The organism is Cyanobium gracile UHCC 0139, from assembly GCF_034931325.1.
In the GTDB taxonomy this organism is placed as follows: Bacteria; Cyanobacteriota; Cyanobacteriia; order PCC-6307; family Cyanobiaceae; genus Cyanobium; species Cyanobium gracile_B.
Genome location: NZ_JAYGHX010000006.1, coordinates 2580 through 60250, shown reverse-complemented (window position 1 = coordinate 60250; position 57671 = coordinate 2580). Strand labels below are relative to the sequence as shown.

49 protein-coding genes, 1 tRNA gene and 2 pseudogenes (1 of these 52 only partly in view) are annotated in these 57671 nt (G+C 67.2%); 32 read left to right on the top strand and 20 right to left on the bottom strand.

Translation table 11 applies throughout. From position 1 onward, the window contains the following. Positions 1 to 729 carry the end of an HAD-IC family P-type ATPase gene (locus VB738_RS10650; protein ID WP_323305730.1) on the top strand. The gene continues 2004 nt to the left of window position 1, outside the view, so the window shows 729 of its 2733 coding nt (coding positions 2005-2733); the start codon falls outside the window, past its left edge; it ends in the stop codon at positions 727 to 729. 82 nt (positions 730 to 811) lie between these two features. On the opposite strand, the gene psaB is transcribed toward VB738_RS10650, so the two are convergent. Then, entirely contained in the window at positions 812 to 3034 is a 2223-nt protein-coding gene (gene psaB, locus VB738_RS10645; RefSeq protein ID WP_323305729.1) for a photosystem I core protein PsaB, read from the bottom strand. Positions 3035 to 3054: 20 nt separating this feature from the next. Further along, positions 3055 to 5358: a photosystem I core protein PsaA gene (gene psaA, locus VB738_RS10640; protein ID WP_323305728.1), complete on the bottom strand. Its 2304-nt coding sequence runs from the start codon at positions 5356 to 5358 to the stop codon at positions 3055 to 3057. A 423-nt stretch (positions 5359 to 5781) separates the two neighbouring features. Here psaA and VB738_RS10635 point away from each other — a divergent pair, with 423 nt between their 5' ends. Then, entirely contained in the window at positions 5782 to 7038 is a 1257-nt protein-coding gene (locus VB738_RS10635) for a hypothetical protein (protein WP_323305727.1), read from the top strand. 41 nt (positions 7039 to 7079) lie between these two features. Next, positions 7080 to 8849, top strand: a complete 1770-nt coding sequence (gene cobJ / locus VB738_RS10630; protein WP_416233176.1) for a precorrin-3B C(17)-methyltransferase — start codon at positions 7080 to 7082, stop codon at positions 8847 to 8849. Positions 8850 to 9410: 561 nt separating this feature from the next. Here cobJ and VB738_RS10625 read toward each other — a convergent pair. Further along, the gene (locus tag VB738_RS10625; protein WP_323305726.1) at positions 9411 to 9770 is read right to left on the bottom strand and encodes a DUF302 domain-containing protein; all 360 of its coding nucleotides are present in this window, start codon (positions 9768 to 9770) and stop codon (positions 9411 to 9413) included. Positions 9771 to 9788: 18 nt separating this feature from the next. Then, a pseudogene (locus VB738_RS10620) lies at positions 9789 to 10313 on the bottom strand (DUF305 domain-containing protein). 484 nt (positions 10314 to 10797) lie between these two features. Here VB738_RS10620 and VB738_RS10615 point away from each other — a divergent pair. Continuing rightward, the gene (locus VB738_RS10615; protein ID WP_323305725.1) at positions 10798 to 11109 is read left to right on the top strand and encodes a YnfA family protein; all 312 of its coding nucleotides are present in this window, start codon (positions 10798 to 10800) and stop codon (positions 11107 to 11109) included. Positions 11110 to 11350: 241 nt separating this feature from the next. Next, complete coding sequence (locus VB738_RS16450; RefSeq protein WP_416233174.1) at positions 11351 to 11737, top strand: SOS response-associated peptidase family protein; 387 nt, start codon at positions 11351 to 11353, stop codon at positions 11735 to 11737. A gap of 440 nt (positions 11738 to 12177) precedes the next feature. On the opposite strand, the gene VB738_RS10605 is transcribed toward VB738_RS16450, so the two are convergent. The 3 genes from VB738_RS10605 to VB738_RS10595 all read right to left on the bottom strand — a co-directional run bounded on the left by VB738_RS10605 (position 12178) and on the right by VB738_RS10595 (position 13813). Next, on the bottom strand, positions 12178 to 12570 hold the full coding sequence (locus VB738_RS10605) for a DUF302 domain-containing protein (protein ID WP_323305723.1): 393 nt from the start codon (positions 12568 to 12570) through the stop codon (positions 12178 to 12180). Between the two features lie 8 nt (positions 12571 to 12578). Continuing rightward, positions 12579 to 13151, bottom strand: a complete 573-nt coding sequence (locus VB738_RS10600; protein WP_323305722.1) for a DUF305 domain-containing protein — start codon at positions 13149 to 13151, stop codon at positions 12579 to 12581. 245 nt (positions 13152 to 13396) lie between these two features. Beyond that, positions 13397 to 13813, bottom strand: coding sequence for a heavy metal-responsive transcriptional regulator (locus tag VB738_RS10595; protein ID WP_094585091.1), 417 nt, complete (start codon positions 13811 to 13813; stop codon positions 13397 to 13399). A gap of 63 nt (positions 13814 to 13876) precedes the next feature. Between VB738_RS10595 and VB738_RS10590 the strand changes: the two genes are divergently transcribed. Genes VB738_RS10590 through VB738_RS10580 form a run of 3 tightly spaced genes read left to right on the top strand, consistent with a single transcriptional unit; the run spans position 13877 to position 14678 of the window. Beyond that, complete coding sequence (locus VB738_RS10590; RefSeq protein ID WP_094585092.1) at positions 13877 to 14092, top strand: DUF3721 domain-containing protein; 216 nt, start codon at positions 13877 to 13879, stop codon at positions 14090 to 14092. A 44-nt stretch (positions 14093 to 14136) separates the two neighbouring features. After that, positions 14137 to 14391, top strand: a complete 255-nt coding sequence (locus tag VB738_RS10585) for a DUF3721 domain-containing protein (protein ID WP_094585204.1) — start codon at positions 14137 to 14139, stop codon at positions 14389 to 14391. After that, positions 14388 to 14678 (top strand): hypothetical protein, encoded by a 291-nt coding sequence (locus tag VB738_RS10580; protein ID WP_323305721.1) that lies wholly within the window; start codon positions 14388 to 14390, stop codon positions 14676 to 14678. The genes VB738_RS10585 and VB738_RS10580 overlap by 4 nt, the downstream gene beginning before the upstream one ends. Before the next feature lie 173 nt (positions 14679 to 14851). On the opposite strand, the gene VB738_RS10575 is transcribed toward VB738_RS10580, so the two are convergent. Next, a complete protein-coding gene (locus VB738_RS10575; protein ID WP_094585094.1) occupies positions 14852 to 15589 on the bottom strand; it encodes a DUF305 domain-containing protein in 738 nt (245 codons plus the stop codon). 160 nt (positions 15590 to 15749) lie between these two features. Between VB738_RS10575 and VB738_RS10570 the strand changes: the two genes are divergently transcribed. The 4 genes from VB738_RS10570 to VB738_RS10555 all read left to right on the top strand — a co-directional run bounded on the left by VB738_RS10570 (position 15750) and on the right by VB738_RS10555 (position 19236). Further along, entirely contained in the window at positions 15750 to 16247 is a 498-nt protein-coding gene (locus VB738_RS10570) for a DUF411 domain-containing protein (RefSeq protein WP_323305720.1), read from the top strand. Positions 16248 to 16282: 35 nt separating this feature from the next. After that, entirely contained in the window at positions 16283 to 16411 is a 129-nt protein-coding gene (locus VB738_RS10565; protein ID WP_323305719.1) for a hypothetical protein, read from the top strand. 114 nt (positions 16412 to 16525) lie between these two features. Beyond that, positions 16526 to 16936 carry a hypothetical protein gene (locus VB738_RS10560; RefSeq protein WP_143594055.1) on the top strand — a complete coding sequence of 137 codons (411 nt, stop codon included), beginning with the start codon at positions 16526 to 16528 and terminating at the stop codon, positions 16934 to 16936. Positions 16937 to 17133: 197 nt separating this feature from the next. Continuing rightward, entirely contained in the window at positions 17134 to 19236 is a 2103-nt protein-coding gene (locus tag VB738_RS10555) for a heavy metal translocating P-type ATPase (RefSeq protein WP_323305718.1), read from the top strand. 16 nt (positions 19237 to 19252) lie between these two features. Here the strand turns inward: VB738_RS10555 and cadR are convergent, their stop codons facing one another. Beyond that, a complete protein-coding gene (gene cadR / locus VB738_RS10550; RefSeq protein ID WP_323305717.1) occupies positions 19253 to 19669 on the bottom strand; it encodes a Cd(II)/Pb(II)-responsive transcriptional regulator in 417 nt (138 codons plus the stop codon). Positions 19670 to 19872: 203 nt separating this feature from the next. Between cadR and VB738_RS10545 the strand changes: the two genes are divergently transcribed. The 4 genes from VB738_RS10545 (at position 19873) to VB738_RS10530 (ending at position 23895) form a co-directional block, all read left to right on the top strand. Further along, positions 19873 to 20715: a vitamin K epoxide reductase family protein gene (locus VB738_RS10545; protein WP_416233173.1), complete on the top strand. Its 843-nt coding sequence runs from the start codon at positions 19873 to 19875 to the stop codon at positions 20713 to 20715. A gap of 89 nt (positions 20716 to 20804) precedes the next feature. After that, complete coding sequence (locus tag VB738_RS10540) at positions 20805 to 22115, top strand: Nramp family divalent metal transporter (protein WP_323305715.1); 1311 nt, start codon at positions 20805 to 20807, stop codon at positions 22113 to 22115. 32 nt (positions 22116 to 22147) lie between these two features. Beyond that, entirely contained in the window at positions 22148 to 22777 is a 630-nt protein-coding gene (locus tag VB738_RS10535; RefSeq protein WP_323305714.1) for a class I SAM-dependent methyltransferase, read from the top strand. A 29-nt stretch (positions 22778 to 22806) separates the two neighbouring features. Continuing rightward, positions 22807 to 23895, top strand: coding sequence for a DMT family transporter (locus VB738_RS10530; protein WP_323305713.1), 1089 nt, complete (start codon positions 22807 to 22809; stop codon positions 23893 to 23895). A 193-nt stretch (positions 23896 to 24088) separates the two neighbouring features. Here VB738_RS10530 and VB738_RS10525 read toward each other — a convergent pair whose 3' ends face one another. Continuing rightward, a complete protein-coding gene (locus VB738_RS10525; RefSeq protein ID WP_323305712.1) occupies positions 24089 to 24658 on the bottom strand; it encodes a recombinase family protein in 570 nt (189 codons plus the stop codon). A gap of 270 nt (positions 24659 to 24928) precedes the next feature. On the opposite strand from VB738_RS10525, the gene VB738_RS10520 reads away from it, so the two are divergent. Then, positions 24929 to 25276, top strand: coding sequence for a hypothetical protein (locus tag VB738_RS10520; RefSeq protein ID WP_323305711.1), 348 nt, complete (start codon positions 24929 to 24931; stop codon positions 25274 to 25276). A 588-nt stretch (positions 25277 to 25864) separates the two neighbouring features. Next, positions 25865 to 28537: a DUF3854 domain-containing protein gene (locus VB738_RS10515; protein WP_323305710.1), complete on the top strand. Its 2673-nt coding sequence runs from the start codon at positions 25865 to 25867 to the stop codon at positions 28535 to 28537. Between the two features lie 268 nt (positions 28538 to 28805). Here VB738_RS10515 and VB738_RS10510 read toward each other — a convergent pair whose 3' ends face one another. From VB738_RS10510 to VB738_RS10495, 4 genes are all read right to left on the bottom strand, one after another. After that, positions 28806 to 29675, bottom strand: a complete 870-nt coding sequence (locus VB738_RS10510) for a hypothetical protein (protein ID WP_323305709.1) — start codon at positions 29673 to 29675, stop codon at positions 28806 to 28808. A 116-nt stretch (positions 29676 to 29791) separates the two neighbouring features. After that, a complete protein-coding gene (locus VB738_RS10505) occupies positions 29792 to 30367 on the bottom strand; it encodes a hypothetical protein (protein WP_323305708.1) in 576 nt (191 codons plus the stop codon). A gap of 5 nt (positions 30368 to 30372) precedes the next feature. Further along, entirely contained in the window at positions 30373 to 31452 is a 1080-nt protein-coding gene (locus VB738_RS10500) for a hypothetical protein (protein ID WP_323305707.1), read from the bottom strand. Positions 31453 to 31689: 237 nt separating this feature from the next. After that, positions 31690 to 31763: transfer RNA gene (locus tag VB738_RS10495), tRNA-Pro, on the bottom strand. Between the two features lie 91 nt (positions 31764 to 31854). On the opposite strand from VB738_RS10495, the gene lipA reads away from it, so the two are divergent. Next, positions 31855 to 32751 carry a lipoyl synthase gene (gene lipA, locus VB738_RS10490; protein ID WP_323305706.1) on the top strand — a complete coding sequence of 299 codons (897 nt, stop codon included), beginning with the start codon at positions 31855 to 31857 and terminating at the stop codon, positions 32749 to 32751. A 40-nt stretch (positions 32752 to 32791) separates the two neighbouring features. On the opposite strand, the gene gltB is transcribed toward lipA, so the two are convergent. Continuing rightward, the gene (gene gltB, locus VB738_RS10485; RefSeq protein WP_323305705.1) at positions 32792 to 37396 is read right to left on the bottom strand and encodes a glutamate synthase large subunit; all 4605 of its coding nucleotides are present in this window, start codon (positions 37394 to 37396) and stop codon (positions 32792 to 32794) included. 231 nt (positions 37397 to 37627) lie between these two features. Here gltB and VB738_RS10480 point away from each other — a divergent pair, with 231 nt between their 5' ends. From VB738_RS10480 to VB738_RS10440, 9 genes are all read left to right on the top strand, one after another. Next, the gene (locus VB738_RS10480) at positions 37628 to 39481 is read left to right on the top strand and encodes a phosphodiester glycosidase family protein (protein WP_323305704.1); all 1854 of its coding nucleotides are present in this window, start codon (positions 37628 to 37630) and stop codon (positions 39479 to 39481) included. A gap of 19 nt (positions 39482 to 39500) precedes the next feature. Beyond that, complete coding sequence (locus VB738_RS10475; RefSeq protein ID WP_323305703.1) at positions 39501 to 39836, top strand: AIR synthase; 336 nt, start codon at positions 39501 to 39503, stop codon at positions 39834 to 39836. A 96-nt stretch (positions 39837 to 39932) separates the two neighbouring features. Further along, on the top strand, positions 39933 to 40307 hold the full coding sequence (gene rpsL / locus VB738_RS10470; RefSeq protein WP_015109448.1) for a 30S ribosomal protein S12: 375 nt from the start codon (positions 39933 to 39935) through the stop codon (positions 40305 to 40307). A 64-nt stretch (positions 40308 to 40371) separates the two neighbouring features. Next, positions 40372 to 40842: a 30S ribosomal protein S7 gene (rpsG, locus tag VB738_RS10465; RefSeq protein WP_015109449.1), complete on the top strand. Its 471-nt coding sequence runs from the start codon at positions 40372 to 40374 to the stop codon at positions 40840 to 40842. 111 nt (positions 40843 to 40953) lie between these two features. Further along, positions 40954 to 43029: an elongation factor G gene (gene fusA / locus VB738_RS10460; RefSeq protein ID WP_323305702.1), complete on the top strand. Its 2076-nt coding sequence runs from the start codon at positions 40954 to 40956 to the stop codon at positions 43027 to 43029. A 42-nt stretch (positions 43030 to 43071) separates the two neighbouring features. Further along, positions 43072 to 44301: an elongation factor Tu gene (tuf, locus tag VB738_RS10455; protein ID WP_015109451.1), complete on the top strand. Its 1230-nt coding sequence runs from the start codon at positions 43072 to 43074 to the stop codon at positions 44299 to 44301. Between the two features lie 130 nt (positions 44302 to 44431). Continuing rightward, on the top strand, positions 44432 to 44752 hold the full coding sequence (gene rpsJ, locus VB738_RS10450; protein ID WP_015109452.1) for a 30S ribosomal protein S10: 321 nt from the start codon (positions 44432 to 44434) through the stop codon (positions 44750 to 44752). 139 nt (positions 44753 to 44891) lie between these two features. Continuing rightward, on the top strand, positions 44892 to 45560 hold the full coding sequence (locus VB738_RS10445; RefSeq protein WP_323305701.1) for an LON peptidase substrate-binding domain-containing protein: 669 nt from the start codon (positions 44892 to 44894) through the stop codon (positions 45558 to 45560). Positions 45561 to 45563: 3 nt separating this feature from the next. Then, positions 45564 to 46568: a methyltransferase domain-containing protein gene (locus VB738_RS10440; RefSeq protein WP_323305700.1), complete on the top strand. Its 1005-nt coding sequence runs from the start codon at positions 45564 to 45566 to the stop codon at positions 46566 to 46568. Position 46569: 1 nt separating this feature from the next. Here VB738_RS10440 and pheA read toward each other — a convergent pair whose 3' ends face one another. Then, entirely contained in the window at positions 46570 to 47415 is an 846-nt protein-coding gene (gene pheA / locus VB738_RS10435; RefSeq protein WP_323305699.1) for a prephenate dehydratase, read from the bottom strand. A 56-nt stretch (positions 47416 to 47471) separates the two neighbouring features. Between pheA and VB738_RS10430 the strand changes: the two genes are divergently transcribed. Beyond that, complete coding sequence (locus VB738_RS10430) at positions 47472 to 47984, top strand: DUF1997 domain-containing protein (RefSeq protein WP_323305698.1); 513 nt, start codon at positions 47472 to 47474, stop codon at positions 47982 to 47984. Here VB738_RS10430 and VB738_RS10425 read toward each other — a convergent pair. The 3 genes from VB738_RS10425 to VB738_RS10415 all read right to left on the bottom strand — a co-directional run bounded on the left by VB738_RS10425 (position 47923) and on the right by VB738_RS10415 (position 53656). Further along, positions 47923 to 48639 carry a ribonuclease HII gene (locus VB738_RS10425; RefSeq protein WP_323305697.1) on the bottom strand — a complete coding sequence of 239 codons (717 nt, stop codon included), beginning with the start codon at positions 48637 to 48639 and terminating at the stop codon, positions 47923 to 47925. The two genes, VB738_RS10430 and VB738_RS10425, sit on opposite strands and share 62 nt — an antisense overlap. Continuing rightward, complete coding sequence (locus VB738_RS10420; RefSeq protein WP_323305696.1) at positions 48596 to 50626, bottom strand: Rne/Rng family ribonuclease; 2031 nt, start codon at positions 50624 to 50626, stop codon at positions 48596 to 48598. The genes VB738_RS10425 and VB738_RS10420 overlap by 44 nt, the downstream gene beginning before the upstream one ends. A 378-nt stretch (positions 50627 to 51004) precedes the next feature. Then, a complete protein-coding gene (locus VB738_RS10415) occupies positions 51005 to 53656 on the bottom strand; it encodes a TIGR03960 family B12-binding radical SAM protein (RefSeq protein WP_323305695.1) in 2652 nt (883 codons plus the stop codon). A 99-nt stretch (positions 53657 to 53755) separates the two neighbouring features. On the opposite strand from VB738_RS10415, the gene VB738_RS10410 reads away from it, so the two are divergent. The 3 genes from VB738_RS10410 to VB738_RS10400 are packed head-to-tail and all read left to right on the top strand — an operon-like array spanning position 53756 to position 56202. Then, positions 53756 to 54982, top strand: a complete 1227-nt coding sequence (locus tag VB738_RS10410) for an LL-diaminopimelate aminotransferase (RefSeq protein ID WP_323305694.1) — start codon at positions 53756 to 53758, stop codon at positions 54980 to 54982. Between the two features lie 29 nt (positions 54983 to 55011). Further along, a complete protein-coding gene (gene clpS, locus VB738_RS10405; protein ID WP_323305693.1) occupies positions 55012 to 55371 on the top strand; it encodes an ATP-dependent Clp protease adapter ClpS in 360 nt (119 codons plus the stop codon). Continuing rightward, positions 55372 to 56202 (top strand): CPBP family intramembrane glutamic endopeptidase, encoded by an 831-nt coding sequence (locus VB738_RS10400; RefSeq protein ID WP_323305692.1) that lies wholly within the window; start codon positions 55372 to 55374, stop codon positions 56200 to 56202. Here VB738_RS10400 and VB738_RS10395 read toward each other — a convergent pair. Next, a pseudogene (locus VB738_RS10395) lies at positions 56178 to 57671 on the bottom strand (hypothetical protein); the annotation flags it as partial. The gene VB738_RS10400 and the pseudogene VB738_RS10395 overlap by 25 nt on opposite strands.

Below are 57671 nucleotides of genomic sequence, written 5' to 3'. Positions count from 1 at the left end.
GCGGCGGTAGAAGAGGGCCGCTCGGTCTACCTCAACCTGCGCAAGACCCTGGCCTTCGTACTGCCGGTGAATGGCGGCGCCTCGATGACGATCCTGCTGGGGGCTGTGCTTGGCACCGCCCTGCCGGTGACGGCTGTGCAGGTGCTCTGGCTCAACATGATCTGCTCGCTGACGATGTCGCTCGCCCTGGCCTTCGAGCCGATCGTCCCCTGGTTGATGCAACAGCCGCCCCGGCCACCGCAGCAGCCCCTGCTCACCGGCGGCCTGATCCGCCGGGTGCTGGTGGTGTCGTTGTTCAACTGGGGGGTGATCTTCGGGCTGTTCCTCTGGAGCACGCAGCGCTACGGCGACCTGGCCTTGGCCCGCACCATGGCCATCCAGGGTCTGGTGTTGGCCCATCTGGTCTATCTGGTGACCATCAGCCAGCTGCGCACCGCTCTGCTGGCCCTGCCACGACTGGGCTGGCGTGCCTTCACCCAGGCACCGGCGGTGCTGCTCGGCATCGCTGGCACGGTGGCGGTGCAATGGATCTTCAGCCAGACCGCGGTGATGCATCGCTTCTTCGGCACCGCCCCGCTCAACCTGGAGCAGCTGGCCATCTGCGCCTTGCCCCTTCTGCTGGTGCTGCCCGTGGCCTGGTTGGGGGAGCGGCTCGATCCCACCGATGGCAGGGTTCGTAAGCCCTTCAAGGGTTCTCCCACCGGCCTGGACATCCAGCCAAGACCATAAAAAACCCCCGGTATTGACCGGGGGTTGAGAGGTCCCTCGAAGATTCGAGAAGGGGCGTTGACGGGATTCGGGAGCCGGAGGCTCAGCCGAACTTGCCTGACGTGGACGCGATCAGGAAGGCCGCGTACGTGAGGATGTAGCCGATCGTGAAGTGGGCGAGACCCACCACACGGGCCTGAACGATCGAGAGAGCGACGGGCTTGTCGCGCCAGCCCACCAGGTTGGCGAGGGGCGTGCGCTGATGCGCCCAGACGATGGTTTCGATCAACTCCTGCCAGTAACCCCGCCAGGAGATCAGGAACATGAAGCCGGTGGCCCACACCAGGTGACCGAAGAGGAACATCCAGGCCCAGACGGCCAGGTTGTTGGATCCCATCGGGTTGTACCCGTTGATCAGCTGGGAGCTGTTGAGCCACAGGTAGTCACGGAACCAGCCCATCAGATAGGTGCTGGATTCGTTGAACTGGGCCACGTTGCCCTGCCAGATGGCGAGGTGCTTCCAGTGCCAGTAGAAGGTGACCCAACCCACGGTGTTCAGGGCCCAGAAGACAGCCAGGTAGAAGGCGTCCCAGGCCGAGATGTCGCAGGTGCCGCCACGGCCGGGGCCGTCGCAGGGGAAGGAATAGCCGAAGTCCTTTTTATCGGGCATCAGCTTGGAACCCCGGGCGTCCAGGGCACCCTTCACCAGGATCAGGGTGGTGGTGTGCAGACCCAGCGCGATGGCGTGGTGCACGAGGAAGTCGCCAGGGCCGATCTGCAGGAACAGGGAATTGCTTCCCGAGTTCACCGCATCCAGCCAGCCGGGCAGCCAGACAGCGCCGTTGTTGGGCCACGCCGTTGAGGCGATGCTGTCCGCATTGGCCAGCAGGATATCCATGCCGTAGAGGGCTTTGCCACTCGAGGCCTGGACGAACTGGGCGAACACCGGCTCGATCAGGATCTGCTTCTCGGGGGTGCCGAAGGCGACCACCACGTCGTTGTGGACGTAGAGACCCAGGGTGTGGAAGCCGAGGAACAGGGAGACCCAGCTCAGGTGGCTGATGAGGGCTTCCTTGTGCTCGAGCATCCGGGCCAGGACGTTGTCCTTGTTGGCTTCCGGGTCGTAGTCACGGATGAAGAAGATCGCACCGTGGGCGAAGGCACCGCACATCAGGAAGATGGCGATGTACTGGTGGTGCGTGTAGAGGGCCGCCTGGGTGGTGTAGTCCTTGGCGATGAACGCGTAGGACGGCAGCGCGTACATGTGCTGCGCCACCAGGCTGGTCACGACTCCCAGGGCAGCCAGGGCGAGGCCCAGCTGGAAGTGGAGGGAGTTGTTGACGGTGTCGTAGAGGCCCTTGTGGCCGGCACCCAGATCACCCGGGGTCCCCTTGGGGGGGTTGTGGGCGTCGAGGATCTCGCGGATCGAGTGGCCGATACCGAAGTTGGTCCGGTACATGTGGCCGGCGATCACGAAGATGCAGCCGATCGCCAGGTGGTGGTGGGCGATGTCCGTGAGCCACAGCGCTTCGGTCTGGGGGTGGAAGCCACCCAGGAAGGTGAGGATCGCGGTGCCTGCCCCCTCGGACGTCCCGAACACCTGGTTGGCGGTGTCGGGGTTCTGGGCATAGACACCCCAGTTGCCGGTGAAGAACGGAGCCAGACCGGCGGGGTGGGGCGAGACCGAGAGGAAGTTGTCCCAGCCGACGTGCTGACCCCGGGATTCGGGGATAGCGACGTGGACCAGGTGACCGGTCCAGGCGATGGAGCTGAAGCCGAACAGGACAGCCAGGTGATGGTTGAGCCGCGATTCAGCGTTCTTGAACCAGGCCAGGGACGGCAGGAACTTGGGCTGGAGATGGAGCCAGCCGGCAAACAGGGCCCATGCCGAGAGGATCAGCATGAAGATGGAACCCTGGTAGAGCTCCATGTTGGTCGTCATGCCGATCGTGTACCACCAGTGGTACAGACCGGAATAGGCGATGTTCACCGGAGAGGAGGCACCCGCCTGGGTGAAGGCGTCGATGGCGCCTTGCCCGAAGTGGGGATCCCAGATCGCGTGAGCGATGGGACGGACGTGCAGCGGATCGGCGACCCACTGCTCGAAGTTGCCCTGCCAGGCGATATGGAACAGGTTGCCCGAAACCCAGAGGCCGATGATCGCCAGGTGACCGAAGTGGGTGGAGAACAGCTTTTGGTAAAGCCGCTCCTCCGTCATTCCGTCATGGCTCTCGAAGTCGTGAGCCGTGGCGATGCCGTACCAGATACGGCGGGTTGTCGGGTCCTGTGCCAGACCCTGGCTGAACGAAGGAAATTTCGTTGCCATTGGGAAAGGTCAGGTGGAGGTCAGCCGACCGCGATGAGTCGGGACAGGAAGAAGGCCCAGGTGGTCGCGATACCGCCCAGCAGGTAATGGGCGACACCGACGGCACGGCCTTGGGTGATGGAGAGCGCCCGCGGTTGGATGGCGGGAGCCACCTTCAGCTTGTTGTGAGCCCAGACGATGGACTCGATCAGTTCCTGCCAGTAGCCGCGGCCGCTGAAGAGGAACATGAGGCTGAAGGCCCAGACGAAGTGGGCACCCAGGAACATCAGACCGTAGGCACTGGAGGACGAGCCGTAGCTGTTCAGCACCTGGGCGGCCTGAGCCCAGAGGAAGTCCCGGAGCCAGCCATTGATGGTGATGGCGCCTTGGGCGAAGTTGCCGTTGGTGATGTGCTGGACGCTGCCGTCTGCGTTGACGGTGCCCCACACGTCGCTCTGCATCTTCCAGCTGAAGTGGAAAATGACGATCGACAGGGAGTTGTACATCCAGAACAGGCCGAGGAACACGTGGTCCCAGGCCGACACCTGACAGGTACCGCCACGGCCGGGACCGTCGCAGGGGAAGCGGAAGCCCAGGTTCGCCTTGTCGGGGACGAGGCGGGAGCTGCGCGCATAGAGCACACCCTTCAGCAGGATCAGCACGGTGACGTGGATCGTGAAGGCGTGGATGTGGTGGACCATGAAGTCGGCCGTTCCCAGGGGGATCGGCGCAGCGGCCACCTTGCCGCCGACGGCGACGACAGCGCCGTTGAACACTTCACTCACACCGGCCAGCGCATTGGGAGCGGTGGTGCCGGCGGCAGCGGCGTGCAGGCCCTGGATCCATTGCGCGAAGACGGGCTTCAGCTGGATCGCGGTGTCGCTGAACATGTCCTGGGGACGTCCCAGGGCACTCATGGTGTCGTTGTGGATGTAGAGGCCGAAGCTGTGGAAGCCCAGGAAGATGCACACCCAGTTCAGGTGGCTGATCAGGGCGTCACGGGCTTTCAGCACCCGATCCAGCACGTTGTCGATGTTCTTGGCCGGGTCGTAGTCGCGGATGAGTGCGATGGCCGCATGGGCACCGGCTCCGACGATCAGGAAGCCGCCGATCCACATGTGGTGGGTGAACAGCGACAGCTGGGTCGGGTAGTCGATACCGATGTAGGGATACGGAGGCATCGCATACATGTGGTGCGCCACGATGATCGTGAGCGAACCGAACAGCGCCAGGTTCAGACCCAGCTGGGCGTGCCAGGAGGTGGTCAGGAATTCGTAGAGCCCATCGTGGCCTTTGGGCGCGGGGAACAGCAGGGGATCACCCTTCTGACCCTCGAGAATTTCCTTGATGCTGTGACCGATGCCCCAGTTGGTGCGGTACATGTGGCCAGCCACGATGAACAGCACCGCGATCGCCAGGTGGTGATGGGCGATGTCGGTCATCCAGAGGCTGCCGGTCACAGGATTCAGACCACCCTTGAAGGTGAGGAAATCGCTGTAGGCGGCCCAGTTGCCGGTGAAGAAAGCGGAGATACCCGCACCGAAACCAGGGAAGAGCTGGGCCAGCACGTCCTGGTTGATGAACTCGTGGGGGAGCGGGATGTCGGCGACCGACGCGATGGTCTTGCCGTTGAGCACCAGCGGGTTGCCGGCGTCGATGGCGTCCATCAGCTGGGTGGTGGGCAGCGACACGTGCAGCAGGTGACCTGTCCAGGACAGGGACCCGAGCCCGAGCAGGCCGGCCAGGTGGTGGTTGAGCATGGACTCAACGTTCTGGAACCACTCCAGCTTCGGCGCTGCCTTGTGGTAGTGGAAGACACCGGCGTTGAGCATGAGACCGGCCATCACCAGGGCACCGATGGCGGTGCAGAGGAGCTGGAACTCGTTGGTGAACCCCCAGGCTCTCCACACATGGAAGAGGCCGGAGGTGATCTGGATGCCGTGGAAGCCGGCACCCACATCGCCATTGAGAATTTCCTGGCCGAAGATCGGCCAGACCACCTGCGCACTGGGTTTGACGTGCAGGGGGTCGGCCAGCCAGCCGGTGTAGTTGGAGAAGCGGGCTCCGTGGTAGAAGGCGCCGCTCAGCCAGATGAAGATGACGGCCAGATGGCCGAAGTGAGCGCTGAAGATCTTCCGGGAGACCTCTTCAAGATCGCTCGTGTGGCTGTCGAAGTCGTGAGCGTTGGCGTGGAGGTTCCAAATCCAGGTGGTGGTTTTGGGACCTTTGGCGAGGGAGCGATCGAAGTGCCCGGGCTTGCCGAGAACATCGAAGTCGACGGGAACGGGGTTCCGGTCAACCATGTCCTTCGCCGTTTTCCCACGCTCTGGTGGGCTGATGGTCATCGAGACGTTCCTCGAGGGACGGGGTCGAGGTGGAGGTCCACCCCTTCGACGGACGCCGGGGGAAGGTCATGCGACCGTCCCGGCCCCATCGGTGGGCCCCATGGCCGGGAAGCCCCGACCATGGGCACCAGTCGCGGTGGGGGAGAGATCCCTTGCAGCGACTGGGGCTTTGGGCCCCGAAAGGGGACCGCTGGCGGAAGTATAGGGGTCGAAAACAAGGCGATTCGGTCGCCAGTTACAAAGGTTTAATCCCAGCGGTTCCAAGGCTGCGACTGAGGTCTGGCGACATGTTGTCAACAACGTAACAATCGGGAAAACGACGGGGTTTCTATAACCCCTTGCTGCATTTTGCAGCGATTTCAACAGTCGATCAGCCCTCCACGGGCCCCGACGCAGAATGGCGCCACGAACGACGGAGCGCGCGTGAGCGACAGGGAAGTGGGGCGTGGCGCCGCGGAACGGGCGGTCCGTAGGTACTTCTGCCGAGCCGGCCTGCTGGCGGCCGCCCTGCTGCTGGTGCTCACCCTGGCGCCTCCCGCCGCGCTTGCCTTCTCCCTGCCGGGTCGGCGGTCACCCGCCGCGGCCCCAGCCACCCCGGCCATGGGACGCTCCAGCCAGCAGGAGGTGGCCCCACCCCTGGCGGTGCAGCAGCTGCAGGAGGCCCTCGAGGCGCGACGCCCCCGGGTGGAGATCGTCTCCCCCGCCGACGGCGCCCTGGTGCCGGCCGGTCCCTGGACCCTGCAGCTGCGGGTGGAGGACTGGCCCCTGGTGGATGCCGGCCCCCTCGGTCTCGGCCCCCACCTGGTGGTGCAGCTGGATGGGGATGCCCCCCTGCCGCTGACCGCCACCTCCACCACGATGCGGCCGCTGGAACCGGGCAGCCATCGGCTCACGGTCTATGCCGCCAGGCCCTGGGGAGAGGCGGTGAAGGGCCCCGGTGCCCAGCGCCAGATCCGGGTGCACCGGGTGGCTGCCAACCCGCTCGGCCAGCCCGCCCCGGGCAGCCCCCAGCTGATCGCCGTCAGCCCCCGGGGGACAGCGGCCAGCACGCCGCTGCTGCTCGACTGGCTGCTGCTGGAGGCCCCCCTGCAGAACCTGCGCAGCGGCGATGCCAGCTGGCGGCTGCGGGTCAGCATCAACGGCGACAGCTTCCTGGTGGATCGCCAGACGCCCCTGTGGCTGGAGGGCTGGCGCACCGGCAGCAATGCGGTCCAGCTCGACCTGCTCGACGGCCTGGGCGAGCCCCTCAACCCTCCGTTCAACAGCCTGGTGGGCGAGGTGATCCTGGAGCCCGGTGGCGAGGCGCCCCGTTGGCAGAAGGGACGGCTGACCGCCGCCGAGCTGGCCATCCTGGTGGGTGAGGCCCCGCCGCCGCCCGCTCCGGAGCCGCCGCCCGCTCCGGAGGCCGAGCCGGAGCAGGCGGCAGAAACCGACGCCACCACGGCGCCGGAGGCCACGGCGATGGCGGAGCCGACGCCACCGCAGGAGACCGAGGAGCCGCAGATGCAGGAGCCCCTGGGGATGGAGCCGCAGCTGGAGCTGCAGTCGGAGCAGGAGCCCACCGGGCCGGAGGACGCTGCAGCTCCGGAGAGCGACCCGGACATCCCCGACCCGGCCGAGGGGCCGGCCCCGCAGGGGAGCCCGGTGGCGGCCCCGCTCGACGGGGGGGTGACCCCTTGAGCGACCCGACGCGGCGACACATCGGCCTGGGCTTCAGTCCCATGGCCACCGCGATGCTGCAGCGGCTTCGCCAGGCCGGCCTGGTCCACGTGGTACGGGACCCGGAGGAGGCGGAGGCCTCCGCCCCGTGGCTGGCGCGGCACTGGGGGACGGCCGACGCGGTGGTGGCCGTCGGGGCCTGCGGACTGGTGACCCGGCTGATCGCCCCGCTGGTCGGCGACAAGCAGAGCGATCCGGCCGTGCTGGTGGTGGACCCCCGGGGCCGTTTCGTGGTGCCCCTGCTGGGGGGCCATGGCGCCGGCGGCGACCGGCTCGCCGAGGAGATCGCCGCCCTCGTCGGAGGCCAGGCCGTGCTCACCGGTGCCGGCGCATCCCAGGGCCGGCTGCCCCTGGATGCCTTCGGCCAGGCCTGGGGCTGGCGCCGCGGCGCCGGCGACTGGCGGAGCCTGATGGTGGAGGCGGCCGGCGATTGCCGCCCCGTTCTGCGCCAGGAGGAGGGCACCACCCTGTGGGAGGAGCTGGAGGCCACCGGCAACTTCAAGACCGAAGGGGGCGAGGCCGATGGCAGCAAGGCCCATGGCGAGGCGGCCCTGGTGATCGGGCCCCGCAGCGGCGCGGGCTGCCGCTGGCATCCACCGAGCCTCTGGCTGGGCATCGGCTGCGAGCGGGACACGAGCCTGCCGGTGCTGGAACGGCTGGTAGCACAAGGCCTGGCGCAGCAGGGACTGGCCCCGGAGGCCGTGGCGGGTTTGGCCAGCATCGATCGCAAGGGGGATGAACCCGCCCTGCTGGCCCTGGCGGAGCAGCACGGCTGGCCCCTGCGCCTCTATGACGCCGCCACCCTGGCGGCGGTCACCGTGCCCCATCCCTCCGAGGCGGTGGCCCGGGAGATGGGCACGCCCAGCGTGGCCGAAGCCGCCGCCCTGCAGGCGGCATGGGAGGCGGCTTCGGAGGCGCCTCGCCTGCTGCTGGAGAAGCGGATCGGCCGTGCCGCCACTGGGGAGCGGGGTGCCGCCACCCTGGCGGTGGCCCTGGCCACGCGCCAGTGGGCCCCGCAGCGGGGCAGCCTGCATCTGGTGGGCAGCGGTCCGGGGCCGATCGACCTGCTCAGCGGCGATGCCCGCCGGGCCCTGGCCACGGCAACGGTGTGGGTGGGCTACGGGCTCTATCTCGATCTGCTGGAACCCCTGCGGCGCCCCGACCAGCTGCGCCGCGAGGGCCGGCTGACGGAGGAGCGGGCCCGTTGCGCCGAGGCCCTCGACCTGGCCCGCCAGGGTCTGGACGTGGCCCTGATCTCCTCCGGGGACAGCGGCATCTACGGCATGGCGGGTCTGGCGCTGGAGCTCTGGCTGCAGCTGCCGGTCCTCGACCGGCCGGCCTTCACGGTGCACCCGGGTCTGTCGGCCCTGCAACTGGCCGCCGCCCGCGCGGGTGCCCCGCTGATGCACGACTTCTGCACCATCAGCCTCAGCGACCGTCTCACCCCCTGGGAGGTGATCGAACGGCGGTTGAAGGGGGCCGCCAGCGGCGACTTCGTCGTGGCCCTCTACAACCCCCGTTCCCTCGGCAGACCGTGGCAGCTGGGCCGGGCCATCGAACTGCTGGGTGAAGGCCGGCCGGCCAGCACGCCGGTGCTGCTGGCCCGCCAGCTGGGGCGCGCCGAAGAGGCGCTCAGCCTCCACACCCTGGGCACCCTGCCCGAGGACAAGGTGGACATGCTGACCCTGGTGCTGGTGGGCAACAGCTCAACACGCATTCAGGACGGCCGCATGGTCACCCCCCGGGGCTATCCAGGAGCCGCCCTGGCCTGAGGGTGAAGAGAGAAAAAATCGGGATGACAGGATTGGATCGCCTTGTCATAGAGCCGGATCATGAAGTAGCACCTGAGGGTGATACCTGAGACGGATTAAGGCTCCTTCCATGAGAATAAACGAAGGAGGTTCTTCGTCAACCCTTTGCCCGCGATCAGGCGAGCACCGTTTCTGGCCTCCGCCTTGAACGCCGCCCAGTCACAAGGCTGATTGCTCCGAGCCCTGCAGCCCCGGAATCCCAAGGAAGCCGCCCATGGCCCTTGGCCTCCTTCCGCCGCGACATGGACCCCACCTACAAGGCCAAGCGGCCTTCCATCGCCCAGCGGCGCCAGCGCCACCGCGAGCAGGTCTGGGAGAACTCGGACCCCCCAGGGACCTGGCTGCTGCCCATGTCAGAGGAGTTGCAGGCCCAGGCACAGCCTCAGACTGTTCAGCGCTACATCAGAGACTGACGCAGGGGCCACACCCTGCTCGGCCTGCCACATCTTGCGCTGCTCACCGCAGCATGATCTCCACTCTCAACACGCCTTCGTTGGAACACCATCAGGCCGGGGAATTGCTTCACGGACGCACCGCTCGGGCTACTTCACTCAGGGAGGGGTCATCTGAGGGAGTAGCGAGAATCGCCTCGTGGCGGATCACGCCGAGGCGGGTCTGGCCGGCTTCGGTGTAGAAGGAGATCCGGTAGGGCAGAGCCATGTCGAACGCCATCGTGGTGCTGAGCACCTCGGCGGCCTGCTGGGAGTTGCACAACTCAAAGATGCGGCACTGTTCCGGGAACGGCAGGCCCTTGCTACGCAGGGTGTTGCCCAGATCATGGACGGCCAGCACGCCGAAGCCATGCTCCGCCAGCGCCTCCCACAGGGCCACACTGGCCTCATCGATAGATTTCGGTCTGACGAGGGTCAAGAACGGATCCATGGGAGATCTCAGGTGAGGTCAGGGCGTTCCGTGCCAGCTGCGGTACCACTGCGTCATCTGTTCGATCTCCTGGCTCTGGACCTTCACCATGGCCTGCTGCATCGCCTTCAGCTGCGGATGCTGGCTGTTGGTCTGGGCCATTGAGGCCATCATCACGCCCATGCGGTGGTGGGGAATCATCTGCTCGATGAAGGCACGATCGAATTTGGCGGAGTTCTTCAGGGCGGCCAGGCTGGTGCCCATCATTCCCATTCCGCTTCAGCAGCCCATGCCCATGCCAGGACCCATGCCACCACCCATGTCCATCCCCATACCCATGCCGCCGATGCCAATGGCTCCTCCGCTCGTCCAGCTGGGAACGTCCACGCCGAACCACTGCCGGAACCAGGTCCGCATCTGGGTGTTCTCCTGCGTCTGGCTGGCCTTGATGTTCTTCGCTAGGGCCTTGATCTCGGGTCGCTTCGCGCGGGTGAGGGCGAGATCTTCCATGGCGATGGCGCCGTCATGGTGAAGGATCGTCATCACGACGAAGTGCTGATCCATCGACTGGGTGCCCATCCGCCCCGGACCGCCCAGCCCCTTCCCATCCCGCTTCCTGCTGGGTCGCCGTCTGGGGAGTTCCAGATAGCGCTGGAGCCCTATTGCCCTTGCCCTCTGGCCCTCCGATCGTTCCTGTATCGGCAACCGAGAGGCTCCAGACGATGGACGGCACCCAACCTCAGCAGGCGTCTGGAGCGCGCTGACGATCCAGCCCCTGCTCCAACACTCTCGACGGATCTCTGACGTTCCAGGCGTGTCACGCCGTCGCCGTCCACTGCACCGCCTCACGTGCCCCAGACCCATCGGGTAGTCCCACTGGAACCCTGGCCCCGGTGCCATCGTCAGCCACTCCGCCTCCATTAACCCAACACCTTCAGAGCCCGGTGGCCTCGTCACCGGGCTCTTTCGAGTGGTCCAGTGCCTGCTCCATCGGCAGCGCAGCTGCTCAAGTCGCGCGGCGATACTGGATTCTCGTCACCTCCATGCCGTGCTGAGGACTGCCGGGCTGTTTCTGATCACCGCTGTTGCTGAGATCGTGGGCTGCTACCTCACCGACTTGGTACTGCGACACCAGCGCTCGGTTTGGCTGCTGATCCCAGCGGCCTTCTCGCTAGGGCTGTTCGCCTGGCTGCTTACCCTTCACCCCACAGCATCTGGGCGTGTGTACGCCTCCTATGGCGCCGTCTATGTGGCGATGGCCCTGGTCTGGCTGCAAATGGTGGACGGGGTTCCTCTCACCCTGCGAGACTTGATAGGTGGTGGCGTGATCCTCACAGGAATGACGATCCTGATGGGCTGAAGCCCGCGGCCGTAAGCCGGAAGACTTCTGAGCGTTGATCACAGCACCAGGCGCCGACCCTAAGGGTCAGTGAATTGTTGCAAGCCACCTGCAAGTCGACGTTAGAGACGAAGGTCTCCACACAGGGTCCCCTGCCGAAGGGATTTCTTGAGCGCTGCCAGCCGCGGCAGTAGGGGCGGCCCGGCGAACCGCTGCTGATCCAGCTGCAGCACCAAGGCCTGCTGGAGGTGGGCTACGCGCAGTGGGCCTCGTGCCGAGCTGGCTGAAGGATACCCGCGGCAAGAGTCGGCCGATCAATGCCCGCTGCGAAACGGTGAGCGAGAAGCCGTTCTTTCGTGGTCCCTGGCGCCATCACCGTTGCCTGCTGCCGGCCGATGGCTTCTACGGGTGGCGGCCGACGCCGGAAGGGGAGAGGGCCATGGCCCCAATGGGAAGAAACAGCCTTACTGGATCCACCGTCAGGACGGCGCCGCCTTCTGGTTGGGCGGCCTCTGGGACCACTGGATCGCTCCCGATGGCAGCGAACTCCAGACCTGCTGCATCCTCACTAACACCCCCCAATGCCCTGCCGCTTCCGATCCACGACCGCATGCCGGTGGTGATCCTGGATGGATGGGAAGAGGCCTAGTTGTTGCCGGAAGAAGCAGCCGAGCTGCGGGGGCTGGAGGCGCTGATGGGCCCCGTGGGATCCCGCCGGTTGAGAGGCGATTCCTGTCGACTGGTAGTGATCTGCAAACTCGCTTCGGTCATCGATTGATGAATAGGAGCCCATCTCTGAGGCACTCAATCCCCAAGCTTCTTTTCTAGCCACTGAGTCACCACTTAGACACCGATAAAACTCGGCAGATACGCGATCCACATGTTGGGGAGGTCCAGCTCTGAGTTGTTGATCAAAACAAGCCCACCATAACTAATCAGGCCTTAGATCAATGCTCTACGAAGTGGCCCAACAAGCTTCTTCAAGTGAGATGCAACAGCGGCACTCTTCTATGATATCTGCAGTAGCAATATTGACCGCTTTTTCAGGGCAGTAGCGTCCTTTGGGTTCAACTATGCAGAGCTTCTCGGCTAAGCCGCAGCGGCCTCGATGATCGCCGTGGTGGAGGTCTCCACCGCCCGGGCCACCTCCCGCAGGGAGGGATCGGCCGAGAGGCCCGCAAGCATCGCCTCGGGGCGGATCATCCCGAGGCGGGTCTGGCCGGCTTCGGTGTAGACGGAGATCCGGCAGGGCAGAGCCATGTTGAGCGCCATCGTGGTGCTGAGCACCGCGGCGGCCTGCTGGGGGTTGCACACCTCGAAGATGCGGCACTGCTCCGGGAACGGCAGGCCCTTGCTGCGCAGAGTGTTGCCCAGATCATGCACGGCCAGCACACCGAAGCCCTGGTTCACCACCGCCTCCTGGAGGGCGCTACTGGCCTCCTCGAAGGATTTCGGCGTGTCGCGAATGAAGAACGGATCCATGGCTGACATCAGGACGTTCCGTACCAGCTGCGATACCACTGCGCCATCTGTTCGATCTCCTGGCTCTGCACCCGAACCATGGCCTGCTGCAGCTCCCGCAGCTGCGGATGCTGGCTGTTGGATTGGGCCATCGAGGCCATCATCACGCCCATGCGGTGGTGCGGAATCATCTGCTCGATGAAGGCACGATCGAAATCAGGGGCGTTCTTCAGGGCGGCCAGGCTTGTACCCATCATTCCCATTCCGCCGCAGCAGCCCATCCCCCAGCCTGCGCCCGTGCCAGGACCCATGCCCATGCCCGTGCCAGGACCCCAGCCCGTGCCCGTGCCACGACCCCAGCCCATGCCCATCCCCATACCGCCCATGCCCATGGCTCCTCCGCTCGTCCAGCTGGGAACGTCCACGCCGAACCACTGCCGGTACCAGGTCCGCATCTGAGTGTTTTCACTCGTCTGACTGGCTTTGATGCTCTTGGCCAGCTCTTTGATCTCGGGTCGCTTCGCGCGGGTGAGGGCGAGATCTGCCATGGCAATCGCCCCGTCATGGTGAGGAATCATCATCACGATGAAATGCTGATCCATCGACTGGGAGCCCATCCGCCCCGGACCCATTTGACCAGCTCCCATTCCGCCTGCAGGGGCCGCCACCTGGGGAGCCTGAGACAGAGCAGGAGCTCCAAGCCAAAGGACGAGCGCCCCAAGTCCTGCTGTCGTCGCGAGTCGGTGCTGGATCATCAGCGTTGCTCCTTGGCGTCTGCCTGTCATCAGCATGGGGAGGGAGCAGGACGCTGGACACAACTCCGGGTCATTGCTTCACCTGGTCGCGGTCACACATGAAGATTGGGGCAGATCACTTCGTCGTCCTTGGCGGGATCGCTTTGCCAGCCGGCCAGCAGCTCCTTCAGTTCCGTTCTGAGTTGCCGCAGTTCCTTGATCTGGCCATCGATCCGCTCGATCTGCCGCCCCAGCTGGATCTCGATGTCGCCGCAGGGCAGATCACCGGCATCATGAACCGCCAGGCAGCCCTGGATCTCCTCCAGGCTGAGCCCAAGGGTCTTGAGGCGGCGGATGAACTCCAGACGGCGCAGGCTTTCCTCTGCAAAGAGGCGGTAGCCGCCTTCGCTGCGGCCGATCGCCGGCAGCAGGCCCAGGTCCTCGTAGTAGCGCAGGGTCTTGACCGGCAGGCCACTGCGCGACGCCAGCATGCCGATCTTCATTCCAGCAGTGATGCCGATGGACGCCATGACCTTGACTCTCCAGTTATGGGGAGACTCTAAGCTGCTCATCTGCTCTGCCTCGGGTCTCCCGTGAACCGCCTTTCCTTCTCATTCCTGCTTCTCTCAGGCATTGTCCTTGCTCCCATGGCCGCCAGCGCCCAGGACTACGACATGTTCCCGAGCAAAGCCGCTGCGGAACAGCGTGCCAAGGAGTTGAAGTGCAGCGGTGTCTTTGCGATGGGCAAGGACTGGATGCCATGTCAGAACTTCGATGCGTATCAGAAGGCCGTCTCCAAGGAGAAATGACCCGCTCTCGCGCCCGTTTCCTTGACCCCCGCAGCATCCACCCGATGAGCCAGCGCCACACCGGTCGCCTGTTGCCCTGCTACCGGTGGGCCCTTCTGGCGTCCTTGGCAGCGGCAGCCTTCTGCCCGCTTCTCACCATCCCACCGGCTGCGGCCCATATGAAGGGCATGTTCAAGACCAAGCAGGAAGCCGAAAAGCGCGCTGCTGAGCTCAAGTGCAAGGGTGCTTTTGCGATGGGCTCCCTGTGGATGCCTTGTGCCAATGAGCAGATGCTCCACAAAGCGCTTCAGAACGAATGAACCGCCGACACTTGCTACGACGGGTGCATCGCAGCCTCGTGCCCATGGCCGCTCTACCACTGCTGATCACGGCCCTGTCCGGTTCGCTCTATGGTGCCCTTTCGGCCCGCGACATCGAAGCCTTCTGGTTGATGAAGCTGCATACGGGCAACTTCGGGGTCATCAATCTTCAGCCCTATTACTCCACAGTTCTCGGAGTGCTCACCCTGTTCGTCGCTTGCTCAGGGATTGGTTTGTTGCAGGCTCCCTGGACTCGAAGGACGTCGGCATCGCCGCCGCCCAACTGAATCAGGCCGACCGAAGGGAATCAAGGAGACTCATGAAAGCTACACGAACAAGAAGGTTGCAGTTGTGAACTTGCGGCCGCTGTCAGAGGCTAAAAATTGCCATACGCTTCGGCATGTCCAGGCCCACGGTTAGGCCCGCCTTGGACAAAGCGAACCGTACCTGCTGAGCGCATTCAGAGAACAAACAGGGCGTCGTAGCGGTTATACTCCGGCTTGCGCAGGCCTTCGGTGGCCAGCATTCGTCGCAGTTCGATGATCTCGGCCCGCTGGGCCACGATCACGCCGTGAGCAAAGCGCCGAATCGTGCTGTTGGTGCTCTTGGCCAGGGCGTCGTGGGCCATGATCAGCGCCCCGCCGTGGTGCTCGAGCATCCCCTCCAGGAACCAGACCACCCGGTTGTCCTTGGTGGGTATCTCACCCATCATCCGCATACCATCGATCTGGGCCTGGCTCATGCGGGTGAGGCCGGCGAGGCTGTCGGGATCGCCGCCGCTGGCTAGGGCCACGGGATACACGGGCGCCTGGGGATACCAGGCCTTGCGCCAGAGCCCCATGGCCCGGATCTCGCCCGCCTGATCGCGCCAGATCGTCTTGCCGAGGGCTCCCACGCCAGGTGCACCGATGCCGAAGACGAATTCACTCATCCGCAGCGCGCCGGTGTGGTGCTGCACCATCCCATCGATGAAGCGCAGGTCGTAGGTGGCACCGGCGGGACCCACGTCATGGGCGTGGCCGGCATGGGCCGGGGCGGATCCGGCAGGGGCAGACATTCCAGGCCTGTTCATCATCCCTGGCATGCCTTGGTGCCCTTCATGATTCATGCCGCCTGGCATCTGGGCCAGGGCAGGAGCCGCCAGGCTGAGGGCAGAGGCGAGCCCAATCAAGGTGGCGGTGAAGCGTGGTGGGCGCATGGCGGCAGGGTCACAGCAACTCACCGTATGGTCTCCCCTTGGCGGGAGAGTCAAGGACCAGGGCCACAGCAAATCTGCGCCGGCCGATGCCAGCCCTCCAGGGCTTGACTCTCCTCCTGACTGGAGACCTTAAGGTAATGGCAAGCCTCATCGTCATTCCATGAACACCGATCACTTGTTTCGGTCTTCGCCTCTCTTTGGCTTGCTCGCCGGCATCAGCGCGCTCACAGCTGTCACCACAGGAGTTGGCTCAACCCTGCCAGTGGCGGCGGCCACCGCTCCGGTGCCCATCACCTCGTATCGCTCAGCCAGTTGTGGGTGCTGCAAGGGATGGATCCAGCACATGCGCGACAACGGCTTCCAGGTGCGAGATGTCGTCATCGCCGATTCCGACAGTGTCAAACGTCGACTGGGAGTCCCCAGTCAGCTGGCGTCCTGCCATTCCGCCCAGGTCGCTGGATATGTCCTCGAGGGCCACGTTCCGGCCGCCGATGTCAAGAGGTTGCTTCGGAGTCGCCCCCCGGTGGTGGGCCTTGCCGTACCGGGAATGGTGTTGGGTTCTCCTGGGATGGAATCGGCCAAAGCAACAGAGTCTTACAGCGTTCTGGCCTTCTCCTCCACCGGGCGAACCAGTGTTTTCTCGCGTCATTTCCCCTGAGGTCTCCCAAAGACCTTCTGCCGCAACCGGAGCACATGCCCCGCTTCTCCCAGCCCCATGCCATCGTGATGGGCTTGGGGCTGGGGGGCGTGATCAATTTCCAGCCCTTCGATCCCGATCGGATGGATATCCGAGATGGCCGCGACCAATCCCAGCGCCGCTGAAAAGACACGGTGCTGGTGCGCTCGGGGGAGAAGGTGCGCCTTCAGGTGAGCTTTCTCGATTTCGCAAGTCACACTCTCTCTCACTGCCACAAGCTCGATCAGGTTGATCCGTTCATGCGCCACGTCCTGACCCTGTCGCTGGCCTTTTGGTGGCTGGCGGCTCCGGCGATGGCGGCGGATATGGAGGTGTGTCGGAACCTGCTGGAGCAACGCCATGCCCTGGCCGAGCAGGCCATGAAGGCCGAAATCGCCCTGGTTCGCACCACCCGCGAACGGATCTGCCCGGTCCTCAGCCAGCAGGCCGATGGGGCCAATGCCAACGACCGCAATGAGACGACCATCGACTACCAGGCCCTGATCGAGTGCCGCCACAAGGCGGAAGAACAGCTGCTGCGCAGCCGGCGGGTTCTCTACGTCAACATCCAGCAGTTCAGGTTCTACACGGCGGCTGGAGCCAAGCTGGCCCGGCAAGCCGATGGGCTGATGCAGCCGTTGCGGGATCAGGAGTGTCCCCAGCTGCGTTGATCAACAGCCTGCGGCCACACAGCCCCAACCCACCCTTGACCCTGGAGTGACTACAGGCTGTTTGATGGGGCCTGGATGACCTGACCATGGCGGAACATTGCTGCAACAGCGGAACCAGTGGGCAGAAGGCCGGAGCCCCCATGGAGCCGCAGCCGGAGCCGGCAAGCGGCAGAGAAGCGCGGTTTCGGATCAGCGCCATGGATTGCGCCACCGAGGAAGCCGAGATCCGCCATGCCCTCGCAGGTGTCGACGGCATCCGCGGCCTGAGGTTCCTGCTGGCCGAGCGCGTTCTGGCGATCGATGCCGAAGCCGCAGGGCTCAACTCCGCCCTTGCTGCGATCCGCCGGCTGGGATTCAACCCGGAGCCGATCAGCTCCGATCACCGGCCTTCTGCCGCCCAGACCCGCGCCGAACGGCGCCTTGAACGGCTCCGCCTGGCGGGCTCCCTGGCACTGGCGCTCACGGCGGAGCTGCTGCATCTGGTCGTTCCCGCCTACCCGGGCCATGAGCTGGTGGAGATCGGGATCGCCATCACCGCGATCGCCCTGGCGGGCTTCTCCGTGTTTCGCAAGGGCCTGGCCGCCCTGCGCCAGGGCCGGCTCAACATCAATGCGTTGATGAGCGTAGCGGTCACGGGCGCCTTCCTGATCGGCCGCTTCCCGGAGGCCGCCATGGTGATGGCGCTCTATGCCGTGGCTGAGGCGATTGAAGCGCGGGCCGTGCAGCGGGCCCGCCAGGCGATCACCAGCCTGATGGCCCTGGCCCCCGATGAGGCGGAGATCCGCCAGAGCGATGGCCGCTGGCAACGCGTGGCCGCCAGTGCTGTGGCCATCGGAGATGTGGCGCGGGTCCGCCCGGGGGAACGGCTGCCGCTTGATGGCACGGTGCTCAGCGGCGAGAGTGCGATCAACCAGGCCCCGATCACCGGCGAAAGCCTGCCGGTTGACAAAGGCCCTGGTGATGAAGTGTTTGCGGGCACGATCAACCAGGGCGGCGCACTCGAGATCCAGGTGACGGCACCTGCCTCGCTCAGCACCCTGGCGCGCATCATCCAGGCCGTGGAGGAAGCCCAGGCCTCCCGTGCCCCGATCCAGCGCTTCGTCGATCGCTTCGCGGCCCGCTACACCCCGGCGGTTTTCGTGGTCGCCCTGGCCGTTGCCCTGCTGGCGCCGCCCGTGCTGGGGTTCACACCCATGCAGGGGATCTACAAGGCCCTGATACTGCTGGTGATCGCCTGCCCCTGCGCGCTGGTGATCGCCACCCCGGTCACGGTGGTGAGCGGCCTGGCCACCGCCGCCCGTCGCGGCATCATCATCAAGGGCGGCCTCTACATCGAAGAGGCCCGCAAGATCAAGGCGCTGGCCCTCGACAAGACCGGCACGATCACCCTGGGCAAGCCCAAGCTGGTGGCGTTCTCTCCACAGCAAGAAGGAGCAGACGCTGACGCGCTCAAACAGTGGGCCAGCAGCTTGGCGGAGCGCTCCGACCATCCGGTCTCGCGGGCGGTGGCCACAGGCCTTGATGGCGAGCGGCTGGCCGTGGAGGCCTTTGAGGCCCTGCCGGGGCGCGGGGTGCGCGGCGTGATCGCGGGGCGGCCGCTGATGCTGGCCAACCACCGCTGGATCGAGGAGCTGGGACTCTGCTCCAGCGCACTGGAAGCATCGATGCAGGTCCACGAGCGCCAGGGCCGCTCGCTCAGCCTGCTCGCGGATGACAGCGGCGTGCTCGCCCTGATCGCCGTCGCCGACACCGTTCGGCCCAGCTCGGCGGCGGCCATGGAAGCCCTGCGGGCCCTCGGCGTCACCCCGGTGATGCTCACGGGTGACAACGCAGCCACAGCCAGTGCGATTGCGGCCCTGGCCGGCATCGATGAGGTGAAGAGCAACCTGCTGCCGCAGGAGAAGCTCGAGGCGGTGGCCGCTCTGCAGGCCCGCTATGGATTCGCGGCCATGGCCGGCGATGGCATCAACGATGCCCCGGCTCTGGCCCAGGCGGACATCGGTTTCGCGATGGGGGCCGCGGGCACCCACATCGCCATCGAAGCGGCCGATGTGGTGATCATGAACGACGATCTGATGCGCGTACCGGAAACGATCGCCCTCTCTCGCCGCACCTTCACCATCCTGCGCCAGAACATCGCGCTGGCACTGGGAATCAAGGCCCTTTTCCTTGTGCTCACCGTGGCCGGAAATGCCACGATGTGGATGGCGGTCTTCGCGGACATGGGCACCAGCCTGATCGTGATCGCGAATGGCCTGCGGCTGCTTCGCACTCCCACGCTTGGCAAGGTCAAGGGCTGAGCGTGGTCGGGAACGATCAGATCTGAGCCTTATCGATTTCAGCCGAACGGTTCAACTCCATAAGGATGCCACAGGTCTTCACCTCATCCGGTTGCTGACAAAGCCCTCTGAGCTGCCGTAGCTGATCCTGGAGTTTGTGTAACTCATTCACGCGGGCATCGACCTCGGCGATCTTCTCGTCCAGCAGGGCATTCACCGTCAGACAGCTTCCGGCTGGAGCGTCCCGCGCCTCTATCAGGAGGCGCACCTCCTCCAGGCTCATGTCAAGGCTGCGGCAGTAGCAGATGAAGCGCAACTGCTCCACATCCCGCGGCGAATAGAGGCGATAGTTGCCATCGGTGCGCTGCGGCACCGGCAACAACTGCTCGCGTTCGTAATAGCGGATGGTTTCGATCTTGACCCCGGTGGACCGTGCCAGCTCGCCGATCTGCATGGATTCATCCCCCTGGGTTGGCAACTTGGGCGGACAAGCCTCCCTGGCGCAACGCTAGACCCTTGACCCTGAAGCCACTTCAGGCTTTTCAATGGCAGCATCTCCACCCTTCCCCCCCCCTTGTGAGCAGCGCCACACCATCCAAGCTCCTGTCCAGTCGTCGGGCCGCCCAGGAGCCAGGCCGGCCCTGGGGGCGCCTCACCATGGCCGTGCTCGCCACGATCGGCATGATCGACACCGGCTCGATCACCGCCAAGCGGTGGGGTTGGATCGGCAGCCTGTCCTGTCCTGGCGGTAGCGATGGCTGCGACAAGGTGCTCGGCAGCGCCTGGGGCACGCTGCTGGGCCAGCCACTATCTCTGTTTGGATTCCTGGCCTACGGCGCGGTGCTCCTGCTGGCCCTGATGCCGTTGCTGCGAGGGGGTCGGCGGGCCCCTGCCTCGGAGGGCAACTGGTGGGCTCTGTTCCTCGTCAGCTGCGGCATGGCCGTCTTCAGCCTGGTGCTGATGGGGCTCCTGGTCTTCGAGATCAAGGCCTTCTGCACCTTCTGTGTGGTGTCAGCCGCCCTCAGCCTCGCGCTGTTCCTGTTGAGCCTTGTTGGAGGTCGCTGGATCGACCTTGGCCAGCTGATCTTTCGCGGAGTGATGACAGCCCTCCTTGTCGGTCTGATGGGGCTGGGCTGGGCGGCCTCGGCGGACCAGCCTGTCGCTGCAAGCGGGCGCGCGGCCCCAGCTGTGGTCAGCGCCAGTTCGCCGGCCAAGATTGCCCTGGCGGAGCATCTGAGCAGCGTCGGTGCCCGGGTGTTCACGGCGTACTGGTGCCCCCACTGCCATGACCAGAAGGAGGCCTTCGGCAAGGAGGCTGCCGCCAAGCTCCAGGTGATCGAATGTGCCGAAGACGGTGCCAACACCCAGGCGCAGCTGTGCAAGCAGCAGGGGGTTCAGGGCTATCCCAGCTGGCAGATCAAGGGCGTTATGGATTCGGGCGTCAAGCCGCTGAACACCCTCGCCGATCTCAGTGGCTACACGGGTCCTCGCGACTTCTGAGCAGGCAATCACCCTGCCAGGCCAGCCATTCCCCGATAAGGGACCAACGCCACCCTCGCCCTAACCTCCAGCTCCGCTGGCATCGCTTCATGCCTGATGCACCGCTCGGCACCGCCGCCCGCATCGACACGCAGGCCGTGGAGGTGCCTGCCGGCCTGGGCACGCTGCGCACGTTCCTACGGGTGCTCGGACCCGGGTACCTGGTGGCCGTCGGCTACATGGATCCGGGCAACTGGGCCACCGATCTGGCGGCCGGTTCCCAGTTCGGCTATCGCCTGCTGTGGGTGATCGGGCTCTCCAGCCTGATGGCGATGGTGCTCCAGTCGCTCTGCTGCCGGCTGGGCATCGCCACGCGGCTGGATCTGGCCCAGGCCTGCAGCCAGCTCCTGCCGCGGTTCTGCCGGATTCCCCTTTGGCTGCTGGCCGAGGTGGCGATCATTGCCTGTGACCTGGCCGAGCTGGTGGGCAGCGCCATTGCCCTGCAGCTGCTTTTCGGTCTTCCCTTGCCCTGGGGGGTGGGCCTCACGGCCGCCGACACCCTGTTGCTGCTGGCGCTGCAGCGCTTCGGGATCCGCCGACTGGAGGCCCTGGTGATTGCCCTTGTGGCCCTTGTGGGCGGCTGCTTTGCGGTGGAGATGCTGCTGCTCCAACCCGACTGGGGCCAGGTGAGCCTGGGCTTTCTTCCCCAGGCCGCCAGCCTCAGGGACGGCCAGCAGTTGTTTCTGGCCGCCGGCATTCTCGGGGCCACGGTGATGCCCCACAACCTCTATCTGCATTCCTCACTGGTGCAGACCCGCCTCTGGGCCGGCGGCCGCGGGACGCAGCGCAGGGCGCTGGCCTTCAGCACCTGGGACACCCTGATCGCCCTCAGCCTGGCCTTTCTGATCAATGTCTCGATCCTGGTGCTGGCCGCCGGCAGCTTCTACGGACGGCTGCCACAGCCGGTCACGGACCTGAGCGAGGCCTACCGGTTGCTGACGCCGATGTTGGGCACCTCGCTGGCGAGCGTGTTGTTCGGCGTGGCCCTGCTGGCGGCGGGCCAGAGTTCGACGCTCACCGCCACCATGGCCGGCCAGATCGTCATGGAGGGGTTCCTGCAGATCCGGCTGCCGGACTGGAAACGGCGGCTGCTCACCCGAGGCCTGGCCCTGATCCCGGCGATGGCCACGGTGATCCTGTTCGGGGAACGGGCCACCACGAATCTGCTGGTGCTGAGCCAGGTGGTGCTGTCGCTGCAGTTGCCCTTCGCGGTGATCCCGCTGGTGTGGTTCTGCGGGCGGCGCGGTCTGATGGGGGAGCTCAGAGCGCCGCTCTGGCTTCAGGCAGCAGGCTGGCTGTGCGCCAGCGTGATTGTGATGATCAACCTCTCCTGGCTCAGCGCGGTGCTGCGGGGCGGCTGAACTGTTGACAGCAGCAGCCTCTGCGTGGGCCCATGACGAGCAAAAACCACTGGGAGTCGATCTACGCCACCAAGGCCCCTGAGTCGTTGAGCTGGTACGAAGCCCATGCCGATGCCTCACTCCGGCTGCTTCAGGCAGTCGGCCTACCACTGGATGCGGCGATCATCGATGTGGGCGGGGGTGCCTCCACGCTTGTGGATGAGCTCCTGAACCTTGGCTATCAACGGATCACGGTTCTGGACCTTTCCAGCGCTGCACTGGCCTTGACCAGAGAGCGGCTTGGCGCACGCGCTGCTGCGGTGCAGTGGCTGGAGGCCGAAATCCTCACGGCCACCCTGCCCGAGCATGCCTATGACGTCTGGCATGACCGGGCGGTGTTTCATTTCCTCACCAACCCCGCCGATCAGCAGGCCTATGTCAGGGCCGTGCTGCAGGCTCTCAAGCCTGGTGGCACTCTGCTGCTGGCAACCTTTGCCGACGATGGCCCCACCACTTGCAGTGGCTTGCCTGTGGTGCGTTACAGCCCTGGGAGGCTCCAGGAAACTTTGGGGACAGCATTCCGTTTGCTCGATCATGGGTGGTTGCGCCATCGCACACCAGGCGGCGCGGAGCAACACTTTCTGTCCTGTCGGTTCCAACTGACTTACCCATCGTTTGCATAGGAGCCTGTCCGGTTGCTGTGGTGATCCTGATGACCTCCCAGACGCGAGAACAGCGCCGCGGCTGGTTGGCGGGCCTCCTTGCTGCCGCCCTGTTCGGCTCCAGCGCTCCGCTGATCGGCAGCTTGAGCCACGGGACTTCCCCCGTCCTGGTGGCGGGTCTGCTGTACGCCGGTGCGGCATTGGTGCTGCTGCCCCTGGCCGTGGCCGAGGCCCCGACCAGCCGCCACGCTCCGATCCAGCGGCAGGATCTCCCCCTGTTGGGGCTGATCACCCTGCTGGGCGGCATCGCCGGACCGATCGCCCTGGTCAAGGGCCTGGCGCTGCTCAGCCCGGGGGCCTCGGCGCTGCTGCTCAACCTGGAGGCGGTGTTCACGGTGCTGATTGCCGTGGGGGTGGGTAAGGAGCACCTCGGTCGTGACGGCTGGGCGGCGGCCGCCCTGACGCTCACCGGAGCCCTGGTGCTCTCGGCGGGTCCGCTGGGCGGCAGCCAATGGCAGGGCGTGCTGTGGATCGCCCTGGCCTGCCTGTGCTGGGGCATCGACAACAACCTCTCCCAGCGCCTCAGCCTGCGCAACCCCCTGCAGATCTCCGCCGCCAAGGCCCTCGGGGCGGCCCTGCCGATGCTGGCCGTGGCCCAGCTGCAGGGGCACCCGGTTCCGTTCGTCTGGATGAGTGCCGCCCTGCTCGGCATCGGCAGCCTCGGCTATGGCGTGTCGATCTGGCTCGACATGGTGGCCCTGGCCTCCCTTGGCGCCGCCAGGGAAGCCGTGGTCTTCTCCACCGCTCCCTTCCTTGGTGCCCTGGTGGCAGTGGCCCTGCTGGGTTCACCGCTCAGTCCATCGCTGCTGTTGGCGGCGGCCGCCATGGCGCTCAGCACAGGCTTGCTGCTGCGATCCAGCCATGGCCACTGGCACCGCCATGCCGAACTTGATCACCAGCACCGTCACTTCCACGCCCCTGTCGACGGCGATGCGCATCACCTTCATCCCCACCAACCGGAGGATCTCGCGGATCTCGAGCCTGGCCAGCCCTTCTGGCACAGCCATCGCCACCGCCATGACCCGCTGGCCCACGAGCACCCCCACGTCAGCGACGTGCACCACCGCCATCAGCACTGAGCCGTCCGCTCTGCCTACGCCTCAGAACCGGATCAATGGCCAGCACCCCGCTAGTGATCTCCAGTCGCTGGTCGGTGCGCTCCCAGCGGGTCGGACGGAAGCTCAACACCTGACGGCCCGGCTGATCAACCACGCAGCGATCAGGTCGACGCCAGTCGGGGGAGTATGACGATTGCCACCTGGATTCGGGGCATTAAACCTCCTGCAGGATCCGCCGCACCGTGGTGGCGGAGAGGCCCACCATGGCCGCCACCTTGCGGTGGGGCAGCCCCTGGGCGGCCAGCTCCTTCACGTGCGCTGCCTGGGCTGGCTTGTAGGAGTGCTTGCGGCCGAACTTCACCCCAGCCGCCAGGGCTCGCAACCGGCCTTCCTCGGTCCGCTCCAGGAGCAGCTCCCGCTCGATCTCGGCTGCGGCCGCCAGGATGCCCACCACGAGCTTGGCCATCTTCCCGAGCCCCAGGGTGTCCACCCGGCCGTCGAGGGTGCGCACGTGACATGCCCGATCCAGCAGCTCAGCGACTCGGGAGACGCAATCTTCCATGGAACGGCCGATCCGATCGAGCTTCGGCACCACCAGCACGTCTCCAGGCCCGAGGGCGGCAAGGGCCGCCTGGAGCTGCACCCGATCCGAGAACGGCGCGGCACCACTGATGTGTTCGGAGTAGATCCGCTCGCTCGGCACGCCAGCAGCCGCGAGGGCATCGAGCTGGGCCGCCGTGTCCTGCTGGACGGTGGAGCAACGGGCGTATCCGATCAGGGCCATGGGGGCGGCTAGAGCTGCTCACATTCTGGTGCAGAGTTTCGGCGCATTCAGAGCCGAGTCTTATCGGTTCACATTCTGTTGCGCCGAATGTCTTGAGTTGTGGCGCACCGCTGCAGATGTCGGGCCCGTCGCCCAGGTGGTCGAGGTCGTGGAGGGCGTGGCCCAGCTCGGCGATGGGAGACTGGTGGCCGGACAGCCGGAGGCGCTGTGACGATCAGGGCCTCGGCAGACGTCGACAAACAGATCAAGGCCAGACGAACCAGGGCGGTGATGGCCCGGTTCCGGCGGCTGGCGTGGCGAAGCAAGATGGCCGGCGACGATCTCGGCCCATGGCTGGTCCGGCAGGCCAGGGACGACGGTCGCTGGGCGCGGGGGGTGGCCTATCGGCACCCGGCCATCCTGCAGAGGATCTGGACGGACGCGGCGGTCGGCGGCGCCCTCGGCGAGGCCTACGGCCAGCTCACGCCGGAAGAGCAGGGCATGGACGACCTGGACTTCGCGGAGCGGTGCGTCGAGCGCAGCCAGGACCGCTACAAGGCGGAGGTCGAGGCGGGCAGCGGCGGTGCGGGTGATCCTCGGCAGGCCCTGAGGCGCAGGCCTAGGCACAGGGTTCAGTGAGAGCCCCTTATCGCTTGCGGTGCCGGAATGTCACTTCACTCCCCCCATCGGTCAGACACTTACCCCCCACTTGACGCGGCTAAAGCCAGCAGTTCAGACCAGCCCGGTGCTGCTCAGCTCTCGGGCGATGGCGGCGATCTGATCCAACTCTGGTGGCGGCGCTGGGCCTGGTGGCAGGGCCCAGGTCGACGGCATCGGGGGAAGGGCAGATTGATCGGTGGGCGGTGAAGCTCGATGGGCTCAAGCTATCTGCGTTCCTCACACACCCACTGCGGGGAACTTTGGGGATGTAGTGGTGTTGGCGGCTGTGGCGAAGGGTGCTGATCTTGTCGACTCAGACCTCAAGGCCATCTCAGGGAACAGGAGGGGAAGGCAGGATGGGAGCCGAACACGATGGGTAGGGTGACTCCAACGCTGTCAACCCCCATGAATGGTGCCTCGGGATGCTTGAACTCCAGTCCTGGTGTGTCGGCCCTGGGTCGTAGTGGCGTCTTCCAATACCCGACTGCGTCCGATCAGACGAGACCAGACACTGCCCAGCTTGCAGGGATCTCCCCCGAGATCCTCGCGGCGAACACCTCCTTGGGCATGGCACCCGAGCAGGTCACCCGTATCGAGGAGAAGGTACGCGCAATGCGCGAGGAGACTCGCCCCGGCCAATCGGTCAGGCTCCGGCATATTGCCCTGGTCGAGGAGCATTCAGCCTCACTCCGTGCGGGTGGCTTGGCTTTCTACGGGGTTGGCTCGAAGAACGGTCAGGTCCTGGATCGAGCCGTGTTCTCCACGATGAGGCTGGAGAAGCCGATCCTCGACAAGAGCGGCAAGGAGCTTCGCTATCTCTCTGACGGGCTGACCGATACGGACCCGACCTACCTGCCTCTGGTCCCCCTGGAGTGGGCGCGCAAAATTCTCCCCGCTGGCACCGAGATAGACCCTCTCACCTACACCCCAGCTTTGTTCTGGCGTCTTGTGATCGAGGACCCAGAGATTCCGATCTTCATCGAGGAGGGAGCCAAGAAGGCGCTGGCGGCGATCAGTGCTGGGCAGGTCGCTATCGCCCTCGGAGGGATCACCTGTGGGTTCCAGAGGCGGAGTTCACGCTTGCGCTCAATGATCCGGCGCCTGTGCTGTCCCGATCGGAAGATCACGATCCGCTTCGATGCTGGAAAGGGCGAGGCTGAGCGGATCCACGCCGAACGCCTGGCGCGGGCGATCAATCGCGACACGAAGGCCACAGCAAGGGTCTGCCTCTGGGATGGGTCACTCGGGAAGGGGACCGACGATGTCGCCGACACGATCCAGGACCTCTACAGGGAACTCTCCGACCTGGATGACTCCGCCATCGCGGCTCTCCCTGACGATCTCCTTCAGCGTTGTCTCGCGCGTCTGCGCAGCGCTCCTCAGCCGCCAATACTGCTCGCTCAGCTCAGCGAGGCAAACAGCTTCGAGCCGAAGCCTCTGGATGCCCCGGTTCGGCTTACCCGCTCACCAGACCAGATCATCAGTGGCTGCTTCACCGGAGAAGCCGTGATCGAGGGGTTGCTCAAGACCCGCCTCGTGGCCCTCGCCGGCGCTACCGGGACCTCCAAGACGGAGGCCGTGGTCCAGGTGGTGGAGGCCTTGAGGAGGCAGGGTTGTGGCGTGGGAATGATCGCTCCCACCCATCGTGCAAGCCTGGCGGGGAAGTACGGGCCGGAGTTCGGGATCGTCCGCGTTCGGGGGTCCTCTGTGATCAGTACCTGGCCAGTTGTGGGGCCTGGAGTCACCTGTTGCTGCGAGTCAGCAACTTCTCCAGCGGCACTCCCGCGCATGCTCAAGGAACTCAAGAATGGAGACCTTCCCTTCGCCATTCTGCAACTGGACGAAGTCGATCAGTTCCTGCCCTACCTACTCTGCGGCGGCACTGAATCGCTCTTCGCATCCCGAGGTAGGGCACTCGACCACCTTCTCGAGCTGATGGCCCACCAGAAGGTCATGACCATTGCGGCTGATGCAGCGATCAGCGACATCACCCTGGACCTGCTGGAAGCGATCGCAGGCCGACGGTGTCATCTGATCAGCACGACCCATCAGTGGCCCAAGGATGTCGAGCTGATGGGGCACGGCGAAGCACTGGCCCTCGCTTACAACGAGATCGAGCGGGATCAGCCGGTCTGGATCGCACTTGCCTCGCTTAAGGAGGCAGCGCTGGTCGGGGAGGAGATCCGCCGCCGCAGGCCGGAGGCCCGTGTGTTGATGGTGACCGGGGAGACGAGCGGCGATCCTTCCATCACAGCCTTCATGAGGGACCCCGACGGCCAGGCTGAGTCGCTAGACGTGGTGCTCCACACCCAGGCCTTGACTTCAGGGGTCTCGCTCATTGGTGAGCGCTTCCAGTTGGTGGTGGTGCTACAGGACCATGCCATCGGACCGGCGGAGGCAGTGCAGATGCTCAACCGTTGCCGGAAAGCTCCTCGTCGGGTCCTGTCTCTGCGCCGAGCTGTACCTAACGCCGCTCAGACTCACAGGATCACCGCAGCGCGCGGGGTCGGAGCCCACTATGCCGAGCTGATGGAGCGGGCTGGAAAGGAGCGCTTCGTTGGCGATCTGCAGGCTTTGCCGCCCGCCGTCATGGGGGCACTGACCGCCTACGAAGCTCGTCAGTCGGCCGAGGCCTTTGCCTCAGAATCAGTCCTCCGGCGGATGCTGCTGGCCGAGGGCTACCGCATCGTCGAATCGGCCTCCAGCGCGTCAGCGGGGCCCCGGAAAGCGGCGAGTACCGATGGCCACAAGCCTTCCACCCTTGAAGAAGAGACGGGCCCTGGAGGCTTCTGGCCGGAGTATCAGATCCTCACTGGGGCCATGGCGTTGGAGGCCCACGAGGATCAGGTGGACACCGAACTGGAGGATGGGCTTCCCACTGACCGGATCAACGCGTCACTGGTCGAGAAGATCGGCCTGGCTCGCATGTTGCACCTGGACGGCCTACTGATGGCTCCCAGCTACACCGCCTCTTCACCGGAGGTGATGGCTGTATGGGAAGCGCTGAGCACCCTGGAGAAGGAGGACCGAGCCCGTCTGCTCAGGGCCAGGTTCTTCTCCAAGGGGGCCCAGATCCCCGGATGTGATCGCAAAGGGGTTCTGCCTCCGGTGGCGATGGCCACCATCGGGGGCTTGCTTCGCAAGGTCGGAGCCAAGCAGACGTCGCTAAGCCGTTGCGGACCTCGCGGGGCGAGGGTGAAGTGCTTCAAGGCGGAACCGAACCTGAACGCGAGCCGGTGATCGATCGGTGGTGTCCACTTTTTGCCCTCGCTCTATAGGAAGCGAGCGCGCTGTGGGAAAAAACCGGACACGGATCAAAGGGGTACCCGGCTGATAGATCGCGCACGGCATCGCGGCGGTAGCCAGTAACTTCGGGCTTCCTATCAGGAATCGGGAATTGCTGGATACCGGCTCCTACTCCCCCAGGACGGCGACGGCGTAGAGGGGGAAGCAGCAGAAAGCCCCCAGCCGGGAGGCCAGGGGCGACGGGGTCGACCGGTGCTGACGGTCAGGGGCGGGTCAGCCTGGCGCGGGCCAGCATCGCGGCAACGGTGGCGGCGGCGTTGGCGCGGTTGATCTCGCGGGCGAGACGGTCGACGTCGTAGGCGGCCTCCTCGGCTCTCATCCGGTCGCTGCGGCTGGCAGCCTTGGCGGCCTCGGCTTCGGCACGTCGGGCCAGGGCCTGGGCATCGAGGGGCGGCAGCTCCAGCAGCACCTCCCACGAATCGGGGTGGCCGGGCTCCACAGGGTCATGGGTCAGGGCGGAGTAGTGGCGCAGGGCCTCCAGCGCCTCCAGGCCGGGCACCGGCAGGGCCTCGCCTTGGACAACCACCAGCGGCCAGCCGATCTCAGGGTTTGGGCGTTCGGGGAAGGTGAAGGCGGTCCAAGCGGTGAGGGCTATGACGTCGTGGGCGGTGGCAGGTCGCGGACTCAGGGTGGCCGGGATCGCTCGGGGGTCGATCGCATCGTCGGGAAGGGCTGGAAAGGTGCAGGGCTCCAGGGCGTCGAAGGCCTCACGCATGGCACCCGCAACCGTGGCCACGTCCTCCTTGTCCACATCAAACGCATCGGGCCAGGACTCATCGCGGATGACCTCAAGCAGGTCCTCCGGGTAGTTCAGGGGCTCCAGCTCCAGGGACTCAGCCAAGGTGCCCAGCAATACGGCCGCGGCGGCCGGAGTCAAGTCGGGCACGCTGGCGGCCAGCACCTCAGCGGTTTCGGCGCACCCCAGATAGTCGAAGGCGTTACGGGCGGCAACCTCGGAGCAGGCGGCGACGATGGCCCGTAGGGCGGCGCTCGGGAGTTCCAGGGATTCCGGAAGGTGGGGCATGTCGTCGGGCGGGATCAGGTCGGCCCAGGGTGAACGGGTGGTGGTCATGGCGTCAAAGGAGGGAAGTGGTGGGTGATTGGGTCAGAGCAGCGCGGCAACCTCCTCCTCGATCAGCACAGTTCGCAACCGCTCGGTAGCCAGTCGCGAAAAGCAGATCCGCAGCATCAACTGTGGACATCGAGAGGCGCCGCAGTGGTGCTCGGCCGAGTCCCGAGTTCTTTCAAATACGCGAGGCTCTCATCGCTCGCAGCGGTGCTCGGTGGGAGCCCTCCTAGACCAGCCTGGTAAGAGGCGAGCTGTTCAGCCTGAGACACCCTCATGTCAGGGGGTATCTGCCCGTCATAGGTCTTGGTCACCACCACGGCAGAGCCAAAGGGTGTCCCTCCAGACCTCCCACGGCGCTCGACACCGACACCGAGATCGGACACCACCCTCTCCGCCCAGCCAGACCGGCCTGGATCCCTACTGGCCGTCAGCCCTAGCACCTGCTCCTGGAGGTCACTAACTCGCTCGACCAAGGCCTCAATCGCGCGGCGAGCTTCACGATCGACAGCCGCGCCGGATGCTGGCTGAGGCTTCACGACGTCGAACTGAAGAGGGTCAGGGCCGCCTGCCTGGAGCCAGCTCTCAATCAAGGCCACCAACACGCCCTGCATGGATCGCTGATGCCGGCCAGCAGCCTCCTGAATCCCAGCGTGCGCCTCGGGCGAAACCTTGAGAAGGATGCTTTTGACCGCCATGGCTATCAGACCGCTTGAACAACACTAGCAAACCGCTGGATACCTGCAAGTGCCTGACGTCGCTCGCCATGGCGCAGGTAGACCTCGGCGGCCATCCGCTCGCTGTGCGCCTGGGCCAGCGCAGCGGTCTTGCGGTCCAGGCCATCGGCTTGGGCTCGGATCGTCCACAGGTGCCGCAGATCCGTCCACGTCGGCAGGCAGGTGAACCCTGCCGCGGCCAGATCCTTGTGGACCAGCTTGAGCAGCCGCGAGGAATGGCGGGTGTTCCGCTCCGCCACTTCCTCGCTAGGAGACCGGTCCGTTGGGTCGATTCCAGGAACGCGCAACAGGGAGTGGTCCAGATCGGCGAGCCACCGACGGGGATGCACGGCGGCGACGAACTCCTTCTTGACCTTCGGCGAAAACCCCTGCAGCTCCATGGGTCGCTCCAGTCGCTCCCAGGTCTCCCAGTCGAAGAAGGGGACTTCGCTGGGACGGCAACCCGTGGCGGCGACCACCCGGCAGAACGCCTGAGCGACGGGGTCGCTGATCAGACCGAAGATCTCCTCGACATCGCTGTCGGTGGCCGCCTCCGTGAACGCGCGCTTGACCTTGGGGGTCTGGGCACGTCGATGCTTCGGCACGACCCAGGCCTGGCCGTTCAGCTCGATCGCCCACTGGCCGACGAAGAGCCGATCCGAGTAGTTGGCCGTATCCCGGCTCACGCCATCCCCCGCCCAGGCCAGGACGTTGGGGCTGTCGAGGGCCAGGCCTCTTAGGTCCAGCCACTCAAAGAGGGCCTGGCTATGGCGAAGCAGCTTTCGCTTGCGGGCGAACCCGCAGGAGCGACCACGGACGTGATCGACGAGAACCCGTCGTTGCCGGTCCAGGAGGGCATGGCAGGGCTGGAAGGCAGGACGACGCCGCTGGCGGGTGTCGCCGCCATCAAGCCAGGTGCGGACCAGCCCCAGGCCTGCGGCCAGGGCCAGTTGCCGCTCGATGGTGCTCAAGGGTCCTGGGCCCTTGCGGATCGGCACGCCGTCGACCCCGTGGATGGTGCGCGTGGTGTGCGTTCGGCGCCGGCTCCAGTCGCCGGCCAGCAGCAACTTGTGGCCCTGGCGGGCATTGCTCCACTCGAAGCGGAAGTGGCAAGGGGAGATGGACTGGCGCAACTCATGCGTGAGCCAGCCCAGCTCGCTGGAAGGGGTCGAGGCCATGTCGGGATTGGCACCTGAGCTAGGCACCTGAGCTATAGGATGAGTATAGCGACCCGCTATAGCCGTCCCGACTGACTTTGTGCCATGCGCACTAGCGGTTTGCTAGCGGTGCAGGCAGGTGTTGAATCGGGATGACAGGATTCGAACCTGCGGCCCCTTCGTCCCGAACGAAGTGCGCTACCAAGCTGCGCCACATCCCGATGGCCAGACTTTAGGGGATGGCCCGCGGCGGCCGGCCGCCCTGATCGCCGAGACCGTCCTCCCTACAGTCCGCACAGCCCAGCGATGCCCGTGACCGTCAGCGACCCCCGGCCCGCCCCCGTCAAGCCGCCCTGGTTGCGGGTCAAGGCGCCGCAGCGGGAGCGGATCGGAGCGGTGGCGGATCTGCTGGTCGACCTCAAGCTCAACACCGTCTGCCAGGAGGCCAGCTGCCCGAACATCGGCGAGTGCTTCGCCGGCGGTACCGCCACCTTCCTGATCATGGGGCCGGGCTGCACCCGGGCCTGCCCCTACTGCGACATCGATTTCGACCGCAGTGTGCGGGCGCTGGACCCCACCGAACCCGAGCGCCTCGGGGAAGCCGTGCGGCGTCTCGGGCTGAGCCATGTGGTGATCACCTCGGTCAACCGGGACGACCTGGCCGACGGCGGCGCCAGCCAGTTCGTGGCCTGCATCGAGGCGGTGCGACGCACATCCCCCCTCACCACGATCGAGATCCTGTTGCCCGATCTCTGCGGCGCCTGGGAAGCCCTGGCGGCGGTGATGGGGGCGGCGCCGGCGGTGCTCAACCACAACATCGAGACCGTGCCCCGGCTCTACCGGCAGGTGCGGCCCCAGGGGGTCTACGAACGTTCGCTGGACCTGCTGCGCCGGGTCCGGGAAGGCTGGCCGCGCACTTACACGAAATCGGGGCTGATGGTCGGCCTGGGGGAAAGCGACGACGAGGTCCGCGCCGTGTTGGCCGATCTGCGTGCCCACGCGGTGGACATCGTCACCATCGGCCAGTACCTCTCCCCTGGCCCGAAACATCTGCCGGTGCAGCGCTTCGTCTGCCCGGAGGTGTTCGAAAGCTTCCGCCGCCATGGGGAAGCCGACCTGGGCTTCCTCCAGGTGGTGAGCAGTCCGCTCACCCGCAGCAGCTACCACGCCGGAGAGGTGCGCCGCCTGATGCGAGAGCACCCCCGCTGAACACACCCACCGGGTCAGCGCTCCAGTGGCCCGGTTCCGATCAGGCTGCCACCGCTTCCCGTTCCGCCAGACCCACCGTGGCCTTCTCGCTGGGGGGGACCAGCACCCGGAAGCGAGCCTTCCAGGTGGGCCAGTCCGCCAGGATCGCCGCCGCCCTGGCGCTGCCGGTGGCCTGCAGATGGGCCTCCAGCAGGGGCAGCAGCAGGCCCTCCTGCTCGGGGGTGGTGAGGGGCACCAGCGCCACCGACTCGGGATTGAGGCGGGCCGCCAGACCTCCGGTCTCGTCGAGCAGGAAGGCCACGCCGCCGGTCATGCCGGCGGCCACGTTGCGGCCGGTGCTGCCCAGCACCACCACCACGCCGCCGGTCATGTACTCGCAGCAGTGGTCACCGACGCCCTCCACCACGGTGCGGGCGCCGCTGTTGCGCACGGCGAAGCGCTCGCCGGCCCGGCCGAGGGCGAACAGCTCCCCGCCCGTGGCGCCGTAGAGGCAGGTGTTGCCGAGGATCACCTGGGCGCCGGGGTCACGGACCGCGGCGGGGGGCACCACGGTGATCCGACCGCCGTTGATGCCCTTGCCCACATAGTCGTTGGCCTCGCCCACCAGGCGCAGGTCCATGCCCTGGAGCACGAAGGCACCGAAGCTCTGGCCGGCGGCACCGTGGAAGGTGAGGGCCAGGCCCCCCTGGAAGCCGGTGTTGCCGTGCAGGGCGGCGATCTCGCCGGCCAGACGAGCCCCCACGCTGCGGTCGGTGTTGACGATCGGCAGCTGGCGCACCACCTGGCCGTGGGTTTCGATCGCGGCGCGCACCTCCGCGTCGGCAAGCAGCCCGTCCTCAAGGACAGGGCCGTTGCCGTGGGCCTCATCGTCGTGCCGGAGCCAGCCGCGGTCGGCGGCGGCGGGGATCGGATCCAGCAGGCAGGAGAGATCCAGGGCGCTGGTCTTGGTGAGGGCAATGGGGCGGGGCGCCAGCAGATCGGTGCGGCCGATCAGGTCCTCGAGCCGGGCCACCCCCAGCACGCTCAGCAGCTGGCGCACCTCCTCGGCCACGAAGACGAAGAAGTTGACGACATGCTCGGGCAGGCCGGTGAAGCGCTTGCGCAGGGCCTCCTTCTGGGTGGCGACGCCCACCGGGCAATTGTTGGTATGGCAGACCCGGGCCATGATGCAGCCCTCGGCGATCATGGCCACCGAGCCGAAGCCGAATTCCTCGGCCCCCAGCAGGGCGGCGATCAGCACGTCCCAGCCGCTCTTGAGGCCGCCGTCGGCCCGCAGCAGCACCCGGTCCCGCAGGCCGTTTTCCAGCAGGCTGCGGTGCACCTCGGTGAGCCCCAACTCCCAGGGGCTGCCGGCGTGCTTGATCGAACTCAGCGGCGAGGCGCCGGTGCCGCCGTCGTGGCCGGAGATCTGGATCACGTCGGCGTTGGCCTTGGCCACGCCGGCGGCGATGGTGCCGATGCCGATCTCAGCCACCAGCTTCACCGAGACCCGGGCGGCGGGATTCACCTGGTGCAGGTCGTGAATCAGCTGGGCCAGATCTTCGATCGAATAGATGTCGTGGTGGGGCGGCGGTGAGATCAGTGGCACGCCCGCCTTGCTGTTGCGCAGCCAGGCGATGTAAGCGTCCACCTTGGGGCCGGGCAGCTGGCCGCCCTCGCCGGGCTTGGCGCCCTGGGCCACCTTGATCTCCAGCTGGCGGCCGCTGCGCAGGTAGGCCGGGGTGACGCCGAAGCGGCCCGAGGCGATCTGCTTGATGGCGGAGCAGGCGCTGTCGCCGTTGCGGAGCCCGCGCAGGGTGGGAAGGGTGGGCGAATGGCCCTCGCCGTCGACGTCGTCGAGGGGGTGGTAGCGGGCCGGGTCCTCACCGCCCTCACCGCAGTTGCTCTTGCCGCCGATGCGGTTCATCGCCACCGCCAGCACCTCGTGGGCCTCCCGGGAGAGGGCCCCCAGGCTCATGCCGCCGGTGCAGAAGCGGCTGCAGATGCTCTCCACGCTCTCCACCTGCTCGATCGGCAGGGGCGCCGGGGCCGGACGCAGCTCCAGCAGGTCGCGCAGGGCCGTGACCGGGCGGTTCTCGAGCAGGGTGCGGTAGGTGGTGAAGTGGTCGTAGCCGGGGCCCGCCGCCACCGCGGCGTGGAGGGCCTTGGACATCTCCGGGTTGTTGAGGTGGAACTCCCCACCGGTGCGGTATTGCACGAAGCCCATGAACTCCAGCTTGGTGCGGTTCAGTTCCGGGTAGGCCTTGGCATGGAACGCCAGGGTCTCGCTGGCCAGATCCTGGAGGCTGAGGCCGGCCACCCGGCTGGTGGTGCCGGTGAAGGCCAGATCGATCAGGTCGGCGCCGATGCCGATGGCCTCGAAGATCTGGGCACCGTGGTAGCTGGCCAGCAGGGAGATGCCGATCTTGGAGAGGATCTTGCGCAACCCCTCCTCCAGGGCCTTGCGCACGTTGGCCTGGGCCGTGTCGGCGTCGAGGCGGGGGAGCTTGCCCCGCTCGATCATCGACTGGGTGCGGGGGTGGGACAACCAGTGGCGGGTCGTCTCCCAGGTGAGCCACGGGCAGACCGCGCTGGCGCCGTAGCCGATCAGGCAGGCCAGGTGGTGGGTGCTCCAGCACTGGGCGGTGTCGACCACGAGGGAGCACTGCAGGCGCAGGCCGAGACGCAGGAGGTGATGGTGCACGGCGCCCACCCCCAGCAGGGGGGGAATCGCCGAGGTGCCGGCGCTGATGCCGCCGCCTGTGCGGTCGGAGAGCACCAGGATCTGGCTGCCGCTGCGCACGGCCGCCTCCGCCTCGAAGCAGAGCCGATGCAGCGCCTGCTCAAGCCCGTCTGGACCGCTGGCCACCGGCAGGAGCGTGGAGAGGGTGGTGAGGCCGAGGCCGTGGGAGCCGAGATCCTGCAGTTCGGCCTCGTTCAGCACCGGGGTGGTGAGGTGCAGCACGGCGGCGCCGGAGGCATCGGGCCGCAGCGCCGAACCGCGCCGGCCCAGGTGCATCTCCAGGCTCATGACCAGCTTCTCGCGCAGCGGGTCGATCGGGGGGTTGGTGACCTGGGCGAAGCGCTGCTTGAAGTAGTCGTAAAGGAGGTGGGGCTTCGAGGAGAGCACCGCCAGGGGGATGTCGTCCCCCATGCAATAGGTGGGCTCCTTGCCCTGGCCGGCCATGTCCTCGATCACCAGATCAAGGTCCTCGGCGGTGAAACCGAAGGCGGTCTGCTGCTGGAGGAGCTCCAGCTCACCCAGGGTGCGCTCCTGTTCCCACCCGCCGGGGGAGAGGCTGCGGCGATGGTCGAGCAGCCAGCCGGCATAGGGCAGCCGCGCCGCGGTTTCTTCCTTGACGTCCCAGTTGCGCAGCAGCCGGTGCTGCTCCAGGTCGACGGCCAGCATCTGGCCCGGGCCGAGGCGCCCCTTCTCGATGATCCGGGATTCCTCCAGCTCCACCACGCCCGTTTCCGAGCCCATCACCACGTAGCCGTCGCTGGTGATGCAGTAGCGGGCCGGCCGCAGGCCGTTGCGGTCGAGGGTGGCCCCCACCATGCGGCCATCGCTGAAGACCAGCAGGGCGGGACCATCCCAGGGCTCCTGAAGGCAGGCGCTGTACTCGTAGAAGGCCTTGATCGCCGGCCGCTCATCGAGTTCGGGCTGGTCGCGGAAGGCCTCCGGCACCAGGGTGAGCAGGCTGTCCGTGATCGGCCGGCCGCTGCGCACCATCAGCTCGAGGGTGGCGTCGAGGTTGGCCGAATCACTGAAGGCGGCGTTGACCAGGGGCCGCAGGTCGCGGGCGGCATCGCCCCAGACGGCTTCGAGGTGGGATTCGGCGGCCCTGGCCCAGTTGATGTTGCCCAGCAGGGTGTTGATCTCGCCGTTGTGGCCGAGCAGGCGCATCGGCTGGGCCAGGGGCCAGCGGGGCAGGGTGTTGGTGCTGAAGCGGCGGTGGTACACCGCGAAGGCGACGCTGAAGCGGTCGTCGCGGAGGTCGGTGTAGAAGGCGTCGAGCACCTCCGAGCGCACCATGCCCTTGTAGACGACGGTGCGGGCGCTGATCGAAGCAAAGTAGAGATCGGTGGTGTCGGCCCCCCACACCTCCCGCACCCGGTCGACGGCACGGCGCCGCAGGCGGAACAGCAGGGACTCGAGGGCGTCGACGTCGGCCATCACGCCGGGCACCGCATCGGGGGCGGCCAGCAGCCACTGCTCGATGGCCGGGGCGTTCTCCCGCGCCAGCGGACCGAGCACTTCGGGAACCACCGGGACCTGCCGCCAGCCCAGGCTCAGGAGCCCGAGGCGCTCGGCCTCCTCATCGCAGATTCGCCTGGCCTGGTCGCGGCGGGCGGGATCCGCCGGCAGAAACAGCATCCCCAGCCCCCGCACGACAGCCGTGGAGGCGGCCGCCGCCGGCCAGACGGCCTCCAGGTAGCCCCAGGGGATCGCGGTCAGCAAGCCGGCCCCGTCGCCGGAGTCGCCGTCACCGCCGCAGCCGCCCCGGTGCTCCATGCAGCGGAGGCCCCGCAAGGCCTGTTGGAGCACCCAGTGACTGGGAACGCCGTCGAGGTGAGCGAGGAAACCCACCCCGCAGGCATCCGTCTCGCCAGGGCCTGGAGTGGAGCTGTCGCGGTGGGGCCAGACGGGGACGGAGGAGGACATAGGCCGGGTTGGGGCTGCTGAAACGGGGCTGGAACGGGCTTGGAGGGAACAAGCCTAAGGACGCCGGCAGGCTGGGACTGCCGAGGAGCTGCCGTGTCACCCGTGCAGCAGCCGTGTCTGCGACGACAGGGCGAGCCATCGATCCTAGGCAGCCACCCCTCCCTGGAGCGGTGGGACTAACTTTTTGCCTCAAGGGGCAGGATTTTTGCCCCAAGAGGCAGGACGTCGACGATGGCCAGGACTCTCCCGATCACCCTGGCCCTGGTGGCCCTGATCGGAGCTCCGCCGGTCACCAGGGCGGCCCCGCCGCCGATGCCTCCGGCCCTGCCGGAACTGTCGGCCCCACGACCCAGCCGGCGCGGGCCGGTGCGTTCGGCTCCCACCGCAGAGGTCGGCGGCACCGTCCTGGCGCTCAACGGCCGCAGCCAGCAGGCCGCCTGGCGCTGGAGCGGCGATGACCCGCGGAGGCCGGTGGCCCTGTGGTTGCCGCTGGAGGTGCTCGAAGGCCAGCTGGGCTTCAGCAGCCGCTCCAGGCCCGATGGTGGACTGGCGCTGGAATGGTTCGGCCGGGAGATGGTGGTGCCCCCGGGCCAGCAGCGGTCGCTGGCGGACGAGGTGGCCGTCGACGTGGCCGTCCTCCTGCAGGACGCGGGCGTGGCGGTGGAGCGTCGCGGCGAGCGGCTGGATCTGCGCCTGCCGGCGCCGCGGCTGCTCCAGGTGCGCAGCTCGGAGCAGGGTGGCGTCCGGCGGGTGGTGCTCGACCTCGACGGGCCCACGCTCGTGCGCAGCAGCGAGGGGGGCCTGCAGCTGGCCCTGCTCAGCAGACCCGACCAGCTGGCCCAGCTCACCGCACGGGGACTGCGCAGTGGCGCCGTCGGGACGGACCTGAGCCTGGCGGTGCCGGGGGGCGGCGCCCCCCTGCGCACCTTCACCCTGGGGGATCCGGCCCGGGTGGTCATCGATCTGCCCCAGGGCGCCGGCAGTGTCGGCACGGCGCCGGAGGCGCCGGCCCCGATCGATCCGCGGCTGGTGGCGATGCTGGGGTCGCAGCTGCGTTGGGACCAGCAGGTGCGCACCGTGGGCGGCACCCGGGTCCTGGTCAACGCCGTCCGGCTCGATCCACGCAGCGGTCCCCTGGAGCTGCGCACCCTCAGCCGCCCCGACGGCATGGCGGGACTCAGCTCCCTGACGGCCCTGGCCCAGCGCCAGGACGCCCTGGTGGCGATCAACGGCGGCTTCTTCAACCGGGTGCGCCGGCTGCCCCTCGGCGCCCTGCGGGACCAGGGCCGCTGGCTGTCCGGGCCGATCCTCAACCGCGGCGTGGTGGGCTGGGAACCCCGCAGCCTGCCGCGCTTCGGCCGCCTGCGGCTGGAGGAATGGATCAGCGACGATCGCGGCCAGCGCGTGCCGCTGCTGACCGTGAACAGCGGCCTGGCCCAGCGGGGCCTGAGCCGCTACACGGCCGAATGGGGCCGGTTCTACCAGGCCCTGACCGGCTCCGAGACGGGCCTGCTGCTGGTCGGCGGCCAGGTGCAGCGTCGGGTCGGCAGCGCCGAGCTGGCGGCCGGGGTGCCGCTGCGGCCGGAGGACACCCTGGTGGTGGCCCGCGGCGGGGCCGACCTGCCCTGGAGCGAGGGAGATCGGCTGCGGATCGAGAGCCGGCCAAGCGATCCGGTGGGCAGCGCCTCCTCCGTGATGGGGGGCGGACCGCTGCTGCTCCAGAACGGCCGCATCGTGCTCAACGGCGGCGCCGAGGGGTTCGGGACCGCCTTCCTGCGCCAGGGGGCCCCCCGCACCGTGGTGGGCAGTGACGGCACCCTGCTGTGGTTGGTGACCCTCCAAGGTGCCGGGGGGAGCGCCGGGCCCACCCTCTCCGAGACCGCCTGGCTGCTGCAGCAGATGGGGCTGGTGGATGCCCTCAATCTCGACGGGGGCAGTTCCACCGGCCTGGTGATGGGCGGCAGCCACCGGGTCAAGGGACGCGGCGTGGCCGGCTCCGTGCACAACGGCCTGGGCCTGGTACCGATCGGTGGCGGCGAGGCGGCCACCAGCCTGGGGCCCGCCGGCCGGCCGCTGGCAGACTGAGCCCAATCGCCGCGTTGCCGTGCCCAGGGGCCACAGCCTCCGTCTCACCGCCGCCGCCGCCGCCGAGCTCTGCCGACAGGCGGCCGTGGCGGGCACCCCCGGGCTGATGCACCTGGAACTGCTGGAGGGCGCCTGTGAAGCCTGGGCCATCCGCCTGTGCCCCGGCCACCTGTCCGGCACCCCCGTGGCCCGGGCCGACGGCATCACCCTCTATTCCCCCGGGGACCAGCTGCCCCTGCTCCAGGGCCTCCAACTCGACTATCGGGGTGACCTCAGCGGCGGGGGGTTCCTGGTGCGCTCGGGACCGGGCGTGCGCAGCTGTGCCTGCGGGGCCGCCTTCAGCCGCGAGAACTGAGGGGGACGACGACGAAGTAAGGTGTCGGATTGTCGATACGGTCGGACGTCCGACCTGTCCAACCAGAAGTCCCCACCGAGCAGCACCCGGCCCTCGATGCCCACTATTCAGCAGCTGATCCGCACCGAGCGGCAGCGTCTCACCCGCAAGACGAAGTCGCCCGCCCTGCGCGCCTGCCCCGAACGGCGTGGCGTCTGCACCCGGGTGTACACCTCCACCCCGAAGAAGCCCAACTCGGCATTGAGGAAGGTGGCACGTGTGCGCCTCACCTCCGGTTTCGAGGTGACGGCCTACATCCCCGGCATCGGCCACAACCTTCAGGAGCACTCGGTGGTTCTGATCCGCGGCGGCCGCGTCAAGGATCTCCCCGGTGTCCGCTATCACATCATCCGCGGCACCCTCGACACCTCCGGGGTGAAGGACCGGCGTCAGTCCCGCTCCAAGTACGGCGCCAAGACACCGAAGGCCTGAGCCTCCGCGCCACCGGCTCTCCGCGGCCGACTCCCTCCTCTCCTGCTTTTTCTCCCTCCGTTCCATGTCCCGCCGCAACGCCGCCGAGAAGCGCCCGGTCCTGCCGGATCCCCAGTTCAACAGCCGTCTGGCCTCGATGATCGTGGCCCGGCTGATGAAGCACGGCAAGAAGTCCACGGCCCAGCGCATCCTTTCCGATGCCTTCACCCTGATCAACGAGCGCACCGGTGCCGATCCCCTCGACCTCTTCGAGACGGCGGTCCGCAATGCCACCCCCCTGGTGGAGGTGCGGGCCCGTCGGGTCGGCGGCGCCACCTATCAGGTGCCCATGGAAGTGCGTCAGGAGCGGGGCACCGCCATGGCGCTGCGCTGGCTGGTCAACTTCTCCCGTGCCCGCAACGGCCGGAGCATGGCCCAGAAACTGGCGGGCGAGCTGATGGACGCCGCCAACGAGGCGGGCAGTGCTGTCCGCAAGCGGGAGGAAACCCACAAGATGGCCGAGGCCAACAAGGCTTTCGCCCACTACCGCTACTGAGCGCCCAGGGAACCGGATTGCTGGGCTGATCCGGTTCCCCCAGACCTGAGCCATCACCGGTCTGTAGAGTTACGCCCGTTTTTTGTCGACCCACCCCCGGAGAACTTTCCCGTGGCCCGCGCCTACCCCCTGGAACGCGTCAGAAATATCGGAATCGCCGCTCACATCGACGCGGGCAAGACCACCACGACCGAACGGATTCTCTTCTATTCCGGCGTGGTCCACAAGATGGGCGAGGTCCACGATGGCGCCGCCGTCACCGACTGGATGGAGCAGGAGCGCGAGCGTGGCATCACCATCACCGCGGCCGCCATCTCCACCAGCTGGAAGGACAACCGCATCAACATCATCGACACCCCCGGCCACGTCGATTTCACGATCGAGGTGGAGCGCTCGATGCGCGTGCTCGATGGTGTGGTCGCCGTGTTCTGTGCCGTGGGCGGCGTCCAGCCCCAGTCGGAAACCGTCTGGCGGCAGGCCGACCGCTACAACGTGCCCCGGATCGTGTTCGTCAACAAGATGGACCGCACCGGCGCCAACTTCCTGAAGGTCTACGAGCAGATCAAGGATCGCCTCAAGGCCAACGCCGTGCCGATCCAGCTGCCGATCGGAGCCGAAGGTGACCTCAAGGGCATCATTGATCTGGTGCGCAACAAGGCGATCATCTACACCAATGATCTCGGCACCGACATCCTCGAAGAGGAGATCCCTGCCGACATGCAGGACGAGGCCGAGGAGTGGCGCCAGAAGCTGATGGAGTCGGTGGCCGAAACCGATGAAGAGCTGATCGAAGCCTTCCTCGAGAACGGTGAGCTCACCCAGGAACAGCTGATGCGTGGCATCCGCCTCGGGGTGTTGCAGCACGGCATGGTGCCGATCCTCTGCGGCTCCGCCTTCAAGAACAAGGGCGTCCAGCTGGTGCTCGACGCGGTGGTCGACTACCTGCCCGCCCCCGTGGACGTGCCCCCGATCCATGGCCTGCTGGCCGACGGCAGCGAAGCCACCCGCCCCTGCGACGACAACGCCCCCTTCAGCGCCCTGGCCTTCAAGGTCATGGCCGACCCCTACGGCAAGCTCACCTTTGTGCGCATGTACAGCGGGGTCCTGCAGAAGGGCAGCTACGTCCTCAATTCCACCAAGGACAAGAAGGAACGCATTTCCCGCCTGATCCTGCTGAAGGCCGACGAGCGCGAGGAGGTGGATGAACTGCGGGCCGGTGATCTTGGGGCCGTGCTCGGCCTCAAGGACACCACCACGGGCGACACCCTCTGCGTCGACTCCGATCCGATCATCCTGGAATCCCTGTTCATCCCCGAACCGGTGATCTCCGTGGCCGTGGAGCCCAAGACCAAGGGCGACATGGAGAAGCTCGGCAAGGCCCTGCAGTCCCTCTCCGAGGAGGACCCGACCTTCCGGGTGTCCACCGATCCTGAAACCAACCAGACGGTGATCGCCGGCATGGGCGAACTGCACCTGGAGATCCTTGTCGACCGCATGCTGCGGGAGTTCAAGGTGGAGGCCAACATCGGCGCCCCCCAGGTGTCCTACCGGGAAACCATCCGCGGCAGCGCCAAGGGTGAGGGCAAGTTCGCCCGCCAGACAGGCGGCAAGGGCCAGTACGGCCACGTGGTGATCGAAATGCAGCCCGGCGAGCCGGGCTCAGGGTTCGAGTTCGTCAACAAGATCGTTGGCGGCATCGTTCCCAAGGAGTACATCGGTCCGGCGGAAGCCGGCATGAAGGAAACCTGCCAGTCCGGTGTGATTGCCGGTTTCCCCATGATCGATGTCAAGGTCACCATGGTGGACGGCTCCTATCACGACGTCGACTCTTCGGAGATGGCGTTCAAGATCGCCGGTTCCATGGCCTTCAAGGACGGCGTCAAGAAGTGCAACCCCGTACTGCTTGAGCCGATGATGAAGGTTGAGGTCGAGGTCCCCGAGGATTTCCTCGGTTCGGTCATCGGCGACCTTTCCTCCCGCCGTGGTCAGGTCGAAGGGCAGTCCGTCGACGACGGGCAGTCCAAAGTCCAGGCCAAGGTGCCTCTGGCCGAAATGTTCGGCTACGCCACCCAGCTCCGATCCATGACCCAGGGTCGGGGTATTTTCTCGATGGAGTTCAGCCATTACGAGGAAGTTCCTCGCAATGTGGCGGAAGCCATCATTTCCAAGAATCAGGGCAATTCCTGATCTTTCTTTCCATCCAACCCACCCCCCCGATTCTTTCCTTCCATGGCACGCGAGAAGTTCGAGAGGAACAAGCCTCACGTCAACATCGGCACCATCGGTCACGTTGACCACGGCAAGACCACCCTCACCGCCGCCATCACCAACGTGCTGGCGTCCCAGGGCATGGCCAAGGCCCAGGCCTACGACGAGATCGATGGTGCCCCTGAGGAGAAGGAGCGGGGGATCACGATCAACACGGCCCACGTCGAGTACGAGACCGAAAACCGTCACTACGCCCACGTGGACTGCCCCGGCCACGCGGACTACGTCAAGAACATGATCACCGGTGCCGCCCAGATGGACGGCGCCATCCTCGTGGTGGCCGCCACCGACGGTCCCATGGCCCAGACCAAGGAGCACATCCTTCTGGCCAAGCAGGTGGGCGTGCCCGCCCTGGTGGTGTTCCTCAACAAGAAGGACATGGTCGACGACGAGGAGATCCTTGAGCTCGTCGAACTGGAGATGCGTGAGCTGCTGAGCAGCTACGACTTCCCCGGAGACGACATCCCTGTCATCGCCGGCTCCGCCCTCAAGGCCCTCGAGTACATCCAGGCCGGCAAGAAGGCCGTGCGTGGTGAAGATGAGTGGGTCGACAAGATCCTCGACCTCATGGATGCGGTCGATGAGTCCATCCCCGAGCCCGAGCGTGAGATCGACAAGCCTTTCCTGATGGCCGTCGAAGACGTGTTCTCGATCACCGGTCGGGGCACCGTCGCCACCGGTCGTATCGAGCGCGGCAAGGTGAAGGTGGGCGAGACCGTCCAGATCGTCGGCATCCGCGACACTCGGGAAACCACCGTCACCGGCGTGGAGATGTTCCGCAAGCTGCTCGACGAGGGCATGGCGGGCGACAACGTCGGCCTGTTGCTGCGCGGCATTCAGAAGGAGGACATCGAGCGCGGCATGGTGCTGGTGAAGCCCAACTCCATCAAGCCCCACACCAAGTTCGAGGGTGAGGTCTACGTCCTCAAGAAAGAGGAAGGCGGCCGCCACACCCCCTTCTTCGCCGGCTACCGCCCGCAGTTCTACATCCGCACCACCGACGTGACCGGCCAGATCACGGCCTTCACCGCCGATGACGGCTCCAACGTGGAGATGGTGATGCCCGGCGACCGCATCAAGATGAGCGCCGAGCTGATCTGCCCGGTCGCCATCGAGCAGGGCATGCGCTTCGCCATTCGCGAAGGCGGCCGCACCATCGGTGCCGGCGTGGTGTCCAAGATCGTTCTGTGAGGCTGATCTAGCCTTTCTCGGGGAGCCCCACCGTGGTGGGGCTCCCCCTTCCGGAACCGTTGGTTCCCCCGCACCTCGACAACCCGTTTCCGCGGCACTCCCGCCTCCCTTCGCCCGCGTTTCCCTTCCGATGACCGCCTCCATCCCCCAGCAGAAGATCCGCATCCGCCTGAAGGCCTTTGATCGCCGCATGCTGGATCTGTCCTGCGAAAAGATCATCGAAACCGCCGATCACACCGCTGCCACGGCCATCGGTCCCATCCCCCTGCCCACCAAGCGCAAGATCTATTGCGTGCTGCGCTCGCCTCACGTCGACAAGGATTCCCGTGAGCACTTCGAGACGCGCACCCACCGCCGCATCATCGATATCTACAGCCCCAGTTCCAAGACCATCGACGCCCTGATGAAGCTCGACCTGCCCAGTGGTGTGGATATCGAAGTCAAGCTCTGATGCCGATGGGGGCCATGGGCTTCGCCGGACTGGTCGCTCTCACTAGGATCGCGATACTTCCTGCGTTGCCCTGGTTGATCCTTCCGCCGCCATTCTCCGATCGCCCCTTCCCCCCTGCCGCCAGCGGCAACCTGCTCGCGTGACTGACCTGGCCGTCCGGGAGCTGCCCCTGTTCCCCCTCCCCGATGTGGTGCTCTTCCCCCAGGAGGTGCTGCCGCTCCACATCTTCGAGCCGCGCTACCGCATGATGCTGCGCACGGCGATGTCGGAGGACAGACGTTTCGGCGTGGTGCGCTGGGATCCCCAGAGCAAGAAGATGGCGGAGGTGGGCTGCTGCGCCGAGATCCTCCACTGCCAGGTGCAGGACGACGACCGCAGCAACATCGTCACCATGGGACAGCAGCGCTTCCGGGTGCTCGACATCGTGCGCGACACCCCGTTCCGCGTCGGCGTGGTCAGCTGGATCGAGGACACGGTGAGCGAGAGCCATGAGGAGCTCGAGACCCTCACCAGTGACGTGACCCGTGCCCTGCGCGACGTGGTCGATCTCACCGGCAAGCTGATCGGCAAGCCCTCCTCCCTGCCCGCCGATCTGCCCGATCTGCCGCGGGAGCTCTCCTTCTGGATCGGCGCCCATCTCGGCGGTCCGGTGGCCGACCACCAGCAGGCCCTGCTGGAGATCACCGACACCGGCGAACGCCTGCGCCAGGAATTCGAGCTGCTCGACCAGACCCGACGCCAGCTGGCGGCCCGCACCGTCCTCAAGGACACCTTCTCCAGTCTCGGCGACGGCGGCAGCGAGACCTGAGCCATGCCGAGCCTTCCTTCGGGCGGCACCCTGCTGCCCCTTCTCCTGACGGGAGGGACCCTGGCGGCGGTCCTGGCCGCCCTGCTGTGGCAGCGCCGCTCGCGGGCCTACCTGTCGCCAGCCAGCGTGGCCGCCGCCTACGACCGCTGGACGGACGACCGTCTGCTGGAGCGGCTCTGGGGCGAGCATGTGCACCTGGGCCACTACGGCGATCCCCCGGGTGCCCGTGATTTCCGCGCCGCCAAGGCCGCCTTCGTCCATGAGCTGGTGCGCTGGAGCGGCCTCGACCGTCTGCCCCCCGGCAGCCGGGTGCTGGACGTGGGCTGCGGCATCGGCGGCAGCGCCCGCATCCTGGCCCGCGACTACGGCTTCGAGGTGCTGGGCATCAGCATCAGTCCGGTCCAGATCGCCCGGGCCCGGGAGCTCACACCGGCCGACCTGCCGGGGTGCCGCTTCGCCGTGATGGATGCCCTGGCCCTGGAGCTGCCGGACGCGGGCTTTGATGCGGTCTGGAGCGTCGAGGCCGGCCCCCACATGCCCGACAAGCAGCGCTACGCCGATGAGATGCTGCGCGTGCTCAAACCGGGCGGCGCTCTGGCGGTGGCCGACTGGAACCGCCGCGACCCGCACGTCGCTCCCATGAACCGGCTGGAGCGCTGGGTGATGCGCCAGCTGCTCGATCAGTGGGCCCACCCGGAGTTCGCCAGCATCCCCTCCCTGAAGCGGAACCTGGAAACCAGCCCATGGAACCGGGGCCTGCCGATCAGCACCGCCGACTGGACGGTCGCCACCCTGCCCTCCTGGGTGGATTCGATCCTCGAAGGCATGCGGCGCCCCGGGGCGGTGCTGGGGCTGGGCCCCCGGGCCGTGCTCCAGGGGCTGCGGGAGACCCCGACGCTGCTGCTGATGGACTGGGCCTTCCGCAACGGCCTGATGCAGTTCGGCGTCTTCCGCGGTCCGGTGCCAGGAGCCGAGCCCCTGGTCCCGGCCCAGGCAGGTCCCGGCTGACTCAGTCGGCCGTTTCCTCGGCGGCGAGGTTGGTGAGGGGGTAGGCCCCGAAGAGGGCCAGGTGCTCGCACAGCGGGGTGAGGTCGGTGATCGCCCCATCCAGCGGTGCGGCGCCCTCGGGAAGTTCGAGGTCGACGAAGAAGATGTATTCGCCCATCTCCCGTTTGGAGGGACGGGACTCGATCCGGCTCATGTTCAGCCCCTGGCGGGCGAAGCAGCCCAGCGACTCCAGCAGGGCGCCGGGCTGGTTGGCATGGAGCGAGAACGCCAGGCTGGCATGGGGGCCCCGGTGGGAGCGCTCGCCGCGCCGCAGCAGCAGGAAGCGGGTGCAGTTGCCCGGCACATCGTTGATCGGGTGGGCCAGCACCTCCAGGCCGTGTTCGGCGGCCGCCTCCAGCGAGGCGATGGCGCCCCGGAAACGGCTGCCACGCACCAGCCGGGCCGCTTCGGCGGTGGAACTGGTGGGCAGCTGCAGAGCCTGGGGCAGGTGCTCCCCCAGCCACAGGCTGCACTGGGCCAGGGCCTGGGGATGGGAGAGCACCTCACTGATGGCGTCGAGGGGGCCGCTGCCCACCAGGGCGTGGCGGATGGGCAGCACCAGGGCCCTGGCCACCGCCAGGTCAGGGTGTTCCCAGAGGGCATCGAGGCAGCTGGTGACCCCCCCTTCGACGGAGTTCTCCACCGGCACCACCGCCAGATCGCAGTCGCCGTCGGCCAGGGCCCGGATCACGGCCCGGATGCCCTGCTGGGGGATGAACGCCACCGCGTCGAGGCCCTCAAGGGCCGCCAGTCGCTGCGCCGCCTGCTCACCGTAGGTGCCGACGGGACCGAGAAAGGCAAGACGCATGGCGGTGAGGCGCTCTGGGGTGATCGGTAGGATCATGGCCTGCCGGCCCGCAGGCCATGTCCCTGGCCTTCAGCGCCAGTCAGCAACTCGACCTCCCGGTGGCCAGCGAGGCGGATCGCCTGTCCGCCTATCTCGATGATGAGCAGCGGGTGGTGCAGGCCCTGCTCGACCCCACCCAGCTCGAACCCCTCGGTCCCGGCCGCTACCGCTACACCGTGAGCCAGGTGCGGGTGTTCCAGCTGAAGATCCAGCCGGTGGTCGAGCTGCAGGTGGTGCGGCGCCAGGGGCGGCTGGAGCTGGAGGCCCTCGACTGCCAGCTGGAGGGGCTCGGACTTGTGGAGGACTTCCGCCTGGGGCTCTGCTCCTGGCTCGCGGCGGCCGACGGCGGCCTCACCGGCGAAGCCAGCCTCTCGGTGACGGTGAGCCGCCCCACCCTGCTGCAGCTGATCCCGCCCAAGGTGCTGGAGGCCACGGGCCGCTCGGTGCTCGGCGGCATCCTGCTGGGCATCAGAACCCGGGTGAGTCAGCAGCTGCTGGGGGATTTCCAGCGCTGGTGCCGATCGACCTGAGAAAGCTGCGGCGGTGCAGGGGCGTGGCTCCCAGCCGCTGGAGCGCTTCCCGGTGCAGGCGGGTCCCGTAGCCGGCGTGGCGCTCCAGGCCGTAGCCGGGGTGACGCAGCGCCAGGCGCCGCAGCAGGGCATCCCGCTCCTGCTTGGCGAGCACGCTGGCGGCGGCGATCGCAGCGCAGCGGCCGTCACCGCCCACGAGGGTGGACTGGGGACCGGGCCATCCTCTCAGGGGCAGCACCCCATCCACCAGCAACAGCCGGGGGGGGCGGGTCAGCCGTTGCAGGGCCCGCAGCATCGCCCATTCGGTGGCCTGGCGCACCCCCCAGCGATCGATCTCGCCGGCGCTGGCCTGGCCCAGGGCCCAGTCCAGAGCATGGTGGCGAAGCAGCGGAACCAGGGCCTCGCGGCGCCGAGCGGTGAGCCTCTTGCTGTCATTCAGGCCGGCCACCGCCAGGGTCGCCAGGGCCGTGGCCGGCAGCACCACCGCCGCCGCAAACACCGGGCCGAACAGGCTGCCCCGGCCGACCTCGTCGACCCCGGCACATTCGCCGGGGTCGCGTCCCCCCCAGACGTCTGCGTCAGGGTGCCCGAAGGAGCCGGGGCCGGGGCGATCAGCCAGCGGCGGAGGAGCGCCGGCGGCGGCGACGGGGTTCACCCGCGTCGGCGGCCGCAGGATCGGCAGCGGGCACCGCGGCGGCGGCCACCGGGACCGGAGCCGCCGCCGGCGTGGACCGGCCGGAGGAGCGGCGGCTGGGGACAGCCACGGTCACCAACTCGGACGGGACCGCGCCCGGCAGGGGTTCGAAGGGGGCCGGGGTGATCTCGAGGATGGGGATCGCCTCCGACCCCTGGGACTCAGGGTCCCCGGAGACGACGGAGGTTTCGGCAGCTTCGGTGGATTCGGCCATGCCGTTGGTGTCAGCCATACCGTTGCGGCCCTCACCGCTGCGGCCGCGCCGCCGCCGCCGGGAGCCGCTGGCGGCCAGCTGCTGACGGGCTTCCTCGATGATGGCCTCGGGGTCGGCGTCGGGGCGCACCACGCGCACCATCAGGCTGTCGCCGCTGGGGACCGGATCGAGCAGCAACGCCGGACTCAGCCCCATCCAGCCGTAGACCAGCTCCTGCTCGGGATCCATCGGCACCGCCAGCACCTCGGGCTCCTGACGGCGCTGCGGGGCGTCGACGGCGGCACTCTCCTGGGCCGGTGGCAGAACGGTGCTGCCGTTGCCCCCGCCCTCGCCATAGCCGACCAGGGGGGGAGCCTCGGCCCCCTCGGAGCCGCGACCGCCGCGGCCGCCGCGCCGCCGCCGACTGCTGCCGCCGGATTCGCCGCCGCCGGTGGAGGGGCTGGCCACCTCGGCCCGGGCCGAGGCGGCCGATCGCACCAGGCCGGAGACCGTCGCCAGGGGCTGGAGGGTGTCCTTGCCGGGAAGCACCGCCACATGGCCCAGACCGCCACAGCTGGGGCAGGCCCGGCCGAACAGTTCGTAGATGTTCTGGCCCTGGCGTTTGCGGGTCAGCTCCACCAGGCCGAGTTCGGTGAGCTGGGCGATCTGGGGGCGGGCCGTGTCGTCGCGGCAGGCCTGGGTGAAGTGCTCCAGCAGCTGCAGTTGGTCGCGCCGAGACTCCATGTCGATGAAGTCGATGATCACGACGCCGCCGATGTTGCGCAGCTTCAGCTGGCGGGCGATCTCCACCGCCGCTTCGCAGTTGGTCCAGAGCACCGTCTCGCGGGCGTTGGCCGAGCGGGTGAAGGATCCGGAGTTGACGTCGATGACCGTGAGCGCCTCGGTGGGCTCGATGATCACGTAGCCGCCGGAGGGGAGATCCACCCGGGGCTTGAGGGCATCACGGATGGCGGCGTTGACCCGGTAGTGCTCCAGGATCTCGGTGGGTTCACCGTGGTGCTCCACCAGGAGGTTGGCCTGGTCGGCGCCGAGGAAGGCGTTGACCCGGGCCACCGCATCCGGGCTGTCGACGACCACCCGCAGCACATCGGGGCTGTAGAGGTCGCGCAGCACCCGATGGATGAAGTCCTCATCGCGGTTGAGGAGCACCGGAGGGGAGGCCGTCTCGGCCGCCTGCTGGATCGATTCCCACTGGCGCAGCAGCGCTTCGAGGTCGTCGATCAGCATCTCCTCGCTGACGTCCTCGGCCTCGGTGCGGATCAGCAGGCCGGCGCCGGGGGGCTTGATCAGCACGCCGAGGGCCCGTAACCGGTTGCGCTCGTTCTCGCCGTTGATGCGCCGGGAGATGTTGACCCCCTGGCCGTGGGGCTGGAGCACCAGGAACCGCCCCGGCAGGGACAGATTGCCAGTGAGGCGCGGCCCCTTGGTGCCCGTGGGCTCCTTCATCACCTGGACGAGCACCTTCTGGCGGGGCTCGAGCAGCTCGGTGATGCCGGCGCCCCCCTTCTTCAGTCGCAGGGGACCCAGATCGGTGATGTGGATGAAGCCGTTCTTCTCACTTTCGCCGATGTTGACGAAAGCGGCATCGATCCCGGGCAACACGTTCTCGACGGTTCCGAGGTAGACGTCACCGATCTGGTAGCGACCCTGGGCGACGATCAGTTCATCGACGCGTTCGTCGTTGAGCACTGCGGCGATCCGCAACTGCTCAGCGATGACGATCTGCTGGGGCATGGAAGAGATGGTGGGCTCAGTGGAGCCCTGCCGGGGGGGCAGGTGGGGAAAGAAATCGGGCGGCGACCATGACGGTCGCTCAGCCACTGGAGAGGTTCAGGCCGGACCCCGGAAACAAGGGAATCGGCTGGTTGCCTGGTCTGGCCCCCAGAAGCCAAGGGGCCCGGATGGGAGCAGTGACGTCGTCGGGCCGGCAGCGTGACGGAAGGAATGTCGTTCCTTCCCGATGCAAAGCAACGAAGACCGAACCAAGCAATGTTGACTGTGATAGCGCTTTCGCCGAGGAGCTTCTAGAAAGCGTCCCTGATGCAGAAGCGTCTGGGCGGAGGAGGAAGAAGGGAGGGAACCCCGCTATTCCTGTCTCCGTCTAGGGCGAACTTAGCATGCGTCCAGCCGGAGGCAACGGCGCTGGACCGGACCGAGCACCAGCGGCTGGCCGAGGCCGGTGGCCAGCCAGTGGCGCAGATGCTCCGGCCGCAGGCTGCGGCCCTGGGGATCCACGGCGGCCTCCAGATCCAGCACCTGGTCCGCGCCTGCCCCTGAGGGCCCATCGGCAGACACCAGGCGAAGGTTGAGCAGGTAGGGGCGGCACTCCCGCTCCCTTGGGCGCCCCTTCTTGTCCTGGTCCTGCCAGGGCAGGCTGGTGGCCTCCAGCAGCGCCGCCACCGCCGCGGCCCAGCGCTCCGGCGTCAGGGCCGCCTGGTCCGGGGCCGGCCGCAAGGTGAACCGCCATTCGGCAGAACGGATCTGCTGGGCCAGGCCGGGGGTCTCCAGGGGGACGGCCCGGACCGAGAGCAGCGCCAGCTCGGCGCTGAGTTCCGCCTGCAGGCGTTCCCGGGCCGTCTCGGCGTCGACCGGGGCGGCGAAGTCCAGGTCGAGCCACTCGTTCAGGCCCTCCACCCCCAGGGGCAAAGGGAGCGCCACCTGCAGCCGCGGCAGGGGATGGAAGCCGCCGGTGAAGCTCACCGGCAGGCCGCTGCGGCGCAGGGCCCGCTCCATCAGGCGCAGGGTGTCGAGATGGCTGATCAGCGCCAGGGAGCCGGTCTTGGCGAAGGCGAAGCGCAGCCGGCAGACCCGCTCGCTGGCCGGCGCCCGCGGCGGCAGCGGCAGCGGCACGGGGGGCGGCGGGATCACCACGTTGTGCCCCAGCTCCGGACCGCAGACCCCGCAGCTGCTGCAGCCCTCGAAGGAGCAGTCCGGCACCACGGCGGCCGCCAGGGCCCGACCCAGGTCCTCCGCCAGCCAGGCCTTGTCGACCCCGGAATCGATGTGGTCCCAGGGCAGGGGCTGGCGGCAGAAGGCCTCCAGGTCGCCGGTGGCAAAGGCCTCCGCCGCACTCCAGCCGCCCATCTCCAGGGCCCGATAGGAGCCCCCCAGGCCAGCCGCCTCGATGGCGCCGGTCCAGGCGGCATGGCTGCGCTCGGCCGATTCGAACCAGGCATCCAGCCCCGCCCCGGCCCGCCAGGCCGCCTCGATCACCGGCGCCAGCCGCCGGTCGCCGCGGCCGACGAAGTCCTCCACCGCCGACAGCCGCACGTCGGTGTAATTGGTCTTGATGCCCCTCAGCGGCCGCAGGGCGTCGCGCAGCAGCTGCTGCCGGCGCCGGAACTCCGCCGTCGACACGCTGTGCCACTGGAACGGCGTGTGGGGCTTGGGGGTGAAATTGCTGATCGTGAGGTTGAGCTGCAGCCGGCCCAGATCACGGCACTGCTGCTGCAGCCCCCGGCAGGTGTCGGCGATGCCGAGCACGTCGGCGTCGGTCTCACCCGGCAGGCCGATCATGAAATAGAGCTTCACCCGGTTGTAACCGTTCTCCATGGCGGTGCGGATGCCGCGCAGCAGTTCCGCATCCGTGAGGCCCTTGTTGACGATGTCCCGCAGGCGCTGGGTGCCGGCCTCGGGGGCGAAGGTGAGCCCGGCCCGGCGGGTGCCACCGAGGATGTGGGCGATGGAGTTGTCGAAGCGGTCGACCCGCTGGCTGGGCAGGGTGAGGCTGACGTTGTGCTCCGCCAGCCGGTTGCGCAGCTCCACCCCCACCGCCGGCAGGGAGAGGTAATCGCTGCAGCTGAGTGACAGCAGCGAGAAGTCGCTGTAGCCGGTGCGCAGCATCCCCTCCTCCACCGCCTCGATGACCGCCTCGGGCTCCACGTCCCGGGCCGGGCGCGTCAGCATCCCCGGCTGGCAGAAGCGGCAGCCGCGGGTGCAGCCGCGGCGGATCTCCACCGTGAGCCGGTCGTGGACTGTCTCGATGTGGGGCACCAGGCCCATGGCGTAGTGGGGCATGGGGGTGGCCGTGCGCCGCTGGATCCGGGGCGGCAGGCCGGGCTCCAGCGGCCGCAGGCTCACCCCGTCGGGCCCGGGGGCGTAGAGGGAGGGCACATAGACCCCGGGCACCTCGGCCAGGTCCCGCAGCAGGGCCCGACGGCCCAGGCCCGCGGCCCGCCCCTCGGCCACCACCAGGCCGATCTCGGGCAGCAGCTCCTCCCCATCCCCCAGGGCGAGGAAATCGAAGAAGGGCGCGAAGGGCTCGGGATTGCCCGTGGCGGTGGGGCCTCCGGCGAAGATCAGCGGCGGCGACGCCGGATCGTCGAGCGGGAGGTCGCCCCGGTCGGCGGCGCGGATCGGGATGCCCGCCAGATCCAGCATCTCCAGGATGTTGGTGCCGCCGAGCTCGTAGCTGAGGCTGAAGCCGAGGATGTCGAAGGCCGTCAGGGGCCGGTGGCTTTCCACCGCGAACAGGGGCGCCCCCCGCTCCCGCAGCCGGGCCGCCAGATCGGGCGCCGGCAGGTAGGCCCGATCGCACAGCTGGCCGGGGACGGCGTTGAGGATGGCGTAGAGCAGCACGTGGCCGAGGTTGCTGGCGCCGACCTCATAGACCTCCGGGTAGGTGAGCGCCCAGCGCACCCGGGCCATTGACCAGTCCCGGGGCTCCACCCCCCGCTCGTTGCCGAGGTAGCGGGCGGGCCGGGCGATGCCGCCGTCGACCAGCTCGGTGAAGGCGACGGGAGCGTCGGCGGTGGCGAAGGGCACGGCGGCGACCGGCGGGCTGCAGGCCGAGCGTAGGCAGGCCGGCCCGCGCCATAGGAAGATGCCGCCTGGCCCCGCTGCCCCGCCTTCCGCTTCCCCCCCATGGTCCAGGTCAACGACAGCTACCTCCGGCTCAAGGCGGGCTACCTGTTCCCCGAGATTGCCCGGCGCGTCAAGGCGTTCACGGAGGCCCATCCCGAGGCGGCCGTGATCCGCCTGGGCATCGGCGACGTCACCGAGCCCCTGCCGGCGGCCTGCCGGGAGGCGATGCAGCAGGCGATCGAGGCCATGGGCACCCGGGAGGGCTTCCACGGCTACGGCCCCGAGCAGGGCTACGGCTGGCTGCGGGAGGCGATCGCCCGCCACGACTTCCAGGCCCGCGGCTGCGAGGTGAGCGCCGAGGAGATCTTCATCTCCGACGGCTCCAAGTGCGACAGCAGCAACATCCTCGACATCCTCGGGGCCGGCAACCGCATCGCCGTCACCGATCCGGTCTATCCGGTGTACGTCGACAGCAACGTGATGGCGGGCCGCACCGGCGACGCCGACGGGGGCGGCCGCTACGGGGGCCTCACCTACCTGCCGATCACGGCGGCCAACGGCTTCGTGGCCCCCCTGCCGGAGCAGCCGGTCGACCTCATCTACCTCTGCTTCCCCAACAACCCCACCGGCGCGGTCGCCACCCGGGATCAGCTGAAGCAGTGGGTGGACTACGCCCTGGCCCACAACGCCCTGATCCTCTTCGACGCCGCCTACGAGGCGTTCATCTCCGATCCCCAGCTGCCCCACTCCATCTATGAGATCGAGGGGGCGCGCCGCTGCGCGATCGAGTTCCGCTCCTTCTCGAAGAACGCCGGCTTCACCGGCACCCGCTGTGCCTTCACGGTGGTGCCCCGGGGACTCAGCGGCACCACGACCGCCGGCGAGCCGGTCGAGCTGTGGGGCCTCTGGAACCGGCGCCAGAGCACCAAGTTCAATGGGGTGAGCTACATCGTGCAGCGGGGCGCTGAAGCCGTGTACTCCCCGGAAGGCCAGGAGCAGGTGCGGGCCCTGATCCGCTTCTACATGGAGAACGCGGCCATCATCCGCCGCGAACTGGAGGCCGCAGGTCTGCAGGTGTACGGGGGCCAGCAGGCCCCCTACGTGTGGATCAAGACCCCCGCCGGCCTGGATTCCTGGGGCTTCTTCGACCACCTGCTCAGCCAGGCCCACGTGGTGGGCACCCCCGGCAGCGGATTCGGGGCGGCGGGCGAAGGCTACTTCCGCCTCTCCGCCTTCAACTCCCGCGCCAACGTGGACGAGGCGATGCGCCGGATCCGGGCTCTTTAGAGTTGGCCACTGTCAGGACCGGAGCGGCCATGCCCATGACCATCCCGCCCTTCGCCAGCGGCTCCACCGCCCCGGCGGCCACCGAAACCCCGTCCCGCTCGCCGGGGGGGGCCGCCGTGATCGAGAAGGCGCCGGAGCGGGTGCGCAAGACCTCACCCCGCTACAAGGTGCTGCTTCACAACGACCCCGTGAACAGCATGGAGTACGTGGTGAACACCCTGCGCCAGGTGGTGCCGTCCCTCAGCGAGCAGGATGCCATTGCCGTCATGCTGGAAGCCCACAACACGGGGGTGGGCCTGGTGATCGTCTGCGATCTGGAGCCGGCGGAGTTCTACTGCGAAACCCTCAAGGCCAAGGGCCTGACGAGCACGATCGAGCCGGAGAGCTGAGTGATCCGCCGCTGGATCGGCACCTTGCTCTACGTGCCCGTGCTCTATGGCCTGGGCTGGTTGCTGGTGCGTCCCCTGGCCGTCCTCACTCCCGCCCTGCCGAGGGACCGACTGGATCTGCTCGGCACGGCGATGGCGCTGCTGTTGCTGCTGCTCAGCCTGCCGGCGTGGATCCGGCGGGTGTGGGGAGAACAGCAACCCTGGCGGCAGCTGGGGGTGGTGGCTAACCCGGCCAGGGTGACGCGGGCTTTCGTGCGGGGACTGCTCAAGGCCGCTCTGCTGCTGGCCCTCGTGGCGGGGATCCTGCTGATCAGCGGCCAGGCCGGCTGGCAAGGGCAGCTCAACGCCCTCCAGCTCCTCAATGCCCTGGCCCTGCTGCTGGGGGTGGGGTTCGCCGAGGAGCTGCTGTTCCGCGGCTGGCTCTGGGGAGAGCTGGAACGGCACCTCGGTCGGAGCCGGGCGCTGTGGGGCCAGGCCCTGGTGTTCAGCCTGGCCCACACCCGTTTCAACCTTGGGCCGGCCGGGGCCCTGGGGCTTCTTGGAGGATTGACGATGCTGGGCCTGGTGCTGGCGCTGCAGCGCCGGGCTGATGGCGGCCTGCTCTGGGGCGCCGTGGGATTGCATGGTGGCCTCGTGGGCGGCTGGTTCCTCCTGCAGGGGGGTGCCCTGACGCTCGCCCCCGAGACCTCCGCCTGGTTGGTGGGTCCGGGAGGAGCCCATCCGAATCCGATCGGTGGCGCGGTGGGCTGGCTCGGGCTGGGGATGCTGCTCTGGGTGCGGCGGCGCTGGTGGCAACGCGGAGGGATTCAGAACACCACGAGATCAGACTGAGTGAGTGATGGAGCGCCGGCCAGCGTGACGAACACCTGGCCGGAGAAGGCCAGTTCCCCAGTGGTGTCGTCGTAGGTGATGGCATGACCAAGGGGGGCTGAAGTCAGCCCCGCGAAAACGTCGTCATCAAGCCAGATCATGTCGACACCAGGGGTGAAATCAGTGATGACATCGTTGTTGGTGGTGGGATTGGGCTCTGCGGCGAACACAAAGGCATCAACCCCGTCACCACCGGTGAGGATGTCGTTGCCAAGGTCCCCGCTGATCCAGTCTCGTTGCCCCGTCCCCGACCCATCCAGCTGATCATCGGCATGACCTCCAACAAGAAACCGATCAAACAAGTAGGTGTCGGCGCGGATTTCGACGGCGTTGGAGGCTCCCGACTTGGATTCCAGGACCAGCTGGGACGGGACCAGGATCTCACTCCTGGCCACCTGCCCTCCTCTGAAGACGTTATTAGAAAGGTCCAGATTGCCGGAAGTGATCAGTGCGTAATCATCCGAGGGGTTATCTCGGAACATCATCGCGTAACCGCCTGAGAGACGCAGATCAAAGCTGTTACCAGCCACGCTCAATGGAAGGTAGACGTCGTAGAACTCCAGGTAGGAGCCATGCTCAAATAGATTGGTCTCGATGGAACCGGAGACATTGAGTATCTTTTCACCTGTGTACCGATTACCATAGAAGCCACTGCGGGTAAAAGTATTTCCAGAAACCAGCACATTCGTGCTATTCGCAATTGTCAAAGCGTTGCGATAGCCACTTAAGTCAAAAAAGGAGTCTTGGATCGTGATGGTGTCACCTTGGGCGCTGAGAAAAGCCGAACCATTGGTGGAGGGAAGACTGGCCGGATCGAACATCCCGACCCCGGATCCCTGGCCCGTAAGCATCGCCTTCACCCGATCCATCTTAAAGCCCAGGTAATCAGGAACACCATCGGGGTTGCCCGCGCGGATGTCCAAGTAAAGCCCCCATGGAAGGCTGTCATTTCCACCTACAGCTCCCGTATGGAAGCCTTCAAAAACGACATTCTCGAATGTGAGGTCATCGATTTCCGTGCTGGTATCGAGGCCCGATTCGCCCGCCTGAAGGATGTATCCAGAACCGCCCGCAAATTGCAAGCTCAGATTTCGAAGAGTCCAACCCGGCGGAATGCCAGAACCGCGATCGTTCTGGCCTGAAAAGATTCTGCTCAAGCCGGTGATGACGGTAGCCGGCGCCTGCGCAGCATCGGCCGTACCTTGCATCGTGAGCACCTTGGAGCCAAAGCGAGCCAGTGTCGGTGGAGCCGTTCCACTGGCCGCCGGATTGGAAGGATCCGCGTCCGACTTGGTGATGTTGAACGTGCCAGCAGCCAGTTCAATCACGGAGTTCGTGACTGCCGCTCCGAGGGCAGATCGAATCGTTGTGAAAAACGTATCGTTGATCTTGATGCCCGTTGGAGCCGTCGGCGGGGGATCGCTGGGCGG

Bases quoted from the DNA above. Each gene is read 5' to 3' on its own strand.
- psaB (WP_323305729.1), bottom strand. From the start codon at position 3,034: ATGGCAACGAAATTTCCTTCGTTCAGCCAGGGTCTGGCACAGGACCCG.
- psaA (WP_323305728.1), bottom strand. From the start codon at position 5,358: ATGACCATCAGCCCACCAGAGCGTGGGAAAACGGCGAAGGACATGGTT.
- cobJ (WP_416233176.1), top strand. From the start codon at position 7,080: ATGGCCACCGCGATGCTGCAGCGGCTTCGCCAGGCCGGCCTGGTCCAC.
- VB738_RS10625 (WP_323305726.1), bottom strand. From the start codon at position 9,770: ATGGATCCGTTCTTGACCCTCGTCAGACCGAAATCTATCGATGAGGCC.
- VB738_RS10605 (WP_323305723.1), bottom strand. From the start codon at position 12,570: ATGGATCCGTTCTTCATTCGCGACACGCCGAAATCCTTCGAGGAGGCC.
- VB738_RS10600 (WP_323305722.1), bottom strand. From the start codon at position 13,151: ATGGATCAGCATTTCATCGTGATGATGATTCCTCACCATGACGGGGCG.
- VB738_RS10595 (WP_094585091.1), bottom strand. From the start codon at position 13,813: ATGGCGTCCATCGGCATCACTGCTGGAATGAAGATCGGCATGCTGGCG.
- VB738_RS10585 (WP_094585204.1), top strand. From the start codon at position 14,137: ATGAGCCAGCGCCACACCGGTCGCCTGTTGCCCTGCTACCGGTGGGCC.
- VB738_RS10580 (WP_323305721.1), top strand. From the start codon at position 14,388: ATGAACCGCCGACACTTGCTACGACGGGTGCATCGCAGCCTCGTGCCC.
- VB738_RS10575 (WP_094585094.1), bottom strand. From the start codon at position 15,589: ATGCGCCCACCACGCTTCACCGCCACCTTGATTGGGCTCGCCTCTGCC.
- VB738_RS10570 (WP_323305720.1), top strand. From the start codon at position 15,750: ATGAACACCGATCACTTGTTTCGGTCTTCGCCTCTCTTTGGCTTGCTC.
- VB738_RS10565 (WP_323305719.1), top strand. From the start codon at position 16,283: ATGCCCCGCTTCTCCCAGCCCCATGCCATCGTGATGGGCTTGGGGCTG.
- VB738_RS10560 (WP_143594055.1), top strand. From the start codon at position 16,526: ATGCGCCACGTCCTGACCCTGTCGCTGGCCTTTTGGTGGCTGGCGGCT.
- VB738_RS10555 (WP_323305718.1), top strand. From the start codon at position 17,134: ATGGATTGCGCCACCGAGGAAGCCGAGATCCGCCATGCCCTCGCAGGT.
- cadR (WP_323305717.1), bottom strand. From the start codon at position 19,669: ATGCAGATCGGCGAGCTGGCACGGTCCACCGGGGTCAAGATCGAAACC.
- VB738_RS10545 (WP_416233173.1), top strand. From the start codon at position 19,873: ATGGCCGTGCTCGCCACGATCGGCATGATCGACACCGGCTCGATCACC.
- VB738_RS10540 (WP_323305715.1), top strand. From the start codon at position 20,805: ATGCCTGATGCACCGCTCGGCACCGCCGCCCGCATCGACACGCAGGCC.
- VB738_RS10535 (WP_323305714.1), top strand. From the start codon at position 22,148: ATGACGAGCAAAAACCACTGGGAGTCGATCTACGCCACCAAGGCCCCT.
- VB738_RS10530 (WP_323305713.1), top strand. From the start codon at position 22,807: ATGACCTCCCAGACGCGAGAACAGCGCCGCGGCTGGTTGGCGGGCCTC.
- VB738_RS10525 (WP_323305712.1), bottom strand. From the start codon at position 24,658: ATGGCCCTGATCGGATACGCCCGTTGCTCCACCGTCCAGCAGGACACG.
- VB738_RS10520 (WP_323305711.1), top strand. From the start codon at position 24,929: ATGGCCCGGTTCCGGCGGCTGGCGTGGCGAAGCAAGATGGCCGGCGAC.
- VB738_RS10515 (WP_323305710.1), top strand. From the start codon at position 25,865: ATGGCACCCGAGCAGGTCACCCGTATCGAGGAGAAGGTACGCGCAATG.
- VB738_RS10510 (WP_323305709.1), bottom strand. From the start codon at position 29,675: ATGACCACCACCCGTTCACCCTGGGCCGACCTGATCCCGCCCGACGAC.
- VB738_RS10505 (WP_323305708.1), bottom strand. From the start codon at position 30,367: ATGGCGGTCAAAAGCATCCTTCTCAAGGTTTCGCCCGAGGCGCACGCT.
- gltB (WP_323305705.1), bottom strand. From the start codon at position 37,396: ATGTCCTCCTCCGTCCCCGTCTGGCCCCACCGCGACAGCTCCACTCCA.
- VB738_RS10480 (WP_323305704.1), top strand. From the start codon at position 37,628: ATGGCCAGGACTCTCCCGATCACCCTGGCCCTGGTGGCCCTGATCGGA.
- rpsL (WP_015109448.1), top strand. From the start codon at position 39,933: ATGCCCACTATTCAGCAGCTGATCCGCACCGAGCGGCAGCGTCTCACC.
- rpsG (WP_015109449.1), top strand. From the start codon at position 40,372: ATGTCCCGCCGCAACGCCGCCGAGAAGCGCCCGGTCCTGCCGGATCCC.
- tuf (WP_015109451.1), top strand. From the start codon at position 43,072: ATGGCACGCGAGAAGTTCGAGAGGAACAAGCCTCACGTCAACATCGGC.
- rpsJ (WP_015109452.1), top strand. From the start codon at position 44,432: ATGACCGCCTCCATCCCCCAGCAGAAGATCCGCATCCGCCTGAAGGCC.
- VB738_RS10440 (WP_323305700.1), top strand. From the start codon at position 45,564: ATGCCGAGCCTTCCTTCGGGCGGCACCCTGCTGCCCCTTCTCCTGACG.
- pheA (WP_323305699.1), bottom strand. From the start codon at position 47,415: ATGCGTCTTGCCTTTCTCGGTCCCGTCGGCACCTACGGTGAGCAGGCG.
- VB738_RS10430 (WP_323305698.1), top strand. From the start codon at position 47,472: ATGTCCCTGGCCTTCAGCGCCAGTCAGCAACTCGACCTCCCGGTGGCC.
- VB738_RS10420 (WP_323305696.1), bottom strand. From the start codon at position 50,626: ATGCCCCAGCAGATCGTCATCGCTGAGCAGTTGCGGATCGCCGCAGTG.
- VB738_RS10410 (WP_323305694.1), top strand. From the start codon at position 53,756: ATGGTCCAGGTCAACGACAGCTACCTCCGGCTCAAGGCGGGCTACCTG.
- clpS (WP_323305693.1), top strand. From the start codon at position 55,012: ATGCCCATGACCATCCCGCCCTTCGCCAGCGGCTCCACCGCCCCGGCG.